The organism is Microbispora hainanensis (assembly GCF_036186745.1).
Taxonomy (GTDB): Bacteria; Actinomycetota; Actinomycetes; order Streptosporangiales; family Streptosporangiaceae; genus Microbispora.
In genome coordinates this window covers 2,839,998-2,894,900 of record NZ_CP108086.1, presented here as the reverse complement: position 1 = coordinate 2,894,900, position 54,903 = coordinate 2,839,998, and the positions used below count along the sequence as shown (strand labels likewise).

Sequence of the window (54,903 nt, the reverse complement as noted above, 5' to 3'; positions counted from 1 at the left end):
GCGTGGGCACGTTCGTGCTGGCCGCGCCCTACCGCAATCCCCCGCAGCTCGCGCACGAGCTCGCCGGGCTCGACTTCCTGTCCGGCGGACGGCTCGAGGTCGGCGTGGGGGCCGGGCGGCCCGCCGCCGAGGAGGACGCCCGGGCGCTCGGCATGCCGTACGGCACGGCGGCCGAACGCATCGCGCAGGTCCGCACGGTGATCAGCGAGGTGCGGACGGCCTTCGCCGGGACCAACGCCTTCTCCAAGAGCACCGTGCAGCGCCAGGGGCCACCGATCATGATCGCGGGAGCCGGTCCCCGCATGCTGGCGCTCGCGGCGGAGGAGGCCGACATCGTCGCGCTCGCCGTACAGGCCGACACGACGGAGGAGGGCCTGCGCGGGCCCATCGGCACGCTACGGGCGGCGGCCGGCGCGAGGTTCGACGACGTCGAGCTGAGCATGAACCTGCTCCAGATCGGCGACGAGCCGCCCCCATGGGTGCCTGAGGGGCTCAGAACCCCGTCGGCGGAGGCCGCCGCCATCCTGCGCGGCTCGCCTCGCGAGATGGCCGACACGCTGCTGCGCCGTCGCGACGAGCTGGGCCTGTCCTACATCACCGTCGGCGGCTTCTTCGCCGACGCCCTCGCCCCCGTGGTCGAACTCCTCGCCGGCAGCTGACGGCTCACCCCGTGGCGAAGCCGATCGGTACGGTCGTCGGGAAGGTCCGGATCAGCTTCTTGTTGACGAACTCCTCGATGCCGAGATCCGCCAGTTCTCTCCCATATCCAGAGCATTTGATACCGCCGAACGGCAGGGCGGGGTGGGAGGAGGTCGGGTGGTTGATCCAGACCATTCCCGCGTCGAGCCGCTCCGCCACCCGCCGCGCCCGGTCGAGGTCCCTGCAGAAGACCGCGCCGCCGAGGCCGTACGGTGTGTCGTTCGCCAGCGCCACGGCCTCGTTCTCGTCGGCCACCTGGTAGATCACCGCCACCGGCCCGAACAGTTCCTCGCGGTACGCCCGCATGCCCGGCCTGACGTCCGTCAGGATGGTCGGCTGGACGAAGGCGCCGGGCCGGCCGATCCGGTCGCCGCCGGTCACCAGGGTCGCCCCCTGCGCCACTGTGTCGCGTACCTGGCTCACGAGGTTCGCGGCGGCCTGCTCCGAGGACAGCGGCCCCAGCGTGGTGTCCGGGTCCAGCGGGTCGCCCGGGACGAGCGCCTCGAACCTGCGGCGCAGTTCCTCGACGAAGCGGCGGTAGACGTGCGGCAGGAGGATCATCCGCTTGGCGCTCACGCAACTCTGCCCCATGTTGGACAGCCGGCCGACCGCCGCGGCCTCCACGGTCCGGTCGAAGTCCTCCGTGTCGAGCACGATGAACGGATCGCTCCCCCCGAGTTCGAGCACGGTCTTCTCGATGTTGCGTCCCGCCCTTTCGGCGGCGCCGGCGCCCGCACGATCACTGCCGGTGAGGGAGACACCCTGGATCAGGGGATCGTCGATCACAGTGCCCACTCGCGCCGACGGCAGGAACAGGTTGACGTAGACCCCGGGCGGCGCGCCGGCGTCGTGGAACAGCCGCTCCAACGCGAGCGCCGACTGCGGGCAGTTGCTCGCGTGCTTGAGCAGGATCGTGTTGCCGGCGACCAGGTTCGGCGCCGCGAAGCGGGCGACCTGGTAAAGCGGGTAGTTCCACGGCATGATCCCGAGGAGCGCGCCGAGCGGCCGGTTGGCCACCACGGCATTCCCCTCCTCGACGGGAAGCGGGCGGTCGGCGAGGAAGGCGGGCCCATGCTCGGCGTAGTAGCTCAGGATGTCCGCCGACAGGTCCGCCTCTCCGCGGCTCTCGCCGATGAGCTTGCCCATTTCCAGCGTCACCGTCCGGGCGAGTTCCTCCTGGCGTTCGCGCATGAGAGAGGCCGCCCGGCCGACCACGGCGGCCCGTTCTGCCGGGGCGAGCGATCTCCACTCCTGGAAGGCCTGGTGAGCCGCCGCGACGGCCCGGCCCGCCTCCTCGTCGGTCATGGCGGGAAACTCGGCGAGGACCTCGTCGTTGTACGGATTCACGCTGGCGATGGACCTGCGTGTCACGGATGGCGTGGCGGTGGTCATGGCGCCCCCCTGCGCCCGCACGCCGTTCGGCACCCGACTGCACCGTGGCGGCGCCGGACCTCTTGCCACGATACTCCGCCCGGTCGCGGCACCTCCGCCCAGAACGGCCCGCACGCGCGTCCAGGTGGGACAGCACGAGGCGATTTCCCGCCGGGTCAGCGTGTGGCCGATATGCGTGACCGGGTGCGGGCGGGCGCCCATTCGGGCAGCCCGTCGAGGATGTCGGCGAGCGTGACCCCCGCGAGGCTGCTGCGCCACGCCCGGTGCGCGTCGGCCATCTTCTCGGCGATGATGCAGACGCCCTGGCAGTCCTCGGGAGGCAGGGCACCCCGTCCCTGCTGGCGGATCTCGCGGCACTCGTACGGCGAGGAGCCGCCGTCGATCGCCTCGACGATCTGCAGCAACGTGATGTCGGAAGCCGCCCGCGCGAGCCGGAAGCCGCCCCGCGGGCCGGTCATCGCGGCCAGCACACCGGCTTTGACGAGCGCCTGCAACTGCTTGGCCAGATAGGGCGCCGGAACGTCGAAGTAGTCCGCGAGCTGCGCCGCCGAGGCGGTGGCTCCCGGATCGAGCTGCGCCAGCGTGGTGGCGCAGTGCAACACCCACTCGGTGCTCGCAGGCAGCTTCATGCCCACCAGTGTATTGGAGAGATTGCAGATCTATTTTGTCCGAGATAGAGTCCGGGGCGTCTAGCGAAGGAGAACACCATGCGTATCGCAGTCGCCGGCGCCACCGGGAACATCGGCAGGCTCACCGTCGCCGCCCTCGAACGGGACGGGCACGACGTCGTACGGATCAGCCGCTCACTCGGCGTGGACCTGATGACGGGCGAGGGGCTCGACAAGGCCCTGGACGGCGTCGAGTCCGTCGTGGACGCGATCAGCTCGAACGCGACCGACCGGGACGAGTCGGTGGCGTACTTCGGCACGACCACCAGGAACCTGCTGGCCGCCGAGGAACGGGCGGGCGTCCGCCACCACGTGCTGCTCTCGATCATCGGCATCCACAAGGTGGAGGGCAACGCCCACTACTCCGGCAAGCGGGAGCAGGAACGCCTGGTGTCCGCCGGTTCCGTGCCGTGGACGATCGTGCCGGCCGCGCAGTTCCACGACTTCGCCGAGATGGTGGCGGGATGGATGGAGCAGGACGGCGTCGCCACGATCGCGCCGCTGCTGGTGCAGCCGATCGCGCCCGCCGACGTGGCCGAGGTGCTCGCCGAGATCGCGGTGGGCGACCCGCAGGGCCGTTACACCGACGTGGCCGGTCCCGAGCCGCAGGACCTCGTCGACATGGCCCGGCGCACCCTCGCGGCACGCGGCCGTACGGTCAAGCTGGTGCCGACCTGGTCGGGACTCTTCGGCCCGGCGATGGCCGGCAACGTGCTGCTGCCCGGAGAAGGCGCCCGCATCGCGCCGACCTCCTTCGACGAGTGGCTCGCGGCCCAGCACTAGACGCAGGCCCAGCACTGAGCACGTCTCGCCCGCCCGCGGTCAGCGAGCGGGCAGCGTCGGGTGCGGACTATCCGGGACGATGCCCATCATGGTGGACGTGATGGCCCATCGTTCGTGGTCCCGCCAGGCGCCGTCGATGAACAGCATCTCCGGCGAATACCCCTCACGGCGGAAACCGTGCCGTTCGAGCAGCCTTCGGGAGGCGTGGTTGCCCGGCTGGACATTGGCCTCCAGCCGGTGGAGCCGCAACTCCTGGAAGGCGTGACGCAGCACCAGGCCGAGACCTTCGGACATGTATCCCTGGCCTGCGGTGGGCGCGAAGGCCGCGTATCCGAGGGAGCCGCACTGGAAGCGTCCCCGGATGATGCTGTTGATGTTGATGTTCCCCGCGATCTCACCGGTCTGCCGTACGCAGACCAGCAGGCCCTCGGCGGACCGGGGATCGTCGAATCGGGCCAGATAGGCCCGGAACTCCTCGCTCGTGGTGGGCAGGGACATCCACGGATGGTGGAGGTCGATGCTCGCTCGCACCAGTTCGAGGAACTCGGCCTCGTCCTGCGCCGTGATCCGGCGCAGGGTCACGCGCGGGTGGCCGCCCGCCCTGTCGCCCGCCGACTCGTGCGCGGTCTCTTCACCACTGTCGTTGTGCAACACCCGCCACAGCGTAGGCGAACGCCGTACGGGCGGGAGCCTCGGAAAGGCACTGAAGGCGTCAGCCCAGCGCGGCCTCGGCCCTGGCGTACGCGGCCTCGGTGATGCGCGGCAGCAGTACGGCCGGGTCGGTGCGCGGCGCGGGGAGCTGTTTCGGAATCCGCACCTCCAACACGTAACGCGGCGTCCGCACCACCTCGACCCACTGCGTGACCGACTTCCCCTCCATTACCCGGAAGGCCCAGGACCGGGTGCCGAGACGCGGCACGGAGATCGACCGCACGCGGAAGGGATTGCCCTCCTCCCCGAGGAAAGTCCGGCAGGAGTCCATTGCAGCGGGGTCGCCGAGGCCGGTCAGCATCGGAGCAGGGCCCGTGACGATGGTCTCCGAGAACTCCGCCGACCGTCTCCACGCCCCATCGCTCATGGCGCTCAGCAGCGCCGCGGCGATCTGCACGCCCGGCCTGTTGAAATCACGCAGCACGACGCGCCACGACCCCTCGGCCACCCTCTGGCAGGTGGAAGCCCCGGCAGAAGCCCCGGCCGCCTGACGGAGTGCGAGGAACGCCGAGGCGTCGTCCGCGGCGGCGGGCAGGGCCACGACCGCGCCCGGTCTGGTGATCGACTCGTGGACCCCCTGATAGTCGACGAGCAGGGCCCGCAGAAGCCGGGGATCGCCAGGGCCACTCCCGGGGTTCGCGACCGAGAGCGGCCGCCCCTTCTTAACCACCTCCGCCTCGAAGACCTGTTCCACGGACGGTGTCGAGGAGGGGCGTGCCGACGCGCGCGAAGCCGCGGCGGCGATGGCGTCGCACAGGGCTTGCGCTGAGCCCTCTCCCTCGCCCTCTCCGCACGTGAGTGCCTGGTCCTCGTCCACGACGACGGCGTCGATGGGCACAGGACTCCCCGGTGTCGGGGTGGGGGGCGTGCCCGCACGGGGCGTGCTGCCACAGGCCGTCACGACGGCGAGGCACAAGACGGCGCACCGGGTGATCTTCACCCGAGCAATGATCCCTTATGGGACGGTCAGCCGGTGCGCTCGACGACGTAGTCGCACAGGGCGATCAGGGCCGTACGCGCGGGGATTTCGGGCAGACCGGCGAGGGCGGCCTTGGCCCGGTCGATCCAGCGGGAGAGCTCCTCGCGGGCCTGGTCCATGGCCCGGTGGGCGCGCAGCAGCGTCAGCGCCTCCTCGACGTCCTCCTCGGCCACGGGCCCCGACAGCAGGGTGCGCAGCCGGGCGTCGGCGGGGTCGTCGGAGGCCAGGGCGTACAGCACGGGGAGCGTGCGGATGCCCTCGCGCAGGTCGGTGCCGGGGGTCTTGCCCGAGTCGTCGCTGAGCGCGGCCACGTCGATGAGGTCGTCGCCGAGCTGCCAGGCCACGCCGATCGCCTCACAGGCGTCGGCCAGCCGGTCGACCACGTCGGCGGGAGCGCCGGCCAGCATGGCCCCGAAGCGGCCCGAGGTGGCGATGAGGGAGCCGGTCTTGTCGGCCAGCACGCTGATGTAGTGGGCGATCGCGTCGCTGCCCTCGGCGGGCCCGACCGTCTCGCGGATCTGCCCGCGCACCAGGCGGGAGAACGTACGCGCCTGGATCCGGATGAGCTCGGGGCCGAGGTCGGCGAGGATCTCCGACGCCTGGGCGAACAGGTAGTCGCCGGTGAGGATGGCCACGGTGTTGTCCCACCGGGCGTTGGCGGACTGGGAGCCCCGGCGCACCGGGGCCTCGTCCATCACGTCGTCGTGGTAGAGCGTGGCCAGGTGGGTCAGCTCGATGACGACGGCCCCGGGCACGACGCCCGGGGCGTCCGGGTTTCCGAACTGGGCGGCCAGCAGCACGAGCATCGCCCGGAACCGCTTGCCGCCCGCCTCGATGAGGTGCCTGGACGTCTGGGTGACGAAGGCGTCCTCACTCTCGACCGACGAGCGCAGCAGCTTCTCCACCGCCGCGAGCCCGTCGGCGAGATCGCTGGCCAGCCGCTCGTCTACAAGAGGAAGGTCCACAACGGGCGGCGCGGCCATACGGAGATCTCCTAACGGACGAACAGGGATTGTGCTGCCGTGTGCGCGAGGTCCAGCACAGGCTGGGGATAGACCCCGAGAACTACGGTAGCCAATGCCGCGATGCCGACGACGGCCGCGGTGCCCCTGGAGGGCAGCACGACGGACGGGCCGTCGGCGGCCGGGTCGCTGAAGAACATCAGCACGATCACGCGCACGTAGAAGAAGGCGGCGATGGCCGAGGCCACCACACCGATGATGACCAGCGGCGTGGCGCCGTTGGCGACGGCGGCCTGGAAGACCGCGTACTTCCCGAAGAATCCGCTGGTCAGCGGGATACCGGCGAAGGCCAGCAGGAAGAACGCGAACGTCCCGGCCAGCAGCGGCGAGCGCTTGCCGAGCCCGGCCCAGCGGGACAGGTGCCATGCCTCGCCGCCCGCGTCGCGCACCATCGTGACGACGGCGAACGCGCCCACGGTGGTGAAGCCGTACGCCACCAGGTAGAACAGCAGGCCGGACAGGGCCGAGGTGTTCTCCGCCTGGGTGTGGCCGGTAGCGATCACGCCGATGAGCAGGAAACCGCCGTGCGCGATGGACGAGTAGGCGAGCATCCGCTTGATGTCGGTCTGCGTGATCGCGAGGATCGCGCCGACCACCATCGTGAGGATCGCCACACCGTAGAAAACCGGCCGCCAGTCCCAGTCGAGACCGCCCAGACCGACCCAGAACACCCGCAGCAGCGCACCGAAGGCGGCCACCAGGGTGCCGGAGGCCATCAGCGCGGTGATGGGCGTGGGCGAGCCCTGGTAGACGTCCGGCTTCCACGCCTGGAACGGCGCGGCGCCGATCTTGAAGAGCAGACCGACGCCGAGCATGGCCGCGCCGATGTAGAGCAGGGTGTCCTGGCCGCCGACCGACCCCAGCGCCTGGTTGATCTTCGCGAGGTCGACCGAGCCGGCGTAGCCGTACAGCAGGGCCGTGCCGTACAGGAAGAAGGCCGAGGAGAACGCGCCGAGCAGGAAGTACTTGACCGCGGCCTCCTGCGACAGCAGGCGGCGGCGCCGGGCCAGGCCGCACAGCAGGTAGAGCGGCAGCGACATGACCTCAAGGGCGACGAACGCGACGAGCAGGTCGTTGGCCGCCGGGAACAGCAGCATGCCGCCGACCGCGAACAGCAGCAGCGGGTAGACCTCGGTGTGCGCGGCCCGCTCGACGAGCGACTGCTCCTCCTCGGCGGAGCCGGGCACGGCCGCCGCGGAGCCGACGAAGTGCTCCTCGTCCTTGATGAGCAGCACGCTCACGAAGGCGAGGATGAGGATCGTGCCCCAGATGAACAGGGCAGGGCCGTCCACCGCCACCGCGCCCATCGCGGCGGGCTTGGTGGGCACGCCCTTGATCGCCTGCCAGACGGCCAGCGCGAACGCGCCGGCCAGCGACAGCAACGTGAGCGGCAGGTGGATCGCCGAGCGCAGGTAGCGCGGGGCGAATGCCTCCACCAGCACGCCGACGATCGCCGCGCCGAAGACGACGAGCAGAGGCGCCAGAAGGGCGTACTCGATACTCGGCGCCTGAATGGTGCCGTTCACTACTGGCCCTCCTGAGCAACGGGTACGGCCGGCTTCGGGTCCGTGACGGAGACGCTCGACAGCGTGTCCTTCACGGCGGGATTGATCACGTCGAGCAGCGGCTTGGGATAGAAGCCGAACACCAGCAGCAGCGCGACGAGCGGCGCCACCACCCACTTCTCCCTGGCGTTGAGGTCGGGCAGCGACTTGACCGACTCGGCCGTCGGGCCGTTCATCGTCCGCTGGTACATCCACAGGATGTAGATCGCGGCGAGGATGACGCCGACCGTGGCGATCACGGCCGGGACGACGTACCGCTGGTAGGTGCCGGTCAGCACCATGAACTCGCTGACGAACGTGCTGAGACCGGGCAGTGAGAGGCTGGACAGACCCGCCACCAGGAACGTCCCGGCGAGGATCGGGGCCACCTTCTGCACGCCGCCGTAGTCGGCGATGAACTGCGAGCCCCTGCGGTAGATGAGGAAGCCCGCGATCAGGAACAGCGCGCCGGTCGAGAAGCCGTGGTTGACCATGTAGAGCGTCGCGCCCGAGCCCGCGCTGGTGGTCATCGCGAACACGCCCATCGCGATGAAGCCGAAGTGCGACACCGAGGTGTACGCGATGAGCCGCTTCATGTCGGTCTGCCCGATGGCCACGATCGCGCCGTACACGATGCCGATGACCGACAGCGTGATGACCAGCGGCGTGAAGAACTTCGCGGCGTCCGGGAAGAGCTCAAGGCAGAAGCGGAGCATGCCGTACGTGCCGACCTTGTCCAGCACGCCGACGAGCAGGACGGCCGCGCCGGCCGGGGCCTGGGCGGCGGCGTCCGGCAGCCAGGTGTGGAACGGCCACAGCGGCGCCTTGATCGCGAAGGCGATGAAGAAGCCGAGGAACAGCCACTTCTGCGTCGTCACGTCCTGGATGGTCCCGACGAGGTCGGAGAACATGAACGTGCCCTTGCCGGCGATCGTGTAGAGCGCGATCACCGCCACGAGCATCAGGAGCCCGCCGAACAGCGAGTACAGCAGGAACTTCACTGCCGCGTACGACCGCTGCGCCCCGCCGTACGACCCGATCATGAAGTACATCGGGATCAGCATGGCTTCGAAGAAGACGTAGAAGAGGAAGACGTCGGTCGCCGCGAAGACGCCGATCATCATGGCCTCGAGCACGAGCAGCAGCGAGAAGTACGTGCGGACCGAGCGCTTGCCGGCCTCGGCGTCGTGCCAGGAGGCGAGCACCACGATCGGCACGAGGATCGCCGACAGCAGGATCAGCACCAGGGCGATGCCGTCCACGGCGACGCCGTAGTGGACCCCGAACTGGGGGATCCAGTCGTATGTCTCGGCGAACTGGAACTTGTCGCCGTTCGGGCTGAACTGGACCGCCATGGCGACGGTCAGCGCCAGCACGATCAGCGACACCACGAGGGTGAACTGCTTGGCGAGCTTGTCGTTGCGGACAAGGGTCACGCCCAGCGCGCCGAGTACGGACACGCCCATCAGGGTTGAAAGCCAGGGCATCACAGGTTCCCTACGACGAGCCAGGCACCGGCCAGGACGGCGGCGCCCAGGAATATCGACAGCGCGTACGAGCGGACGAACCCGGTCTGGACCCTGCGCAGCCGCCCGGACGTGCCGCCGATGCCGGCGGCCAGGCCGTTCACGAGGCCGTCGACGCCGCGGTTGTCGAAGAACACGGCAAGGCGGGTCAGCCACTGGCCGGGGCGCATGAACAGCGCCTCGTTCAGGGCGTCGCCGTACAGGTCACGACGGGCGAAGGTGGTGAGGAACGAGGCGCGCGGGGCCACCGCGGGCACCTCGGCCCTGCCGTACTTGACCCAGGCGAAGGCCGCGCCGATCGCGACGAGCGCGAGCGTGACCAGACCGGTGAGGCTGAACGGGTGGAACGACGGCATCTCCTCCGGCGCGCCGACGGCCGGCGCGAGGAAGGTCATGAACCGGTTGCCCAGCACCAGGAAGGCGCCCAGCCCGATAGCGCCGATCGACAGGATGATCAGCGGCCAGGTCATGACGGCGGGCGACTCGTGCGGGTGGGCCGTGGGCTCCCAGCGCTTGGTGCCGAAGAACGTCATGAACACCAGGCGCGACATGTAGAAGCCGGTGATGCCCGCGCCGAGCACGGCCAGCCAGCCGAGGATCGCGTTGTGCTCCATCGCGGTCTCGATGATGCCGTCCTTGGTGAAGTAACCGGACAGCAGCGGGAACCCGATGATCGCCAGGTATCCGATGAGGAACGTCACGAACGTGACCGGCATGACCTTGCGCAGCGCGCCGTACTTGCGCATGTCGACCTCGTCGTTCATGGCGTGCATGACGGAGCCGGCGCCGAGGAACATGTCGGCCTTGAAGAAGCCGTGCGTGATCAGGTGGGCGATCGCGAAGGCGTAGCCCACCGGGCCGATGCCCGCGGCGAGCACCATGTAGCCGATCTGCGACATCGTCGAACCGGCCAGCGCCTTCTTGATGTCGTCCTTGGCGGTACCGATGATCGCACCGGCGAGCAGCGTCGCGACGCCGACGATCGTCACCACGAGCTGCGCGGTCCCGGCGCCCTCGAAGATCGGGCCGGACCGGACGATCAGGTAGACGCCGGCGGTGACCATGGTCGCCGCGTGGATGAGAGCCGAGACCGGGGTCGGGCCCTCCATCGCGTCGAGGAGCCAGGACTGCAGCGGGAGCTGCGCCGACTTACCGCAGGCGCCGACCAGCAGCAGCAGGCCGATCGCGGTCAGCGTGCCGGAGGACGCCTTCGAGGCGTTCCCGAGGACGTCGCTGAAGGCCAGCGTGTGGAACGTCGCGAAGATCGTGAAGATGCCGATCAGCAGGCCGAAGTCGCCGACGCGGTTGACGATGAACGCCTTCTTGGCCGCGGTCGCCGCCGAGGGCTTGTGCTGCCAGAACCCGATCAGCAGGTACGACGCGAGACCCACGCCCTCCCAGCCGACGAACAGGGCGACGTAGTTGTCGGCGAGCACCAGCAGGAGCATCGCCGCGACGAACAGGTTCAGGTAGGCGAAGAACCGCCGCCTGTTCGGGTCGTGCGCCATGTAGCCGATCGAGTAGATGTGGATCAGCGAGCCCACGAAGGTGATCAGCAGGCAGAACGAGATCGACAGCGGGTCGACCAGCAGGCCCACCTTGGCGAGGCCCGGGATGAAGTCGTACAGCTCGATCCCGCGGCGGCGCTCGCCGGGGGCGAAGCCGAGCAGCTGCACGAACGACAGCGCCGCCACCACGAAGGACGCGACGGCCATGAGCACGCCCAGCAGGTGGCCGAACTTGTCGGTCCTCCGGCCGCCAAGCAGGAGGACCGCCGCTCCCACCAGGGGCAGAGCGATCATGAGCCAGGCTGCTCCGATCGCTCCGCCGGAGTGCTGGATGATCTCAGCGGGTTCCACGGCCACCTCTTAGTACTTCAGCAGGCTGACGTCGTCGACCGACGCGGACCTGCGGGTTCGGAAGATCGTCACGATGATGGCCAGGCCGATGACCACCTCGGCGGCGGCCACGATCATCACGAAGAACGCGATGAGCTGGCCGTCGAGGTTGCCGTTCTGCCGGGCGAAGGTGACGAACGCCAGGTTGCAGGCGTTGAGCATGAGCTCGACGCACATGAACACCACGATGGCGTTGCGCCGTACGAGCACGCCGACGCCGCCGATGGCGAACAGCAGCGCGGAGAGCACCAGGTAGTGCGTGGTCACTTGCCGTCCTCCTCGCTCAGGGACTCCGTCACGGACTCACCACGCGGGCGGACGACCCGGCCCGCCACGACACCCTCTTCTTCCATCGGCTCGGTGTCGGGGCCGCCGTCCCTGGCCTCGTCGGCCACGGTGGGCGTGCTGTGGCCGTTCGCGTGCAGCGCGGCCTCCTCCTGCTCCAGCACCCGGGCGACCTCGGGGGACAGGATCCCCTGGGACTCCTCATAGCGGGCGATGTAGCGGTTGACCGACAGCGGCGCGACCGTCCCGTCGGGCAGCAGCGCCGGCATGTCGATGGCGTTGTGCCGGGCGTAGGTGCCGGGGCCGGGCAGCGGCGCCGGGTTCTTGCCCGTCTTGCCGAAGGCGACGAAGCGCTGCCGCGACAGGTCCTTCTGGGTCGGCCTGGCCTCGGCGCGCTCGCGGTGCGCGAGCACCATCGCGCCGAGCGCCGCGGTGATCAGCAGCGCCGAGGTGACCTCGAAGGCGAACACGTGGCGCGTGAAGATCAGCTCGGCCAGGGAGGGCACGTTGCCCGCCTGCGTGGCGGCGGCCAGGCCCTTGGCGGAGCCGACGACCGCGTTGCCGATCCCGGCGGCGAGCAGGACGGCGAAGCCGAGCCCGCCCACGATGGCCCAGAACCGCTGGCCCCTGATCGTCTCCACGAGGGAGTCGGACGAGTCCACGCCCACGAGCATGAGCACGAACAGGAACAGCATCATGACCGCGCCGGTGTAGACGATGATCTGCACCGCCGCCAGGAACGGAGCGTCCTGGACCGCGTACAGCACCGCCAGCGAGAGCATGACGACGCCGAGCATGAGGGCCGAGTAGACGGCCCTGCGGCTGAAGACGAGTCCGAGCGCGGCGATCACGGAGATGACCGCGAGCACCCAGAACGTGATGGACTCACCCATTGCTTCGACCCAACCGGTAGTAGTCCTCTTCGGTCTCGCCGAGGCGCATCGGGTGGGGCGGCTGCTCCATGCCCGGTCCGAGCGGCGCGAGGAGCATCTCCTTGGTGTAGATCAACGACTCGCGGCTGGAGTCGGCGAGCTCGTACTCGTTGGTCATCGTGAGCGCCCGGGTGGGGCACGCCTCGATGCACAGCCCGCAGAGAATGCAGCGCAGGTAGTTGATCTGGTAGACGCGGCCGTACCTCTCACCCGGCGAGAAACGCTCCTCGTCGGTGTTGTCGCCGCCCTCGACGTAGATGGCGTCCGCCGGGCAGGCCCAGGCGCACAGCTCGCACCCGACGCACTTCTCCAGTCCGTCGGGCCACCGGTTCAGCTGGTGCCGTCCGTGGAAGCGCGGCGCGGTGGGCCGCTTCTCCTCCGGATATTGAACGGTTACCGGCTTCTTGAACATGTGGTGGAAGGTGACGCCGAATCCCTTGATCGGGTTCAGCCAATCAGTTGCTCCCACTGGTCACCTCCTTGGCGGCGTCGGAGTTGAGACGCGCGGCGGGCACGACTCCGTGGTAGTGCGGGGCGTCGAGCGGCGGCACCGGGAACCCGCCCGCGACGGGCTCCTCGCGAAGCTGCTCGAACTCCTCCTCGATCGCGGCGGCCTTGGCCTCCCTGCGGCGCTGGTTGACGGTGTCGAACCGCAGCCAGATCGCGAAGGCCCCGATGATGACGACCGCGCCGATGGTCAGGATGATCGCCCGGTCGGCCTCGGGCATCCGCAGCGCCTTGAAGGTGGCGGCCAGCAGGATCCAGGCCAGGTTGACCGGGATCAGCACCTTCCACCCGAAGGCCATGAGCTGGTCGTACCGGACCCGCGGCAGCGAGGCGCGGACCCAGACGAAGAAGCCGAACGCGATGACCAGCTTGATGAAGAACCACAGCATCGGCCACCAGCCGGTGTTCGCGCCGTCCCACAGGGAGATCGGCCACGGTGCCCGCCAGCCACCGAAGAACAGCGTGATCGCCATCGCCGAGACCGTGAAGACGTTCACATACTCGGCGAGCATGAACATCGCGAACTTCAGCGAGGAGGCGTACTCGGTGTGGAAGCCGCCGACCAGCTCGCCCTCGCCTTCGGGGAGGTCGAAGGGCACGCGGTTCGTCTCGCCCAGCATCGTGATCGCGTAGATCAGGAAGGACGGGATCAGCGAGACCACATACCAGGACGGCGCCGGGATCGACAGCCCGAAGATGTCCCAGGTGCCGCCGCTCGCCTGCTTCGCCACGATCTCCGAGGTGGACAGCGTGCCCGCCTGAAGGAACACCGCGACGAACGACAGGCCCATCGCGATCTCGTACGACACGACCTGGGCGCTGGAGCGCAGGCCGCCGAGGATCGCGTACGGCGACCGGGAGCCCCACCCGGCGAGCACGATGCCGTAGACGCCGATGGAGGCGGTGGCGAGGACCAGCAGCACCGCGACCGGCAGGTCGGTGAGCTGCAGCGGCGTCTTGTGGCCGAACATCCACACCATCGGCCCGAACGGCACGACGGAGAAGGCCAGGAAGGCCGGGACGGCGATGATGACCGGGGCAAGGAAGTAGATCACCTTGTCCACGGTGCGGGGCATGATGTCTTCCTTCAGGCCCATCTTCAGGCCGTCGGCCACCGTCTGGAGCAGGCCGAACTTACCTGCGCGGTTGGGGCCGTAGCGGTGCTGCATGCGCGAGATGAGCTTGCGCTCGGTCCACACGCCCATCAGCACGCCCAGCATCAGGAACACGAAGATCGCGACGGCCTTGATGATGCTGATCCACAGGGGATCGTGGCCGAAGTCGCTCAGCGTGGGTCCGGGGTTGTTCACGAGACGCTCCCGATCGTTACGACGTCTCCGGCGACCGCGCGCAGGTCGCGCGTGACCGACAGGCCGGCGGAGTTGGACGGCAGCCACACGACCCGGTCGGGCAGGTCCGCGATCCGCACCGGGACGACCACGTCGTCACCGATGGTGATCTTCCCGCCGTCCACCGCGCCGATCTCCGCCGCGGTGGCCTCCGACAGCAGCGCCGCCACCGTGCGGGCGGTCCCCGCGAGGTAGGGCTCGCCGTCCTGCATGCGGCCGTCGTCGAGCAGCAGGTGCCAGGTCGCCAGCACGGCCTCGCCCGCCTGCGGCTCCCTGACCGGGCGGCCGGTGACCATCGGCGCGACCGGGCGGGTGCCCTTCCAGGCGCCGAGCGCGGCCATCTCGCGGCGGGCGGCCGCGGGGTCGGGCAGGCCCAGGTGGACGTCCATCTGGTCGGCGATCGAGGCGATGGCGCGCAGGTCGCTCATCAGCCCGGGGACGGCGGTGGCCACGCCGAACGAGCGGCCCCTGCCCTCCCAGTCGACGAACGTGCCGGACTTCTCGGCGACCGCGGCGACCGGCAGGACCACGTCGGCCCGGTCGGTGACCGCGCTGGCGCGGATCTCCAGGCTGACGATGAACGGCGTGTTCTCCAGCGCCGCCAGCGCCTTGGCCGGGTCGGGCAGGTCGTAGGGGTCCACACCCGCGACGACCAGCGCGTCCAGCTCCTCGTTCAGCGCGGCATCGATGATGCCGGCCGTGTCGCGGCCGGGCGCGTCGGGCAGCGAGGCGACGCCCCACACCCGGGCGACCTCCGCGCGGGCGCTCTCGTCGTCGGCCGGACGGCCGATCGGCAGCAGCCCCGGCAGGGCGCCCGCCTCAAGGGCGCCGCGCTCACCGGCCCGGCGCGGCACCCAGGCGAGCCTGGCGCCGGTGGCCTGCGTGAGCCGTACGAGCGCCGACAGGGCGCCGGGGGCGGTGGCGAGCCGCTCACCGGCGAGGACGATCGCGCCCTCGGGCAGCAGGTCGCCGCCGATGAGGTCGCCGAGCGCCTCGGCCTCGCCGCCGGGCAGCGTGCGGATCAGCGTGCCCTTCATCTTGGCCAGGCCCGGCGTGGCGAACGGCGCGAGCGCGTAGACCTTCAGGCCCCGCTTGCGCGCCGCCTTGCGCAGGCGCAGGAAGACGATCGGCGACTCCTCCTCGGGCTCGAACCCGGCGAGGAGCACGGCCGGGGCCGTCTCCAGGTCGGCGTACGAGACCTCGATGCCCTTGCCTGCCACGGCGTGGGCGAGGAACCGCGTCTCCTCCTCGGAGTGCGGGCGGGCCCGGAAGTCGATGTCGTTGGTGCCGAGGGCGATCCTGGCGAACTTGCTGTAGGCGTAGGCGTCCTCGACCGTGAGCCGCCCGCCGACCAGCACGCCGGCCTTGCCGCGGGCTCGCAGCAGGCCCTCGGCGGCGACGGCCAGCGCGTCCGGCCAGGAGGTCGGGACGAGCTTGCCGCTCTCGTCGCGCACCAGCGGGGAGCGCAGACGGTCGGGCTGAGTGGCGTAGGTGAAGGCCCAGCGGCCCTTGTCGCAGTTCCACTCCTCGTTGACCTGCGGGTCGTCCCCGGCCAGGCGGCGGGTGACCTTGCCGCGGCGGTGGTCGGTGCGCAGCGAGCAGCCCGACGCGCAGTGCTCGCACGCGCTCGGCGTGGAGACCAGGTCGAACGGGCGGGAGCGGAACCGGTAGGCCGCGCCGGTCAGCGCGCCCACCGGGCAGATCTGGATGGTGTTGCCCGAGAAGTAGGACTGGAACGGCTCGCCGTCGGCGACGCCCACCTGCTCCTTGGCCCCGCGCTCGAAGAAGTCGATGAGCGGGTCACCGGCGATCTGCTCGGAGAAGCGGATGCAGCGCGCGCACTGGATGCAGCGCTCGCGGTCGAGCAGCACCTCGGTCGACAGCGGCACCGGCTTCTCGAACGTGCGCTTCTGCTCGACGAACCGGCTCTCGCCCTGGCCGTTCGACATGGCCTGGTTCTGCAGGGGGCACTCGCCGCCCTTGTCGCAGACCGGGCAGTCGAGCGGGTGGTTCAGCAGCAGCATCTCCATCACGCCGCGCTGGGCCTTCTCGGCCACCGGCGAGGTGAGCTGCGTCTTGACCACCATGCCCTCGGCGACCTCGATCGCGCAGGACGGCTGCGGCTTGGGGAAGCCGCGGCCGTTGCCCGCGTCGGGGATGTCGACCAGGCACTGGCGGCAGTTGGCCGCCGGCGAGAGCAGCGGGTGGTCGCAGAACCGGGGGATCTGGATCCCCAGCAGCTCCGCGGCCCGGATGATCAGGGTGCCCTTGGGCACGCTGATCTGGAAGCCGTCGATGGTCAGGGTGACCATGTCCACGACCGGCTGCTCCGGCTGCGTCGTCTGAACTGTCACTTGGACCCCCACACCGTGGAAGCGGCGGGATCGAACGGGCAGCCGCCGATCTCGAAGTGCTTGAGGTATTCGTCGCGGAACTGCTTCACCGACGAGTGGATCGGGCTCGTCGCGCCGTCACCGAGGGCGCAGAACGAACGGCCGAGGATGTTGTCGGCGATGTCGGTGATCGTGGCCAGGTCCTCCTCGGAGCCCTGGCCCTTCTCCAGCCGCTTGAGCACCTGCTTGAGCCAGTAGGTGCCCTCACGGCACGGCGTGCACTTGCCGCAGGACTCGTGCGCGTAGAACTCGGTCCAGCGCAGGACGGCCCGCACCACGCAGGTCGTCTCGTCGAAGATCTGCAGCGCGCGGGTGCCCAGCATCGAGCCCTTGGCCCCGACCGACTCGAAGTCGAGCGGCACGTCGAGGTGCTCGGCCGTGAAGATCGGCGTCGAGGAGCCTCCCGGCGTCCAGAACTTCAGCTCGTGGCCCTCGCGGATGCCGCCCGCCATCTCCAGCAGCTCGCGCAGCGTGATGCCCAGCGGGGCCTCGTACTGGCCCGGCCGGGTCACGTGGCCCGACAGCGAGAAGATGCCGAAGCCCTTGGACTTCTCGGTGCCCATCCCGGCGAACCAGTCGGCGCCGTTGGCGATGATGCTCGGCACGCTCGCGATCGACTCGACGTTGTTGACCACGGTCGGCGAGGCGTACAGACCGGCGACCGCCGGGAACGGCGGCTTGAGCCGGGGCTGGCCGCGGTAGCCCTCCAGCGAGTCGAGCAGCGCGGTCTCCTCGCCGCAGATGTACGCCCCGGCGCCGCTGTGGACGACGAGTTCGAGGTCGTAGCCCGAGCCGAAGATGTCGGTCCCGAGGTAGCCCTTCTCGTACGCCTCCCGGACCGCGGCCTGCACCCGGCGGATGACGTGGACCACCTCGCCGCGGATGTAGATGAACGCGTGGTTGGCCCGGATGGCGTAGGACGCGATGATCACGCCCTCGACCAGCGCGTGCGGGTTGGCCATCATGAGCGGGATGTCCTTGCAGGTCCCCGGCTCGGACTCGTCGGCGTTGACCACGAGGTAGTGGGGCTTGCCGTCGCCCTGCGGGATGAAGCCCCACTTCATGCCGGTCGGGAATCCCGCGCCGCCACGGCCACGCAGGCCGGAGTCCTTCACCGCCTGGATGACGGCGTCGGGGTCCATGCCCAGGGCCTTCCTGGCGGCCGTGTACTCGCCGTACCCGTCGAGGGTGAACGAGTTCGCCTGGTCCCAGTTCCGGGTGAGAACCGGAGTCAGCGTTGTCATCGGTCGCTCACCGCTCCTCGTTCGCTGCGCGGGCCGCTCGTGCCTCGCGGACCGCTCCGCTCACTGCGCCGGGTTCTCTCCGCGTGGTCATTCCGTGCTCCCCTCGGCCTTGGGGGCCTCCCAGCCGTTGGCCTTGGCGATCTTCAGGCCCTCCAGCGACGGGCCCGCGGCCGACGGGCCGTCACCGGCCTGGCCGTCGGGCAGCCCGGCGAGGACCCGGGAGGCCTCCTTGAACGTGCACAGCCGGCGCGGGCCGCGCGTGGGCGCGACCTCCTTGCCCGCGCGCAGGTCGTCGACGAGCTGCTTGGCCGACTCCGGGGTCTGGTTGTCGAAGAACTCCCAGTTGACCATCATGACCGGCGCGAAGTCGCAGGCGGCGTTGCACTCCAGCCGCTCCAGCGTGATCTTGCCGTCGGCGGTGGTCTCGTCGTGTCCGACGCCCACGTGCTCGCTGAGCTCTTCCCAGATCTGGTCGCCGCCCATGACCGCGCACAGCGTGTTGATGCAGACGCCGACGTTGTACTCGCCGGCCGGCTCGCGCTTGTACATGGTGTAGAAGGTCGCCACGCCGACGACCTCGGCCTTGGACAGGCCCAGCATCTCGGCGCAGAACTCCTGGCCGTCATCGGAGACGTAGCCGTCCACCGACTGCACCAGGTGCAGCAGCGGCAGCAGAGCCGAACGCGGCCGGGGGTAGCGGCCGATGATCTCCTTGGCGTCCGTCTCCAGACGCTCACGGACCTCGGGCGAGTACGTCATCGGTCCACACCTCCCATGACCGGGTCGATCGAGGCGACCGCGGAGATGACGTCGGCGACCATGCCGCCCTCGCACGTCGCGGGCACCGCCTGCAGGTTCGTGAACGACGGGTCGCGGAAGTGGACCCGGTAGGGCCGGGTGCCGCCGTCGCTGACCACGTGCGCGCCGAGCTCGCCGCGCGGCGACTCGACCGAGGCGTACGCCTGCCCCGCCGGCACCCGGAAGCCCTCGGTCACCAGCTTGAAGTGGTGGATCAGGGCCTCCATCGAGCTGCCCATGATGTGGGCGATGTGGTCGGGGGAGTTTCCGAGGCCGTCGGGGCCGAGCGCGAGCTGCGACGGCCAGCCGATCTTCTTGTCCTCGATCATCACCGGGCCGCCCTTGAGCGGGCCGGACAGCCGGTCGAGCGCCTGCTCGATGATCTTGAGGGACTCCTCCATCTCGGCCATGCGGACGAGGTAGCGGCCGTACACGTCGCAGGTGTTCTGCGTCGGCACGTCGAACTCGTACGTCTCGTAGCCGCAGTAGGGCTGCGACTTGCGCAGGTCCCACGGCAGGCCGGCGGCGCGGAGCATGGGCCCGGTGACGCCGAGCGCCATGCAGCCGGTCAGGTCGAGGTAGGCCACGTCCTTGGTGCGCCGGGTGTAGACCGGGTTGGCGTCGAGGAGCTTGCGCATCTCCTTGATCCGCCCCGGCATGATCTTGAGGAACTCACCGATCTTGTCGACCGCGCCGGCCGGCAGGTCGACGCTGACGCCGCCCGGCCGGACGTACGCCATGTTCATCCGCAGACCGGTGATGTACTCCATCAGGTCGAGCACCATCTCGCGCTCGCGGAAGCCGAACAGCATCGGCGTGGTCGCGCCCAGCTCCATGCCGAACGTCGCGATCGCGACCAGGTGCGAGGAGATCCGGGTGAGCTCCATCGTCAGGACCCGGATGGCCTGCGCCCGGTCCGGGATCCTGTCGGTGATCCCCAGAAGCTTCTCGACGCCCATGCAGTAGGCGGTCTCGTTGAAGATCGGCGCGAGATAGTCCATGCGGGTGACGAACGTGACCCCCTGGGTCCACGTCCGGAACTCCATGTTCTTCTCGATGCCGGTGTGCAGGTAGCCGATCACCGTGCGGGCCTCGGTCACGGTCTCGCCGTCGAGGGTCAGCACGAGCCGGAGCACGCCGTGGGTCGACGGGTGCTGCGGGCCCATGTTGACGACCAGGCGCTCGTCGGCCGACTCGCTGACGGTCTTGACCAGCTCGTCCCAGTCCTGACCGGCGACGTCGTAGATCCGGCCCTGAGTCTCGGTGGCGGTCTCGGTGGTGCTCACGACGCTCTCCTCGCTGCCCTCGTCCACTCGTGCAGGTCGCCGCGGATGCTCACGAGTACGACCTCCTCCGGTCCGGCGCGGGGACCTCGGCGCCGCGGTATTCCACCGGGATTCCGCCGAGCGGGTAGTCCTTGCGCTGGGGGTGCCCCTCCCAGTCGTCCGGCATCTCGATCCGGGTCAGCGCCGGGTGGCCGTCGAAGACGATTCCGAAGAAGTCGTACGTCTCGCGCTCGTGCCAGTCGTGCGTGGGGTAGACCTGAACCGTGGAGGGGATGTGCGGGTCGGCGTCGGGGCAGGAGACCTCCACCCGGATGCGCCGGTTGTGCGTGATGGAGCACAGGTGGTAGACGGCGTGCAGCTCCGCACCGGTCTCCTCGGGGTAGTGCACGCCCGAGACGCCCAGCGACAGCTCGAACCGCAGCGCGGCGTCGTCGCGCAGGTGCCGCATCACCTCGGTCAGGCGCTCGCGCCGAACGTGGAAGGTGATCTCACCGCGGTCGACGACCACGCGCTCGATGGCGTCGGCGAAGGCCGGCTCCAGCGCGTCGGCCACGTCGTCGAAGTACGACCCGTACGGCCGGCTGCTGGACAGCTTCGGCGGACGGCGGACGACGAGGCGGTTGTAACCGGAGGTGTCGCCGCTGTCCTTGACGCCGAACATGCCCTTGCGGGCGACGGGCTCCTCGGGCAGCCCGGGCAGGTTCTCGGTGGTCACTTCCCGGCCCCCTGGTCGATCAGCGGCAGCGTGCGCAGCGCCTGGAGCTCCAGCTCCTCGATCTGCTTCTCGCGGTGCGCGCCGAACTTCATGTTCTGGATCTTGTCGTGCAGCTTCACGATGGCGTCGATCAGCATCTCCGGGCGCGGCGGGCAGCCGGGCAGGTAGATGTCGACCGGCACCACGTGGTCCACGCCCTGCACGATGGCGTAGTTGTTGAACATGCCGCCGCTGGACGCGCACACGCCCATCGCGATGACCCACTTGGGCTCGGCCATCTGGTCGTAGATCTGGCGGAGGACCGGCGCCATCTTCTGCGACAGCCGGCCGGCCACGATCATCAGGTCCGCCTGCCGCGGCGACGCGGAGGCACGCTCCATGCCGAAACGAGCCAGGTCGTGCTTCGGGCCACCGGTGGCCATCAGCTCGATGGCGCAGCAGGCGAGGCCGAAGGTCGCAGGCCAGACGGAGTTCTTCCGGGCCCACCCGGCCACCTGCTCGACGGTGGTGAGGACGAACCCGCTCGGGAGTTTCTCTTCAAGACCCATGGCTAATCCCAATCGAGGCCGCGACGCCGCCACACATAGGCGTACGCCACGAGAACGGTGACGATGAACAGCACCATCTCGACGAGCCCGAACACGCCGAGTTTGTCGAAGGCCACCGCCCACGGATAGAGGAAGATGATCTCGATGTCGAACACGATGAACAGCATCGCGGTGATCATGTACTTCAGCGGGAAGCGGCCGCCGCCGACCGGCTGCGGAGTGGGCTCGATGCCGCACTCGTAGGCATCCAGTTTCGCGCGGTTCCAGCGCTTCGGCCCGGTGAAGGGCGCGATGCTCACGGAGAACACGGCGAATCCCGCCGCGAGGACCGCGAGCACCACGATCGGCACATACAGCTCCATGGCTACATGTCCTCGCTTACTCGGTGAATATTGGCGATCACGACAATGCCGGAGAGCGCGGCGGGCCGCATGGCCGTCTTCGGGGCCGGCGGCGATGTGCGCGTCGTCTCGTGGGTCTCGGTCATGCGGGTTCGCGTCATACGGGTTCGCGTCATGCTGGCTTCGGTCATGATGGCGGAGCCACCTTCGACAGGGCGTTGATTATCCGGTCGGAGACGTCGCCCCGCCGGTCTGTGAGATTAGCGAGCAACTTGAAGGCGAATCTCATCAGGGTGGGGTGCGGCATCCCGTGCCGGGTGGCGAAGCTCATCACTCCCGGCCTCCCGATCGCCTCGACGAACAGGCGACCGAGGGTGAAGTATCCCCCATGGGCGTCTTTGAGGATACGCGGATAGGCGAGTAATACGCGCTCACGCTGGGCGGGCGTCGGCCGGGACAGCGCCTGGACGATCACCTCGGCGGCGGTCCTGCCGGTCTCCATGGCGTACGCGATGCCCTCGCCGTTGAACGGGTTGATCGACCCGCCGGCGTCGCCCACCAGCACCAGCCCGCGGGTGTAGTGCGGCTGCCGGTTGAAGCCCATCGGCAGCGCCGCGCCCCTGATCGGGCCCGTCATGTTCTCCTCGGTGAAGCCCCACTCCTCGGGAGTGTTCTTCATCCAGCGCCGCAGCAGGTCGCGGTAGTCGATGTTCTTGAACGCCTCGCTGGTGTTCAGCAGGCCGAGACCGACGTTCGAGGTGCCGTCGCCGACGGGGAAGATCCAGCCGTAACCGGGGAGCAGCCGGTCGCCGTCCCACAGTTCGAGCCACGTCTCCAGGTAGTCGTCGTCGTGGCGGGGGCTCTTGTAGTAGGTGCGCACTGCCACGCCCATCGGGCGGTCCTCGCGCTTGTGCAGGCCCATCGCGAGCGACAGCCGGGTCGAGTTGCCGTCGGCCGCCACCACGAGCCGCGAGCGGTAGGACACCTCCTCGCCGTCCGCCTTGGCCGTCACGCCCACGACGTGGCCGCTGCGCTCGTCGAGCAGCGGGCCTGAAACGTTCACGCCCTCGCGCAGCCGTACGCCGGCGGCCTCGGCGTGCCTGGCGAGGATCTGGTCGAAGTCGGCGCGGGTGCGGACGAGGCCGAAGTCGGGGTAACTCGACAGCTCGGGCCAGTCGAGTTCGAGCCGCACGCCGCCGCCGTAGACGCGCAGCCCCTTGTTCCTGGCCCAGCCGGGCGCGTCGATGTCGACGCCCATGGCGACGAGTTCCTTGACCGCCCGCGGGGTCAGCCCGTCACCGCAGACCTTCTCGCGCGGGAAGCGCGTCTTCTCGAGAAGCAGCACGTCAAGACCGGCGCGGGCGAGATGGAAAGCCGTCGTCGCACCCGCGGGACCCGCACCGACGACGATGACGTCGGCGTCGACATCTCTCCGCGTCACGCGGGCTTGCTCGCTCACGGGGGACCTATCCGTTCCAGGGAAGGAAGGCCTCGAATTGGTTTAGACCTTCGTGCCTTTGTGAACAACTTCACAAACTGTCGCGCCGCAGTCTAACCCCTTCCCGGCGCCCAGCGTCAGAGGGGTATGGCCAAGCCCCCCTCATTACGCTTTGACCGCCCGATGCAGGGCCACGATGCCGAGCGTGAGGTTGCGCCAGGCCACCTTCCGCCAGCCGGCCTCCTGGATGATCGCCGCCAGCGCCTCCTGGCCGGGCCAGGCCTGGATCGACTCGGCGAGGTACTCGTAGGACTCGGGGTTCGAGCTGACCATGCGGGCCACCGGCGGCAGCAGCTTCATCAGATACTGCGAGTAGACCAGGTCGAACGACTTCGGCGTCGGCCGGGAGAACTCGCAGATCACCAGCCTGCCGCCCGGGCGGGTCACCCGCAGCATCTCGCCCAGCGCCTGCGCGGTGTCGGCCACGTTGCGCAGGCCGAAGGAGATCGTCACCGCGTCGAACGTCTCGTCGCGGAACGGCAGGCGCAGCGCGTCGCCCGCGACGAACGTCACCCCGCGCACGCCCCCGCCGTACAGGCCGGAGCCGCCGCGCCGCTCGACGCCGGTGCGGAGCATGCCCAGCGAGAAGTCGCACGCGATCGCCCGCGCCCCGAGCGCGGTGAACGCGTCGGTCGAGGTGCCGGTGCCCGCGGCGAGGTCGAGGACCAGCTCGCCGGGCCCGGCGTCGATCGCCGCCGCGGTGGCTTTCCGCCACAGGCGGTCCTGGCCGAGCGAGAGGACGTCGTTGACCAGGTCGTAGCGCCGGGCCGTGCGATCGAACATCGCGGCGACCTCGTGCGGCTGCTTGTCCAGCGATGCGCGCGTCATGCTCCAAAGCCTAGGCCGCGAAGGGCGTGACCCCTCACCGCCGCCACCGGATGAGCGGAACGTAGTTCATCGATTACGCTACGTCTGCTAGAAATTGAGGAATGCGCGTCACCACCGCACTGCTCCCAGTCGCATCGCTCGTCACCTGCGCCGCGGTCTTCCCCACCGTCCCGGCGTCCGCGGGGACGCCGCAGCCCCGCGTGGTCTCGGAGAACCCGGTCAACACCACCCCGCACGTGCTGGACGGCATCGTCAACGCGTTCGCACTGGTCGGCCGCACCGTCATCGTCGGCGGCGAGTTCACCAAGGTCCGCGAGGCCAAGGGCGGGGAGGACCTGCCGCGGGCCAACATCTTCGCGTTCGACCTCTACACCGGGCGCGTCCTGCGCGGCTTCGCGCCGGACCTCGACGGGCCGGTGGCCGCGCTGGCCGCCGGCCCGGACAACACGGTCTACGTGGGCGGCGGGTTCGGCGCTCCCGAACGGGCCCTGGTCCGCCTCCACGTGGCGGACGGCGATCCCGTCGAGGAGTTCTCCGCCCCCGCCTACGGCGGGAAGGTCACCAGCCTCGTACGGCTGGGCGACGCGCTCTACGTCGGCGGCGACTTCAGCAGGATCGGCCGCAGCCCGCGCACCGCGCTGGCCCGTGTGAACGCCGAGACCGGCGAGGTGGACCCCACGTTCACCGTCACGCCCGGCGACGGGCGCCGCGGCGATCCCCGGATCTACGCGATGGCGGCCGTCCGCGACCGCTTAGTGGTGGACGGCAGGTTCTCCACGCTCGACGGCCTGCGCCGCCCGCAGCTCGGCGTGATCGATCTCACGACCGGACGGGTGGCCGACTGGCGCACCGAGGCGTACGCCCCGGCGTGCAAGGCGGACTTCCCGTCGTACGTGCGGGGGCTCGACCTGTCTCCGGACGGGCGCTACTTCGTGGTCGTCACCACGGGCGGGCCGGCGCGCGGCACCACGAAGCTGTGCGACTCCGCCGCGAGGTTCGAGACGTACGCGAAGGGCGAGGCGATCCGTCCGACCTGGGTGAACCTGACCGGAGGGGACTCCCTCTACGCGGTCGCGGTCACGGGATCCGCCGTCTACGTGGGCGGACACCAACGCTGGCTGGACAACCCGAAGGGCGCCGACACGGCGGGCCCGGGGGCGGTCAGCAGGCCCGGCATCGGGGCCATCCACCCCGTCACGGGCAAGGCGCTGCGCTGGAACCCCACGCGGGAAAGGGGAATCGGGGTAAAGGCCTTCCTGACCGTAAAGACAGGTCTTTTGGTGGGAAGCGACACGACGGAGCTCGGGCATGAGTACCATGCCCGCGTCGGCATGTTCCCGGCGACCTAGTTCTTCCCCGTCTCCCGCCGTTTCGCGGCGATGCGCTCGCTCACCGCGTCGCGCTGTTTGGTCAGCAGCACGTAGCTGGCCAGGCCGCTGACCAGGACCGCGAGCAGGAGCAGAGGGAGCGACCGCAGGCCGACGAGATACAGGACGCCGAGGGCCACGGCGAACAGGCCGAGGCGCGAAAGGGTGTAAACGACAACCGGATGCACAGCGTCGAGGTTACGTCACTCTCACGACGCGCCGGTCTCTCTTCGCATCTGCTGCGGGCACTGCTAGTGTTCACAACAAGGCGCTTTTGTAAAGAAACACCCATGAGCGCCCCAAAGAGGCTCTATCATATAACAATCGGGCACTGAGCCGGTAACAACCCGTGATCTTCTCCGAAAACCACGGATAAATCAGGCTTCGCTCGGCACACTGGTTACCTGTCCGCCCGCTGCAGGACGCGGGACGCGAGGGGGAGAGATTGTGGAGAGTAGCAGCGAGCGACTGCTGACTCCTGGAGAGGTTGCCGCTCTCTTCAGGGTCGACCCGAAGACCGTGACCCGTTGGGCCGCGGCCGGGCGCATCAGCAGCATCCGTACCCCCGGGGGGCACAGGCGGTTCCGTGAATCGGAAGTGCACGCCCTCCTTCGTGGTGAGGACGTCCTCACGGCCGAACGGCCGAACGGCGACTCCCCGCGAGTCTGACGCAGTACCAGCACCAGGTGATCCTGCGCGCTACCCGGACGCCGCAGGGTCACCGGAGTCAGCCCCATGTCGAGTCTGCGTCCCGGCTTGTCCTGCTCCCTTGCCGGGATCGTCAGTCCTGCTCCGCCTTGAAGGCCAGGAACGCCTGCTCAAGCGCCTCGTCACCCTCACGCCAGCGGCGTCGCCGCTCGGCGTCCTCTTCTTCGGTGATCGACTCCGCCAGCCAGCGTTCGTAGTCCGGCTCTCCCGGCGCGACCTCGACGTACGCGTTGCCGATGAGGCGCCCGTCATCGGTGGTGAGCGACCTGGGCACGCGCAGCGTGCCGTCCCCGAGCCGGATCACGTACATCCGAATCACCTAGATTCCGTAACGCCGGTTGAAGAAGAGCATGACGTTGAGGGCGGTCCTCGTGTCGCCCCCCAGCATGTCGACAAGGGCCGGACGCTGCCGGGACGCGATCGCCGCGAACGCGTCGGCGAAGAACTCCTTGCGCCCCAGGCCGCCGGGCTGCCGGTGGAACGACGACGCGAACAGCGGCAGGCACTCCTCGTAGAGCGCCACGAACTCGGGAGAGTCCGAGACCCACTCTCCCGGACCGGAGTCCACGTCGTCCAGCGCATGTCCGACTTCGTGCATCATCACGTCGGGCGTGGGCGACGGCCGGTCCCCCACCACGATCTTGCGGTCGCCGTACGCGCCGGCGCAGATGTCCCAGGTGGCCCGTCCCGACGGCAGCGGCGCGCCGCGCAGGTAGCCCATGTCGTCCAGGTCGGGCACCCCGCCGCGTCCGACGTAGATGCCTTCGAGCCCGATGGCGAGCTTGGTCTTGAGCTGCTCGGGCAGGCGCGCCAGGCTGTCCACGGCCCGTACGGCGTCGGCCGAGGGCGGCCCTTCGGCCGCGTCCCACTCGCGGTGCAGGATGCGCTCAAGCGGCCCGCAGTGCCGCCTGCCGTCCCGCAGGTCCGGCGCGTCGGGAGGGTGGGGCGCGGCCCGCGTCGGGAGGTCGTCGAGCTCGAAGTCCTGCCAGACGTACTGCGGCCGGTCGTCCGCCACCGGCGCCGTCACGGTGCCGACCCGCTCGACCGGACGCTCCGGCGGCCAGCCGGGCCAGTCGGGCCAGTCGGCGCCCCACGCGGTGTCTCGCTGGGCCTCCCACGGCGTCTCCCGCTGTGTCTCCCGCTGTGTCTCCCACGGGGCCTCCCACGGGGCGCGGCGGGCCTGGGGCCACTCCGCCGTACGGTCGGCGGCTCGGTCGGCGGCTCGGTCGGCGGGGCGTTCCGGAAGGTCACCACGGCGGTGGGAGGACCAGTAGGGCCCCCGCTGCCACCACCGCGACCCCCGCCGGTGGCGGCCCCTGTCGCCCGGCTCCGCCATCGCACCCCTCTGTCAGGCTCCGCGTTCCCGGCATGCCGTGTACCGGTCCACCGTACGATGCCGGGCTGTCCTCGTCACCCCAAAGGCCGACACGATCAGTCGCCGGTATGGCTTACCGTGTGGGCATGCCTAGCGTGATTATCGGCCTGGCGCTGCTTGCCCTCTGGCTTTACTGCCTGTTCGACGTGATCACGACCCCCGAGGAGGACGTCCGCAACCTCCCCAAGTTCATGTGGGTCCTCATCGTGGTCTTCCTGGCGGATGTCGGCGCGCTGACCTGGCTCCTCGTGGGCCGCCCCCGTGCCCGCTACGCCATGTACGCGGCCGGCGGAGGCCAGTGGGAGCGGCCCCACAGCGGCGAGGCGCCCCGCGGCCCCGACGACGACCCCGAGTTCCTGCGCAGCCTTGAGCGGCGCCTGCGCGACGAGGACTGAGTCCCCCTCCCCCAGACGCCGCTCCTCCCCCGGGCGCCGCCCGTCTCAGTTGGGCACGTCGGCGTAGGAGTGCAGTCCCGAGAAGAAGATGTTCACGCCGATGAGGTTGAACAGCAGGCAGCCGAAGGCGACCAGCGAGACGATCATCGCGGCCTTGCCGCGCCACCCGGCCGTCGCCCGGGCGTGGAGGTAGGCGGCGTAGACGACCCACGTGACGAACGCCCACACCTCCTTGGGGTCCCAGCCCCAGTAGCGGCCCCAGGCCCGGTCGGCCCACAGCGCGCCGGCGATGACGGCGAAGGTCCAGATCGGGAACGAGATGACGATCGCGCGGTGCGCGACGCGCTCCAGGCTCTCCCTGCTCGGCAGCACCGACGGCCGCCCGTCCCTGCGGATCAGGTAGAGGATCGCGCAGACGCCCGCCAGGATGAACAGCCCGCTGGCCACGATCGCCGCCGTGACGTGGATCGCGATCCAGTACGAGTGCAGCGCGGGCATCACCGGACCCGCCTGGACGTGCAGGAACAGCACCGCGAAGCCCAGCCCGAGCGCCGAGGTCACGGTCACGAACGCGCCGAGGAAGCGGATCGGCTGGCGGATCAGCAGCACGAGGAACGCGGTGACGGCGGCGAAGCAGATGGCCACCACGAACTCGTACATGTTGGCCCACGGCCAGCGGTCGACGGCGATGCCGCGGGTGAGGATGCCGGCGAGGTGGCCGGCCCACGCGATCCAGGTGAGGACCACGGCGAACGATCCCGCGCGGACCGCCCACGCGGCCGGCTGCGGGCCCGCCGCCTCCGTCGTCTCCTCGGGCAGGGCGGGGCCGCCCGCGCCGACGAGCTGACGCCGGCGTTCGGCCACGACCGTACGGGTCCGGCCGAAGGCGAGATCCAGCGCGAAGCAGATCATCGCGCCGAGATACAGCAGGACGGTGACCAGGATGAGCTGGTCGCTCAGCGTGGCCAGACTCTCATTGACATCGGCGGGCATCACTCACTCCTCGTCCGGGCGGGCGCCCGGCGCAGCGTTTCCGGTGGGCGCGTCCGGCGCGACGTGCCCGGTGCCTGCGGGCTCGTCCGGCTCGCCGCCCCGGTCACCGGTGGACGGATCACCACCCTGGTCATGGGCGGGCTGGTCGCCGCGCAGGGCGGTGACGATCTGGGCGAACTCCTCGGCGAAGGCCGCGCCGCCGCCTTCGGTGCGGGTCAGTCCTCCGACCGTGACCTTGCCGTCCTTCACCCGCACCCAGACGCGGCGGCGGCGGATCGTGAGGGACAGCACGAGCCCGATCACCGCGGCGGCGGCCGCGAGCAGGGCGGGCTCCCGGCCCGGGTCGTAGGTGATCTGGAGGCTGATCCACTCCTTGACGCCGGTGAACTGGATCTTCCCGGCACCGTCGGCGAGCTCCTTGGTCTCGCCCACGTTGAGCGGGGTCGGCTGGGCCGACATCGTGCCGAGCGGCTTCAGGTTCGTGGTGTCGAGCTGATACACCGACTGTGGCTGCCCCGACTTCAGGCCGAGGTCGCCGCCGAACGGGAAGATCTGCACCGTGGGGTTGGCGGCGCCGGGGAAGACCGACACCCAGGCGTTGCCGTTCGGCACGGTCGTGGGCAGGAAGCGCACCAGGAACCCGAGCTGGGTCGGCTGGGCGTCCGGCACCTTGATCACGCACTCGGACGTGTACGTGGCCTGGTCGTCGGCCAGGCACGGCACCGGGCCGTCGTAGGCCACCTGGCCCTTGCCGTCGGTCACCCGGAACGTGGGGGCGTAGCCGTGCCCGATCAGGTAGGTCAGCGTGCCGTACACGTCCAGGGGGTCGTTGACCTTGAGGTCCACGTCACGCGGGCGGGACGTCGGCGAGTCCTGCACGCTCAGCTTGGCGAGGTAGTCGAGCGGCTGGCCCTGCTTCTCCCCGGCGGCCACGTAGCTCGCCTGGAAGTCCTTGAGGGTGAAGGAGAACGGCTCCAGCGACTCGGCGGTGACCCGGCTGCCGGGCATGAAACGGTCGTAGGCCGCGACGGCGTTGGAGAAGCCGTCGCCCTCCACGACCAGCACGTTGCCGCGGTAGCCGAACAGGCCTCCGGCGCCGATGGCGAACAGCAGCGCGAGCAGCGCGACGTGGAACAGGAGGTTGCCGGTCTCGCGGAGGTAGCCCTTCTCCGCCGACACCCAGCCGTCGCCGGTGACCACCCGGAAGCGCCTGCGCCGGAGCGCGGCGGCGGCCTGCTCCAGGGTGAGCCCGCCCTCGAACGCCTCGCTGTGCGGCAGGCGCAGGAGGTTGCGCGGCGCGGCGGGCGGACGGCGCCGGATCTCCTTGAGATGCGTCAGCGCGCGCGGGAACACGCAGCCGGCCAGCGAGATGAACAGCAGCAGGTAGATCGCGGCGAACCAGGGCGAGCTGAAGACGTCGAACAGCCAGAACCGGTCGAGCCACTTGGCCTGGGTCGGGTTGTCCTTGAAATACTCCGCGACCCTGCTCGGGTCGACGCCGCGCTGCGGATAGATGGACCCGGGCACCGAGCCGAGCGCGAACAGGAACAGCAGGATCAGGGCCGTGCGCATCGAGGTGAGCGTGCGCCAGGCCCAGCGCATCCAGCCGACGGGGCCCAGGCCGGCGGGCCTGGCCCGCTCCCGCGTCTCCTTCTGCCGGGCCTCCACCGCGGTCTCGTCGTGCACGGTCTCGTCGTGCACGGTCTCGTCGTGCACGGTCTCGTCGTGCACGGTCTCGTCGTGCACGGTCTCGTCGCGTACGGTCTCGTCGTGCACGGCGGAGGCGAGGTCGTCGGGGGCGCTCATCAGATCACCGGCCTGAAGCCGCCGACCCACACCTGCAGGTGGGCGATGATCTCCGACCACTGCCCGGTCACGAGCAGCACACCGACGGCCACGAGCATCGCACCGCCCACCTTGGTGATCAGCGGGGTGTGGCGGCGGACCGCCTTGAACGTGTGGAGCGCCTTGCGGTAGGCCAGCCCCGCCACCACGAACGGCAGGCCGAGGCCCAGGGCGTACGCGAAGGCGAGGGCGGCGCCGCGCAGCGCGCTGCCCTGGTTCACCGAGAGCGTCATCACCACCGCCAGCGTCGGGCCGATGCACGGCGTCCAGCCGAGGCCGAAGACGACCCCGAGCAGCGGGGCCGTCGCGATCCCGGCCGCGGGCAGCCGATGGATGCGCACGTCACGCTGGAGGCCGGGAACGATCCCCACGAAGGCCAGCCCGAGGACGATCGTCACCACGCCGAGGACCCTGGTGATCACGTCGGCGTTGCCGTGCAGCGCCGCGCCGAGGCTGCCGAACAGCGCGCCTCCGAGCACGAACACGGCCGCGAACCCGAGCACGAAGAGCGCGCTGCCGAGCACCATCCGGCTCCGCTTCGGGTCGCCGCTCATGCCCGTGACGTACGACAGGTAGCCGGGCACCAGCGGCAGCACGCACGGCGAGACGAACGACACGAGCCCGGCCGCCGCCGCGATCGGCGCGGCCAGCAGCAGCGACCCGGTCGCGACCGTGCTGCCGATGTCACTCATCGGTCACCTTGGTGACGGCCTTGAGCAGGTCGTCGTACTTGACCGCACCGAGCGCGCGGGCGGCGATGCGGCCCTGCGCGTCGATGATCAACGTGGAGGGGATGGCGGCGGGCGGCACCGTGCCCTGGAACTGCAGCAGCACCTTGCCGCTCTGGTCGTAGATGCTCGGATAGCCGGGCTCGACCGAGCGGTCGTACGCCTGGGCGGACGCCTTGAGGTCCTTGAAGTTGACGCCGAGGAAATCCACGCCCTTGGACTTGGTGCTCGCCGCGATGTCCTTGAGCACGGGGGCCTCGGCGCGGCAGGGTGCGCACCAGGAGGCCCAGAAGTTCAGCACGTGGACCTTGCCCGCGGTCAGCGTGGCGGTGCCGCCGTCGAGGGTCTGCCCCTCGATCACGGGCGCCTTGTGACGCTGCGCGGCGTCGAAGAACTCGACGCGGCCGTCCCCCGGGATGAAGCGCGTGTCGCCGGAGCGGGGCTGGGCGGCCTGGCCGCCCGCGCACCCGGCGAGGGCCGTCGCCGCCACGGCCGCGGCGACGAGCGCCGTCAGGCGCTTGGCGGTGGCGCGGCCGGCGGTCACGCTGTTGGCTGGCAGGCGCTTGGCGGACACGGGAGGAGGATCTCCTTGTACTACAACCGGTAGAGCTGTAAGCCTACCGAGCGCCACGGGTGCCTCGTTCTCCGGGTCACACACCGGGGACGGATCGCGATCCGGGGGTCTCCTCGTCCTCCGAGCCCGCCTGAAGGGCCTCGGGAAGCACCTCGTCGGCCTTGTCGAACAGCGCCGCCTCGCCCTGCGGCGGCGCACCGGCCCGCAGCAGCGCCCCGGCGGGCTCGCTGTAGCCGACGCTCATGAGCCGGTCGCCCTCGAAGGTCAGGCTGGTGAGGCTGGCGAGCGCGCACTGACGGCGGCGGGGGTCGTGCCACAGCCGCCTGCCCTCGGCCGCCAGCCGGATGATCCAGATGGGCAGCTGGTGGCTGACGAGCAGTGCCTCGTGGCCGCGCGCCGCCGCCCGCGCGTCGTCGATGACCGCCTTCATGCGCGCCACGACCTCGGTGTACGGCTCGCCCCACGACGGACGGAACGGGTTCCTGAAGTGGCGGTAGGAGCGAAGGTCGCGGAAGACGTTGTCGCTCCCGGCCATCCGCAGGCCCTCGAAGACGTTGCCCGCCTCGATCAGCCGCTCGTCGATCGCCACCTCCAGGCCCAGGGCCCGGGCGGACGGCGCCGCGGTCTCCTGGGCGCGCTCCATGGGCGAGCTCCACAGCGCGACGATGTCCCTGCCCTCGACGGCCTTGGCGACCACCTCGGCCATCCTGCGGCCGGTCTCGGACAGGTGGTAGCCGGGCAGCCTGCCGTACAGGACCCCACGGGGATTGTGAACCTCACCGTGCCGGAGCAGGTGAACGATGGTCATCTCTGTCATGACCTGGACAGCCTACCCGCCGGGCAGCTCCGCGGACGCCGGGCGCGGCGCGTCGGTGGCAGGGCGCGGCGCGTCGGCGGCAGAGATGTTCAGCGCGTCGACGGAGCAGCGCAGCGCGTCGACGGCGGCGCGGATCGCGGGGCGGCGGGCGGCGTCGGACCTCCAGACCGCGTAGATGCGCCGCACCGGCGGCGGCTGGACGGCCAGGACGGCGACGCCCTCGGGCAGCGGTCCACGGCCCAGCCGGGGGATGAGCGCGCAACCGTGCCCCTCGGCGACCAGCGCGAGGTGGGTGGGGTATTCGTCGGCCATGGCGACGATCCGCGGCTCCCGCTCCTCGGAGCGCAGCAGGAACATCAGGAAGTCGTGGCAGACGGTGCCGGGGGCCGAGCTGATCCAGTTTTCGCCGGCGAGGTCGCTCAGCCGCACATGGTCGGCTTTCACCAGGGGATGGTCGGCCGGCACGACGACGTCGGCCACGTCGTCGAACAGCGCCGTGCGCGACAGGCCCTCGGGCAGCGCCATCGGCCTGTTGAGCCAGTCCTGCAGGACGGCGAGGTCGAGGTCGCCGCGCGCCAGCTCGCGGATCTGCCGCTCCGGCTCCCTCTCGTAGAGCAGCAGGTCGAGATCGGGGTGCTGCCTCTTGAGCATGGTCAGGGCGCGCGGCACGATGCCCCGGGCCGCGGTGGGGAAGGCGGCGATGGTCAGCTTGCCGACCACCGCCCCGCGCAGCGCCTCGAAATCGGCCTCCGCCGTCTCCACGAGCGCGAGGATGCGCTCGGCGTGCTCGGCGAGCAGCCCGGCGGCGTCGGTGAGCTTCACCCCGCGCCCGTTGCGTTCGATCAGGACGGCCCCGGTCTCCCGTTCGAGCTTCGCGAGCTGCTGGGAGATCGCCGAAGGGGTGACCATCAGCGCCTCGGCCGCGGCGCCTACGGAGCCGTAGACCGCGACGGCGTGGAGAGCCTTCAACCGGTTCAGGTCCAACATGTAGCCAGTCTAAACCGTCCTCCTTAGAAAAACTTGTTTGCGCTCAACTGTTTAGCAATGCGATGCTATAGCCATGCGAATCTTCAACAGACTCTTCACTAAGCCCCTCCGATCCGAGCAGACCTCCTATCTGGAGACCCTGGCGCGGCAGGCACGACAGACCCGCGACCGTCGCCCCTCCTCGCGCTGATCCCCTGATCCATGCGCCCCCGCCACCTGGCTCTCGCCGTCGCACTCGCCGCCATCTGGGGCTTCAACTTCGTCGTCATGCAGACGGGACTGAAGCACTATCCGCCGCTGACGTACGCCGCCCTCCGGTTCCTGTTGGCCGCCTTCCCCGCCGTACTCATAGCCGGAGGGCCACGGGCGCCCTGGCGGTGGGTGCTGGCGACCGGCGCGACGCTCGGCGTCGCCCAATACGGCCTGCTGCTGCTCGGCATGCGCGCCGGCATGCCCGCCGGGCTGACCTCCCTGGTCATCCAGGTGCAGGCCGTCTTCACCGCGCTGTTCGCGACCGCGCTGCTCGGCGAACGCCTCGGGCGGCGCAGGATCGCCGGGACGGCGGTGGCCTTCTGCGGCCTGGGCCTGATCGCGGCCGACGTGGCCGCCAGGTCGGGGGCGATCCCCTTCGGCGCGTTCCTGCTGTGCGTCGGCGCGGCGGCCGGGTGGGGGCTCGGCAACGTCGCCACCCGCAAGGCCGCGCCGCCGGACTCCCTGCGGTTCATGGTCTGGGTGAGCGCGGTCTCGGCGCCGCCCCTGCTGGCGCTGGCCCTGGCCACCGAGGGGCCGTCGTCGCTGACGTCGTTCACGGCCGAGGGTGTGGGCGCCGTGCTCTACACGGCGTTCCTGTCCACCCTCGGCGGGTTCGCCATCTGGGGATGGCTGCTGGCCCGCTACGACGCCTCGGTGGTCGCGCCGTACAGCCTGCTCGTGCCGGTCTTCGGCATCGCCTCCGCCGCGCTGTTCACCGGCGAGCCGATCTCCCTCCTCACCGTCGCCGCGGGCGCCCTCATCCTCGCCGGCCTCCTGTTCGCCAACTCACGCCCCCGTACGGCCCTCACCAGCCGCCCGGTGCCCGTCCCCCGCTGACCCTCGCGCTCGCACGGATACGGCTACGGTGAGCGACGTGGACGACACTGAGACGTACGACGTGAGCCGTGCACTGGAGTGCTGGCCGGCGCCGCCGCCCTGGGGGTGGCGCGCGGACGACCTCGATCGTCTGCCTTCGGAGGGCCCGAATGGCGAGCCCGGCTTCTTCGAGCGCGTCGAGCTGATCGACGGAGCACTCGTCTTCAACTCACCCCAGCGGCGGTTCCACCAGCGCCTCATCCGCGGCCTCACAGAGCGGCTCGACGCGGAGGCTGAGGTACGCCGAGGCGGGCATCCCGCACTTCTGGCGGGTGGAGGAGAGCGACGGGCGTCCCGTCGTCTACGTGTACGAACGGGACCCCGCCACGGGCGCGTACACGCCGACCGGGATCCACCACGGGCACCTGGCGGTGCAGGTGCCCTTCCCGTTCGAGGTGGATCTCGACCAGCTGGTGAAGTGAGTCAGACGCCGGCGGCTTGGGCGGCGGCCTTGGCGGCCAGGGGGAGAGCCTCGGCGACCTGGGTGAGCGCCGCGTCGTCGTGGGCGGCCGACAGGAACCACGCCTCGTACGCCGACGGCGGCAGGTAGACGCCCTGGTCGAGCATGCTGTGGAAGAACGCGCGGTACGCGTCGGTGTTCTGGGTCCGGGCCGAGTCGAAGTCGGTGACCGGGGTGTCGGTGAAGAAGATCGAGAAGAGGTTTCCGGCCCGCTGGAGGCGGTGCGGCACCCCGGCGGCGGCCAGCGCGTCGGAGGCGGCCCTGCCGATGACCAGCGCGGACGCGTCGACCCTGTCGTACACGTCGTCGTCGCAGGCGCGCAGCGTGGCCAGCCCGGCGGCGCAGGCGAGCGGGTTGCCCGACAGCGTGCCGGCCTGGTAGACGGGCCCCTCCGGGGCGAGGGCGGCCATGACCTCCGCCCGCCCGCCGAACGCCGCGGCGGGCAGCCCGCCGCCCATGACCTTGCCGAACGTCATCAGGTCGGCCTCGACGGGGTCGATGCCGTACCAGCCGGAGGCGGACACCCGGAACCCGGTCAGCACCTCGTCGATGATCAGCAGCGCGCCGTGCTCGGTGCACAGCTCGCGCAGGCGCCGGTTGAAGCCGTCGGCAGGCGGCACGACGCCCATGTTCGCCGGGCACGCCTCGGTGATCACGCAGGCGATGTCGAACGTGCGGAACGCCTCCTCGACCGCCTCGATCGAGTTGTACGGCAGCACGATCGTGTCGGCCGCGGAGGCCCCGGTGACGCCGGGGGTGTCGGGCAGGCCGAAGGTGGCGACCCCGGACCCGGCCGAGGCCAGCAGCGCGTCCACGTGCCCGTGGTAGCAGCCGGCGAACTTCACGACCTTCGCCCGGCCGGTGAAGCCGCGGGCCAGCCGTACGGCGGACATGGTGGCCTCGGTGCCGGAGCTGACCAGCCGGACCTTCTCGACGGGGGCGACGCGGGAGACGATCTCCTCGGCGAGCAGGACCTCGCCCTCGGTCGCGGTGCCGAACGAGAAGCCGCGCGCGACGGCCTCTTCCAGTGCCTCCACGACGGCGGGGTGGCGGTGGCCGAGGATCATCGGGCCCCAGGAGCACACCAGGTCGACGTAACGGTTGCCGTCCACGTCGGTGATGTACGGCCCCTCGCCGGAGGCCATGAAGCGGGGGGTGCCGCCCACGGCGCCGAAGGCGCGCACCGGCGAGTTGACGCCGCCGGGAACGATCCGGCGGGCGCGGTCGAACAGGTCCTCGGAGGTCTGCGTGCGAGTCACGCCCTCCAGATTACGGGCCCACCCGTCCGGGGCCCGTACCGGGAATCACTCGCAGAAGTCGGCGAGCAGGTCGAGCACGCGCAGCGGATCGGGCAGCGGACGCCCGTCGGGGGGCCTGATCCAGCTCACGACCCCGCCCGTGGGCGTGGTGGACGGCGGCGCGAGCACGTAGCTGTCGCGGCAGTGCCAGCGCAGGCCCGGCGTCTCGTCGATCGTCTCGGGTCCCGCGTCGAGGCTGCAGGACCACCACTCGTCCTCGTCCTCGGGCGCCCCACGCGTCGCGACGAAAAAAAGAACCCGGTCGCCGTTCTCGGCGACCGGGCCCGTGTCGAAGCCTGCTGCGTCCATGGCGGCCAGGGCGGGACGGCCCGCCGCGGCCGGTACGTCGAACACGTCGAACACCCTGCCGGTGGGCAGGATCACGTTCATGTCCGGATCCTGCTTCCACCACCGCGTGAGCAGCGCCGTGTCCGTCGTGGCCTGCATCTGCCACGCGGGCGACAGCGGGTGCATGCCGGGATCGGGACAGCCGACCCGGTCGCAGGAGCACGCCCTGCCTCCCTCGCTCAGCGGGTGGGCGCCCATACAGCTCGCCCAGCCCAGCTGTGCGTACTCCAACACCGACGTCATCTTCCGCGGCGCGTGATGCGCACGCCGTTTCGCACGTCGGGCCAGCGGTACCCCCACCATGGCGCTCCTCCCCACAAGCGTCACACCCGCTGCCCTCCTGCGTTACGCAAGATGCTCGCGGTACATGTACCTGATAATGCCTTCTGGCCGATCGCGGCTCGGCAGGACCCCCCTGATGAGGGGTCAGGATAGTCCGCGGGCGACCTCGGTGGCCCAGTAAGTGAGGATCATGTCGGCACCGGCGCGGCGGATCGCGATCAGCGACTCCATGATCACCCGCTCCCGGTCGATCCAGCCGTTGGCCGCCGCCGCCTCGACCATCGCGTACTCGCCGCTGACCTGGTAGGCCGCGACCGGCACGTCGACGGTGTCGCGGACCTGCCGCAGGATGTCGAGGTAGGCCAGGGCGGGCTTGACCATGACGGCGTCCGCGCCCTCGGCCAGGTCGAGACGCACCTCGCGCAGCGCCTCGCCGATCGGTCCGGCCGGGTCCTGCTGGTAGGCGCTGCGGTCGCCGAACTGCGGCGCGCACTCGGCGGCGTCGCGGAACGGCCCGTAGAACCCGGAGGCGTACTTCGCGGCGTACGCCAGGATCGGGATCTCGGCGAAGCCGTTGGCGTCGAGGGCCGCGCGGATGGCGCCGACCTGGCCGTCCATCATCCCGCTCGGCGCGATCATCCGGGAGCCGGCCGCCGCCTGCGCGACCGCCGCCGACGCGTAGCGCTCCAGCGTCGCGTCGTTGTCCACCTCGCCGTCGGCCGTCAGCAGGCCGCAGTGGCCGTGGTCGGTGTATTCGTCCAGGCAGGTGTCGGTCATCAGCACCAGCGCGTCGCCCAGGTCGGAGGCGAGGTCGCGCAGCGCCACCTGGACGATGCCGTCCGGGTCGTCGGCGCCCGAGCCCCTGGCGTCCTTGTGCGCGGGGATCCCGAACAGGATGATCCCGCCCACGCCGGCCTCGGCCGCCTCGTGGGCGGCCTTACGCAGCGACTCGCGGGTGTGCTGGACGACCCCGGGCATGGAGCCCACCGGCTGCGGCTCGGCGATGCCCTCCTTGACGAACATCGGCAGGATGAGCTCGGCCGGGTGCAGCCGCGTCCCCGCGACCATCCGGCGCATCGCGGCGGTACGGCGCAGCCGCCGGGGCCGCGCCACCGGGTATTGGGCGTTCACAATGGTCTCCCCGCTCTTGATCGCGCCGGCCCGCCGGGAGGCCGTCCCGGCGGGCCGCACACGAGTCGGTTCACTTGACGCGTCGCCGCGCGCCCCTGCGCATCTGGGACGGACGGCGGGGCACCTCGCCCGCCGACACGGCGGCGTGCCGCATCTTGGCACCATAGTCCGCCAGCGCCGCGGCGAGAGCCGTGGCGGACGGTTTGTCGGCCATCACGTCGACCCGCAGGCCGAACTCCTCGGCCGTCTTGGCGGTCTGCGGCCCGATGACCGCGATCACGGTCACGTTGTGCGGCTTTCCGGCGATGCCGACGAGGTTGCGCACGGTCGAGGACGAGGTGAACAGCACGGCGTCGAACCCGCCGCCCTTGATCGCCTCGCGGATCGGGGCGGGCGGCGGCGCGGCGCGCACGGTGCGGTAGGCCGTCACGTCGTCGCACTCCCAGCCGAGCTGGGTCAGCCCCGCCACCAGCGTCTCGGTCGCGATGTCGGCCCGCGGCAGCAGCACCCGGTTGATCGGGTCGAGCATCGAGTCGTACGGCGGCCACTCGGCCAGCAGGCCCTCGGACGACTGCTCGCCCGTCGGCATGAGGTCGGGCTTCACGCCGAACTCGACCAGCGCCCGCGAGGTGGCCTCGCCCACGGCGGCGACCTTGAGCCCGGCGAACGCCCGGGCGTCCAGGCCGTACTCCTCGAACTTCTCGCGCACCGCCTTGACCGCGTTGGCGCTGGTGAAGGCGACCCACTCGTAGCGGCCGGTCACCAGGCCCTTGATCGCGCGGTCCATCTGCTGCGGCGTGCGCGGCGGCTCGACAGAGATCGTCGGCACCTCCTCGGGCACCGCGCCGTACGAGCGGAGCTGCTCCGACAGCCCCTTGGACTGCTCCTTGGTGCGCGGCACGAGCACCCGCCAGCCGAACAGCGACTTGGTCTCGAACCACGACAGGCGGTCACGCATGCCGACGGCGTCGCCCACCACGATCAGCGCGGGCTCGGTCATCCCGGCGTGCTTGAGGTCGGGGCCGAGCCGTCCGAGCGTGGAGACCACCGTGTATTGCTCGGTGGTCGTGCCGTCGCTGGTCACCGCCACCGGCGTCGAGTCGGGCTTGCCGCCCGCGATCAGCGCCTTGCTGATCGGGACCGCGTCCGCGACGCCGTTGTAGATCACCAGCGTGCCCTCGCACGCGGCGTGCTTGGCCCAGTCGTCGGTCTGCGCGGCGTCCACGATGCGGAACTCCGGCGCCGACGCCGCCGGCGGGATGCCGGCGTAGGTCAGCACGGCCGTGGCCGGCGGCACGCCGGGCACGATCTCGAAGTCCACGTCCGCCTTGGCGCAGGCGGCCACCTCGTCGGTGACGGAGGAGAAGAAGGACGGATCGCCCGAGCAGAGCCGCACGACCGTGCGGCCCGCCTTGGCGGCCTGGATGGTCTTCAGCGACACCGAGTTCTCCGCCGCGTCGGCGGAGATGTCGACGACCTCGACGTCCTCACGGCTGTGGCGCAGCAGCGAGCCGTACGCCTGCCGGTCGAGCACGACGACGTCGGCCCTGCCCAGCAGGTCGGCGCCGCGCAACGTGAGCAGGTTCTCGTCACCGGGGCCGGCGCCGACGAAGGCGACGAACCCGGACCGGGTCTGCGTGCTGTTATTCGCGGGGCTCAACGGGCCTGCTCCCCCATCAACGTGTCGGCCCCCTCGACGATCATGGCTGCCGCGAGTTCGCGGCCCATCTCCACGGCCGTCGTAGAGGGTCCGGAGGTGGACTTGCGCACCGACCGTGCGCCGTCGACGGCGACGACGGTGGCGGTCAGATTGAGAATGTGCCCGTCACCGGAGGCGAAAGCACCTACCGGGGCCGCGCAACCGGCCTCGAGGGCGGCGAGCACCGAGCGCTCGGCGTCCACCGCGGCCCGCGTCCGCGGGTCGTCGACGGCGCGCAGCAGCTCGATGAGATCGTCACGGTCGGCCAGGCACTCGACGGCGAGAGCGCCCTGCCCGGGGGCGGGCAGCATCTCGTCGACCTCGAACACCTGGGCGATCTCCCCGTCCCGGCGGATCCTGGCCAGCCCTGCGGCGGCCAGCACCACGGCGTCGAGCTCGCCCGAGGTTACCTTGCCGATGCGGGTGTCCGCGTTTCCCCTGATGGGGACGTAGTCGAGATCCGGCCGGAGCAGGCGCAGCTGGGCCACCCGGCGCGGTGAGCCGGTGCCGATGCGGGCTCCGGCGGGCAGGTCGTGCAGCTTGACCGGGCCGACGAGCGCGTCACGCGGGTCGTCCCGCCGGGGAATCGCGGCCATCGCGAGCCGCTCGTCCGGCTTGGTCGGCAGGTCCTTCAGCGAGTGGACCGCGAAGTCGACCTCACCGGCGAGGAGCCGGCCGCGCAGGTCGTTGACGAACACACCCGTGCCGCCGAGCTGGGTCAGGTGGGCCCGGGACACGTCGCCGAAGGTGGTGACGCCGACGAGCTCCACCGCCCGGCCGGTCAGGGCGGTCAGCCGGTCGGCGACGATCTGCGACTGCGTGGTCGCCATCAGGCTCTTGCGGGTGCCGAGCCGCAGCGGGGCGGTCATTGGTCCACCTCCAGGCTCGCAACGGCGTCGGGGGCCTTCGGGTCGAGGCCGAACAGCTCCCGCAGCGCCTCGGCGTACTGGTCGCCGCCCGGGGACGCGGCCAGCCGCTTGACCCGTACGGTCGGCTCGTGGAGCAGTTTGTCGACGACGCGCCGCACGGTCTGGGTGATCTCGTCGCGCATCCGCCCGTCGATGTCCGGCAGGCGGGACAGCAGGCGGCCCATCTCCGACTCGACCACCCCGGCGGCCTTGCTGCGCAGGGCCACGACGGTGGGGGTGACGAGCGCGGCGCGCGCGGCGTCGAGATAGGCGGCGACCTCCTCGGCCACGATGCGCCTGACCTCGCAGATCGCCTCGGCCCTGCCGCCGTCGGAGACGTCGTCGCCCACGCCGTCCTGCTGCATCGACTTCAGGTCGACCAGCGTCACGCCGGGCAGGTCCCGTACGCCGGGATCCACGTCGTGGGGCAGCGCGAGGTCGAGGACGAACAGCGGCCTGTCACGGTCGCCGATCGTCTCCGCGGTGATCGTGCGGGTCCCGGCGCCGATGCAGGAGATGACCAGGTCGGCCTCCGCCAGCTCGGCGGGGACGTCGGCCAGGTCGGCGGCCCGGCCGCCGACGGTCTCGGCGAGCCGTTCGGCCCGCTCGCGGGTGCGGTTGGCGATGACGATGTCGGTCACGCCCGCGCGGGACAGCGTCGCGGCGGACAGCGAGCTCATCGAGCCGGCGCCCACGACCAGGGCGCGCAGGCCGCTGATGTCGCCGAGCACCCGCTCGGCGAGGGTCAGCCCCACCCCGACCAGCGACGCGCCGGCCCGGTCGATGCCCGTGTCGGCGTGCGCGCGCTTGCCCACGCGCAGCGCGTGCTGGGCCAGCTCGTTGAGCGTGGTCCCGGCCGTGCCCTCCTCCTGCGCCAGGCGCAGCGCGGTGCGGATCTGGCCGAGGATCTGCCCCTCGCCGATCACCATGGAGTCGAGCCCGCAGGCGACGGTGAACAGGTGCTGGACCGCCCGGTCCTCGTAGTGCACGTACAGGTGCCGCGCGAGCGTCTCCTGCGGCAGGCCCGAATGCGCGGCGAGGATGTTCGTCACCGCGGTGACGCCGCCGTGGAACCGGTCGACCACGGCGTAGACCTCGACGCGGTTGCACGTCGAGACGACCAGCGCCTCGGAGACGTACTCGTCGGACTGCACGTCGTGCAGCAGCTTGACGAGCGCGTCCCCGCTGACCGTGACCCGTTCGAGCAGCGCGACCGGCGTTGTCCGGTGGCTCAGGCCGACGACGAGGACACTCATGAGCTCGCTCCGATCGATGGCTCACTCACATGACCACCCCGTCCGGCCACTCCTCGGCCATGATGGGCCCTCCATTAGCCTTGCGCTGCTCGTGGAACGCAAGTATCTGCAGTTCGATGGATAAATCGACTTTACGGACATCCACGCCGTCAGGCACAGCCAAGACGACGGGGGCGAAGTTCAAAATACTGGTGACTCCGGCCGCGATGACACGGTCGCAGACCTGCTGCGCCGCCGTGGCGGGCGTGGCGATCACCACGATCGAGACTCCGCGCTTCTTGATCACGGACTCCAGCTCGTCGGCGTGCTCGACGACGAGACCTGCGATGCGATCGCCCACGACGTGCGGATCGGCGTCAAGCAGGCCCGCGATCCGGAACCCGCGCGAGGCGAACCCGCCGTAGTTGGCCAGCGCGCGGCCGAGATTTCCGACGCCGACGATGGCCACGGCCCAGTCCTGAGTGAGACCAAGCTCACGCGAGATCTGGTAGATGAGGTACTGCACGTCGTATCCCACGCCTCTGGTGCCGTACGACCCGAGGTGGGACAGGTCCTTGCGGAGCTTGGCGGAGTTCACCCCGGCGGCTACCGCGAGATCCTCCGAGCTCACCGTCGCCGTGCCCCGTTCGGCCATCCCGTTGAGTGCGCGCAGATAGAGCGGCAACCTCGCCACCGTGGCGTCGGGGATGCCGCGGTCACGGGGCTGCGGGATTCGGCGGATCACTTGCCGGGGCTCCAGGGGGACGGACGGCCGGTTGCGCCCCCGGCCGCATAGCGGATGCGACGGATGAATACCAGGTTAGTGTCTTTGTGAAGCTATGCACAAAGTCGATCGTGTGAGGCTTCCCTCGTCTCAAGGGTCCCAGGAGGGGGCGGCGGTCTCCATTCCGGGCCGGGAGGATCGCGATAATCGAGGGCATGGCTCCTCAAGACCACCGGATCACGCTGCTCGGCAAGCCGGGCTGCCACCTGTGCGACGACGCCCGCGCGGTGGTCGAGCGCGTGGCCGCCGATCTGGGCGTTCCCTGGGAGGAACGCGACATCACCGCCTCGCCGGAGGACCAGGCCGAATATTGGGAGATGATCCCGGTCGTCCTGATCGACGGCGTGCAGCACGACTACTGGCGGGTCAACGAGAACCGCCTCCGCGAGGCCCTGCAGCGCTGACGCCGCGCCCGGGGTCCATGCGCGGCCCGGGCCGCTTCCAGCCGGACGTCCACGAACCTCGGCCGGGCCGGTCACCGCACCGGGAGGAAGCTGCGGTCCTCGCGAAGCCCGCTCCGCTTTCTCCACCCGCTCCGCTCCCTCCGCCCGTGAACGTTCTCTTCTCTCCGCCCGCGAACGTAGGGGGACAGCGGTCTAGAGAACCCGGCGGGTGGGCAGGGGGACCACCTTGGCGGCGTTGACGCTCAGCTCGATGACGTTGGCCGCCAGCACATACTTCACCCGCTCGGTCGCGAAGCGCTCCATGTGCGGCTGCCGCTGGTGCTCGCTGTAGCCGACCTCGTCGCGGTAGAGCTCGTAGACGATGCGCTGGAGCGGGGCCGACTTGACCGCGTGGCAGACGAACAGCAGCGTGTCGGGCTCGTTGCGCTGCACCGCCTCGACGGTCTCCTCGGCGAGCTTGTCGAACGCCTCGCCCGAGCCGTCGAGCAGCGTGAAGACGGTCAGCAGGCCGTAGATGCCGGGGGCCGGCTTCACCGAGCCGCCCTGACCGGCGGGCCGGCCCGCCTGCTGCGGCCCCTGCCCGCCCGGCTGGGTCATGGCGGGGCGGGACCTGCCGCCGAATCCGACGCCGAAGCTCGCGGCGAGGTCGGCCGGGTCGGGGACCTCCGCCCCGGGATAGAGGGCCCCCGTGGCGGGCATCGCCCGGTCGGGCTCGGCCGGGGCCGCCGCGGGCATGCCGTATTCAGGTCGGCGGGGCTGGCCGTACTGGTCCGCGGCGAGAAGCTGGCCGGTCATGGGCCCGCCGAAGTCGTCGGGCGACAGCGGACCGTCGGAGGGCCGCATGCGGGCGGCGTAGTCGACCTCGCTCTGCTCCCCCGCCCGATATTCGGCCACCAGGTCCCCGAGCCCCGAACGGCGCGGCGCTCCCGGCCCCCCGGCTCCCGGTCCTCCGGCTACCGGCACCCCGGGCGGAACCGCACCGGGCCCGCCTGGACGGCCTCCGGGTGCCCCGCGCGGCGGCGTGGGCGGCCCCGAGGGCGCGGAGGGCACGCGGGTCTCGGCCCGCAGGGCGCTGTCGGCCCGTCCGCCGCGCCGCCCCTGCCACTCCTCCTCCGGGGCCTCGTCGTCGTCCTCGCCCTCGTCGTCGTACGGCGCGAGCGGCCGGGCCACGACGTACCAGACGCCTCCGGCGGAGGCGGCCAGCACCGCGACGACGACCAGCCCGGGAAGCCCGAATTCGAGCACGCCCGAGATCGCCATCCCCGCCGGGGCGAGCACGACGGTCGCGTTCATGTTGTCGACGTCGTACTCGTCTCCGTCCCGCCAGGCCATCACCGCCATGGCGAGGCCGAGCAGGAGGATGAAGACCACCAGGCCGTGGACGCCCCGCAGCAGCCATTCGGGCCAGATGTCCCAGTGGGTCGGCCCGTCGGGCAGCGACTTGTCGAAGCCCGAGGTGACGACGGGGTCGAGCACCATGATCACCGTGCCCACGACCGTCAGCGCGGCGCCGAGGAGCCAGCCGGCGAAGCGGGCTCCGCCCTTCTCCGCGAGGAGCTGGATGACGCCGACCGCCAGCCAGAGCGGGGCCAGCAGTGAGCCGGTGATCTGGTAGGCCCGGAACGTCACGGGCCCGAACCCGGTGAGGTGTCCGACGGCGACCGCGCCGAGCGACAGCGCCAGCGCGCCCGTGGCGACGCTCCACGCGATCAGCCAACCGGCCGGCTCGTCACGGAGACGCCCGACGAGGACGCCGGTGGTGATGCCGGCGAGCAGGGCGCCGGCGAACGCGAGGAGAGCGACGAGGACTTCCATGGTGGGACCCATGCTGCCGGACATCTGCTTCTGACCGGTAGCCGGTGGCCATGTCCAGGAATGTCACGCCCGCGTACGCACACCTGAAGCGGATTCCCCCACCCGAACGGATTGTGTAATCTCCCGTTGATTTCTAGAGTGTTCGAGCACGCCGACTCCCCTTCCCCCATGGGATAACGGATGCCGAACACGTGGCCGTTGGCCGGGCTTTCCCCTCCGGTAGCAGCAGGAGCAGCGCAACCCGCGCGTTCCGCCGATCTCTCCGATCGCGAGCACGAGCACGACGAGATGCGGAGCCTCGTGCTGCGCGCCAAGACCGGCGACAGCGAGGCGTTCGGCGCGCTCTACGACCACTATCTGGAGCTGGTCTACCGATACGTCTACTTCCGGGTCGGCAGCCACGCGCTGGCCGAAGACCTGACGAGCGAGACGTTCCTGCGGGCGCTGCGGGGCATCACGGAGTTCACCTGGCAGGGCCGCGACTTCGGCGCCTGGCTCGTGACGATCGCCCGCAACCTCGTCACCGACCACTACAAGTCGGGCCGCAACCGCCTTGAGGTGATCACGGCGGAGATACTCGACACGCCTCTGGACGGCCCGCACATCCCCGAGAACGCGGTCGTCACCAACATGGTCAACGAGCGCGTGATGCAGGCGATCAAGCAACTGGGCGCGGAGCAGCAGGAATGCGTGATCCTGCGCTTCCTGCACGGGATGTCGCTGGCGGAGACCGCGATGATCATGGGCAAGAAGTCCGGGGCGATCAAGGCGCTCCAGTTCCGGGCGATCAGGGCGCTCGCCCGGGCACTCCCCGACGATCTCGGCTGACGCCCCCGTAACCATTACCCATACCCCATCGTTGGGCATGTGGCAGGTCGGATCTGCAGGCGGATTCGCGGGCAGGCCGGGAGGTGACGGACGTCTCCCGGCCCCGCGAGCGGATCTCCGCTGCGCGTCAAGCGGGGGATGGCGGGAACGGTGATGGGCTGGTGGCGACCCTCACGCCGCGCGGGCGGCCGGTCGTCGGCCCGTTCCCGCAGGCGCGCCGGTCACCGCTTCCTGTCGCGCCTGCGCCCGTCGCGCCGCACGCGCGGGGTCGTCGCGCGCGTGGCCGGCCTTCGCTCCCTGCTGAGCGGCGGCCCGAGACCTGAGTTCCGCGAGAAGCTGCGGGCCGACCTGATGCGGGCCCACGCCGCCGAGCGCGCCGCGGGCAGGCACGCGGCGGGAAAGCACGCGGCGCCCCCCGCCGCGTCGCCTGGGCCCCGGCCCCGCCGGTCCCTGCTCGTACGGCTGCGCCCCGTGCTGGTGTTCTGCGTGCTGCTGGCGGCGATGTTCGGCACCGGTGTGCGCACCTACCACGCGGTGCCCGGCGAGGCGCTGTATCCGCTGAAGAGGATGGCGGAGTCGACGGTGCTCCGCCTCGCGTACGACGAGGAGGAGCTCACGCAGCGGCAGATGGTCGCGGCGCGGCACCGGGCGGCCGAGACCGCGTCGCTGGTGGACGCGGCGAGCCCGGAGCGCCGCCGGCTCATCGGGCAGACGCTCGACGACATGGAGACGACCACCAGGGCCGCGCTGAGCCGGGTGGTCCGGGAGGGACACGCCGACGGCGCGGCCCGCAAGTTCGCCCGTGAGCAGCGCAATCTCGTTGAGCCGCTGCTGCCGAAGCTCGACGGGGAAAATCGCGACAAGGCGAATCAATACCTGATTTACATCGAATCGTTTACCGGTTCCGGACGTTGACACGTCATGTCCCGCTCCCGTTGCGTACACCCTCCGGCGGTTAAGCTGATGAGCCATGAGGCGGCTATTGCGACGGCGGGAAGAGGCGGAGATCGCCGGCGAGGTGGCGGCCGCCGCGGCGGTGTCCGCCCCCGAGGTCGTCCCCGACCTCTCGGCGGCGGCGTTCTTCGACGTCGACAACACCATGATGCGCGGTGCCTCGATCTACCACTTCGCCCGGGGACTCGCGGCGCGCGGCCTGTTCACCAGCCGTGACCTCATGAAGTTCGCGCTCGGGCAGGCGTGGTTCCGCGTGCGGGGCAACGAGAACCCCGAGCACATCGCCAAGGCCAAGGAGATGGCCCTCGCCTTCGTCGCCGGGCTGAAGGTCGACGAGGTCGTCCGGCTGGGTGAGGAGATCTACGACGACGTGATGGCCGACCGCGTGTGGCAGGGCACCCGCGCGCTGGCCCAGGCCCACCTGGACGCCGGGCAGCGGGTGTGGCTGGTCACCGCCACCCCGGTCGAGCTGGCCCGGGTCATCGCGCAGCGGCTCGGGCTCACCGGCGCGCTCGGCACGGTCGCCGAGACCGCCGACGGCGCCTATACCGGACGGCTCGTCGGCGACCTGCTGCACGGCCCGGCGAAGGCCGAGGCCATCCGGGCGCTGGCCCGCCGCGAGGGCCTCGACCTGTCCCGTTGCTCGGCCTACAGCGACTCGGCCAACGACCTGCCGATGCTCTCCCTCGTCGGGCATCCACACGCCATCAATCCCGACAGCGAGCTGCGCGAGCACGCCAAGGAGCACGGCTGGGAGGTCCGCGACTTCCGCACCGGCAGGAAGGCGACGATGATCGGCCTGCCGATCGCCGCGACCGCGGGAGCCATCGCGGGCGGCGTCGCCGCGGGCATCGCCCTGCGCCGCCACTACCGCTCCGTCCTCTGACCTCGACGCGCCGTCAGTGGCCCGCGGGCTCCGCGAGGGGCTTCCGTACGCCCATCAGGGCGGCCGTGACGGCGACGAGCGCCGCGGCGATCCAGAACGTGAGCCGGATCGCCCCCAGGGCCGCGCCGCCCGCGCCGAGGTGCGACCGCACGTCCGCGGCGAACCTGTGCAGGAACGCCGTGCCGAGAACGGCGACGCCGAGGGTGCCGCCGAACTGCTGGACGGCGTTGAGGAGACCGGCGGCGGATCCGGTCTCGTGCGCCCGCACCCGTGACAGGGCCGTGGTGAAGAACGGGACGGTGAACAGCCCGTTTCCCGCTCCGCCGAGCGCCGGCGCCGCGAGCAGGGGCCAGGAGTAGCCACCGGCGGACGCGCCCGGATAGACGGCGACGGCGCAGATCAGCCCGGCCAGCAGGGCGGCGAGCCCGGCGAACATGATCTTCGCTCCGTGGCGGGGCACCAGCCGGGGCGCCGGCCCACCAGGAGGCGGCGGCCATGCCGGCCGACCACGGGAGCAGGGTGAGCCCGGCGGTCAGGACGTCGTCGCCCAGCCCGAGCTGCACGTGCAGGACGATCGCCACCCTCAGGCCGTTCATCACCGCGAAGAACAGCGTGGAGGTCGCCAGCGCGGCGGGAAAGCCCGGGTCGCGGAACAGGCTCGGCTCGATCAGCGGGCTGCGGCCCCGCCCGGCGCGATGGCGCTGGTGCCATCCGAGGGCCGCGAGGACGGCGACGCCCGCGGCGAGGGCGGTCCAGACCCAGGCGGGCCACCCGGCGGCGTCGCCCTGGATGAGCTGATAGACGATCAGGCCGGTGCCGAGCACGGCCAGCGCCGTGCCGGGCAGGTCGAGCCGGGGCGGGTGCGGCGACCTGCTCTCCCGCAGGGCGGGCGCGATGGCCAGGACCACGGCGGCGAGGGGCACGTTGACGAGGAACGCCGCCCGCCACGACAGGCCGAGCAGGTCGACGCGGGTGAGAACGGCCCCGAGCACGGGCCCGCACACGGCCGCCAGGCCCATCACCGGCCCGATGGAACCGCCTGGCGCGGACGGCTGCGCGCGTCGCGCCCGCGCGTCTGGACCGGGTCGCGACCACCCTGGCCACCCACGACGAGCCGGCCGTCGTCGCGGCCACCACGGGCCCCACCAACCTGCTCGCCCACGCGCTCTGCACCGGCCCCGCCGACCTGCACCGCTATCTCACCCGGCGGCTCGGCGCGCTCGACGCGATCCGCACCCTGGAGACCGCACCCGTGCTGCACACGCTCAAGGCGGCCGGACACCTCACCCCCGTGGCCGCGCGGCCGGCAGGCCGCCCGGCACGCGCCTGAGCCGGACGCCCCCGAGCCGTGGTCAGGCGGCGGAGCGGCCGGTGGCGTGGTCCGCCACGGCCCGCATGATCAGGCCGGTCAGCTCCCGGTTCACCAGCTCGGCTCGCTCGTAGCCGATCATGTGCCCGGCGCCGGGGATCCGTACGAACCGGGCGTCGGGCAGCGCCTCGGCGATCCGGCGGCCGTGGGCGAGCGGGGTGAGCCGGTCGCGCTCCCCCACCATGACGAGCGTCTGAACGCGCCTGAGCGTCCGTAGGGCCGCGTGCTTGTCGTGCACCCCCAAAGCGCGGAAGAACCCGACCATGGCCTCCGTCGGCGTCGCCGCGGCCATCGCGTTCACCAGCCGGACGTGCCGCCGTCTCGCGCCCTTGCCGAAGGCGGCGTAGCGGGTCACCGGCAGGTTGGTCCAGCTCTTAACGCGGGGCCGCGCGTCGATGGCCTCGGCGCGGGCCAGCATGCTCTCGAACACCGAGGTCGTGACGCGGGGCGCCAGCCGCCCGAGCGGCCCGGGAAGGCCGAAGGTGGTGTCGGCGAGCCCGCCGGACGACGTGCTGAGCAGCGCCACGCCGGCCACCCGTGACTCGACCAGGGCGGGATGCCGGTCGGCGAGCGCCATGATCGTCATGCCGCCCATCGAGTGGCCTGCGAGGACGACGGGCAGCCCCTCCGGCACGGCGGCCTCGATGACGGCCGCGAGGTCGTCGCCCAGCCGGTCGATCGTGTACGTCTCCAGCGGCCCGGCCGAGGAGTCGCCGTGCCCGCGCTGGTCGTAGAAGACGAGCGTGCCGAGGCCGGCCAGGGCCTCGCGCTGGGGCTGCCAGCAGTTCCGGTTCATCAGCCAGCCGTGGGCGAAGACGACGGCGCAGCGGGGATCGGGATGGTCGTCGATCTCCACGGCCAGGCGGACCCCGTCGTCGGTCGTGACCGTCGTCCGGCGGCCGGGCGCGCCGCCGGACGCCGACGCGGTCTTCACCCGCCTGGTCTGGACGCGCTGCGCGGCGCTGACCACCCTGCCGATCGCCAGGCCGAGGGCGAGCCCGGCGAGGGCGGCGTTCCGCCCCTTGCTCATGGTGCTCCTCCGGGGGATGAGGGTGAGCACACCATACCGACCGGTAGGTCCCTTTTGTCAGACCCGTGTTTTGTCAGACTCCGCGCCCAAGACGCTTCCGGCAGCCGGATGTCACATCACGATCGGGGGGAACGCCGGGCCCCGGCGCAGCCGCAGCGCGTCGAGCTGCCGTTGCATGGTCTCCCTGACGTGGTCGGTCAGGTCGAAGACCAGCAGGGGGTCGTCGGCCTCCTCCGGGGCGTACTCGTCGGTCCGGACCGGCTCGCCGAACTCGATCAGCCACTTGGACGGCAGCGGGAGCAGGCCGAGCGGCCCGAGCCAGGGGAACAGCGGCGTGATCGGCAGGTAGGGCAGGCCGAGCAGCCGGGCGAGCGCCGGAATGTCGCCGATCTTGGGGTAGATCTCCTCCGCCCCCACGATGGCGCACGGGACGATCGGCACGCCTGCTCTGATCGCCGACGCGACGAATCCGCCCCGGCCGAACCGCTGGAGCCGATAACGCTCGGAGAACGGCTTGCCGATGCCCTTGAAGCCCTCCGGGAAGACGCCGACGACCTCGCCCTTGCGCAGCAGCCGGTCGGCGTCCTCGGGGCAGGCGAGCGTGTGCCCGGACTTGCGGGCCAGGTGCCCGAGCACCGGAAGCTGGTAGACCAGGTGCGCCCCGAGCAGGCGCAGCGGCCTGTCCAGCTCGTCGTGCACCGCGACCTGCAGCATCAGCGCGTCCATGGGCAGCGTGCCGGAGTGGTTGGCGACGATCAGCGCGCCCGCGTCGGCCGGCACGTTGCCGAGCCCGAGGGCCTCGACCCTGAACCAGTGCCGATAGAGCGGGCGCAGCGCCTCGATCAGCACGTTCTCGTTGAGATCGGGATCGAAGCCGAACTCGTCGACCTCGTATGCGCCGGTGACCCTGCGCCGCAGGAACGCGAACAGCTCGGCGAGCCGCTCGTCGGCCGTGCGTTCACCCGGGTTCTCATCCGTACGCCGGCCCTGGAAGTCGTCCATCAACGCCTCGTCACGAATTCGGCCGGACGACGGCGGCCAGCCAGTCGACCAGGGCACGCGGCAGGTCGCCGGGACCGCCGCGCGACCTGAGGAAGTCGTCGAACGCCGCGGCCGTGCTGTACTTGGGCCGCCAGCCGAGCTCGGCGGCGAGCCTGGTGGTGTCCACGGCCCTGCCGTGGCTCATGAGCGCGAGCTGCTCGGGCGAGAAGTCCACCAGCCGCGCGCCGCGGGCGAGCCCGCTGACGAAGCGGAAGGCGGGGGACGGCATGGGGATCACCGGGCGGCCCGTGCGCCGCGCGCACTGCGACAGCAGCAGCACGCCGTCGCCCGCGACGTTGAACACGCCCGGATGGTCGGCCCGCGCCGTACGGCACAGCACCTCGACGGCGTCGTCCTCGTGCACGAACTGCAGCCGGGGATCGAAGCCGAGCACGGTGGGCAGCACCGGCTGCGAGAAGTAGCTCGTCAGCGGTGATTCGACGTTCGGCCCCATGAGCGTGGCGAAGCGCAGCGTCGTCGTCGTCACGTCGGGCCGGCGCCGGGCGAAGCCCCGCACGTACGTCTCGACCTCGGTGGCGTCCCTGGCGAACCCGGAGTGCGATCCCTCGACGGGCTCGGTGTCCTCCGTGAACACGGCGGGAGCGTGCGGCGAGGAGCCGTACACGGCCGTGGTGGACCGCACGACCACCCGGCGCACCGTGGCGGAGCGCTGACACGCCGCGAGCAGCTGCATCGTCCCGATGACGTTGTGCTCCTTCATGGCCGGGCGGCCGCCGCCCGAGCCGCCCGCCCGGCCGCCGCCTCCGGGGCCGCTGACCAGGCTGAGGTGCACGACGGTGTCGACGTCGGCGTCCCTGATGACCTTGACCAGGTCGGGACTGCGCAACGCGACCCGGACGAACTCGGTGCGGCCGAGCACCGCGCCGTCCTCCCCGGCGGGGGATGGCGGCGGCGCAGTGTCCACGCCGATGACCCGGTCGATCTCCGGGTCGGCCGCGAGCGCGAGCGCAACACGAGCGCCGATGTGACCGGAGACACCGGTGACCAGCACAGTACGAGTCATCGACGCCTCGCCGGGGGTGTGCGTGTTCACGGTCGCCCGGTCCGTGAGGACCGGTGCGCGCTCCGTCTCGGCTACTTCTTGTTACGCCGCTGGATGCGGGTCTTCTTGAGCAGCTTGCGGTGCTTCTTCTTGGCCATACGCTTGCGGCGCTTCTTGATCACAGAGCCCACGGGACCCCCAGGTGAAGGTGTGACTGTCCAACCGGCGCGCGAGCGCACACCGGCTCAACAGACTACCGGCGATCCGTGGTAGATCGCTCCCCCGGGGGACCCCGCGTCGACCGGGAGTCGGCCACGCCGCCGTCAAGCGTGGTCGCCTGTGCCGTTCACCCTGCTTCGATGAACGCGTCCCGCAAGTAGTCGTGGACCGCCTGCTCGGGAACTCTGAAGGACCGGCCGACACGGATGGCCGGTAACTCTCCCGAGTGCACGAGCCGATACACGGTCATCTTGGACACCCGCATGACGGTCGCGACCTCGGCCACCGTCAAGAACTTCACCTCGCTGAGAGGTCTTTCGCCTGCACCCATCGGACGCCTCTTCCGCACGTGTTTCCGGGTTATCCCCACTGGTGCCATTGCTCACGCACGTGTACTGCCGTCAGCGTAAGTCCGGACTCCGAGTAGGCAAACCCCTCATTCCATCAGTCAACGGAGCCGTGTGCCGTCAAAATCGGGAAAGTCGCTGGCAGCAGCCGGGCCGTGCCCCTCGCCTCAATCTTGGAACGGACCAACTTCTCTCACATTAGAGTCGCCCAGACACACGAAAAAGTTGGCAAACCGGCGACCCAGAGGCGCAAAAACGGGCGCGAAATGCCCGGTTTTGGAGGTCCGGAAGGGATGTCAGAGGCTCCGGGCGACCCGATCGAGCAGGTACGCCGTCAGCGGAGCGTAGTAGCGCGGCAGCACATTGTCATCGAGGGGAACCGCCACGGCGATCTTGCCCTCGGCCTCGCCCACGAACAGCGCGGGGTCGTTGCTGTCGGCGAAGCCCACGGTCTCGACCCCGGCCTCGCCCGCGGCCCCGGCCCAGCCGTGATCGGCGATCACGAAGTCGGGCCGCTCCTCGGCGAGCATCGCCTCCATCGGCGCGGCCTCGTGGGTGTGCACGAACGTGCCCCGGTCCTCCAGCATCGCCACGCTGTCGAGGTAGCGGATCTGCCTGCGCCGGCCGAGACCGCCGACGTACGCCCAGCCCTCGGCCGGGGTGAGCAGGGTCGCGCCGCGCTCCGCGAGGAACCGCGCCACCGCGAGGTGGACGGTGAGCAGGCCGGTCGGGTGCCCGGTGGCGACCACGACCCGGGGCGCGCCGCGCCGCAGCACCTTGGCGATCCGATCGCCCATCTCCTCCACGGCGTCGATGGTCCGCTCGGGGTCGATGGTGTCGGGGCCCTCGCGGTGGCCGGGATCGGCGGTCACTCCCACCTTTTCGGACATGAGCGCCAGCACGTCGTGGTAGGACCACTCGCCCTCGAAGGTGAGCCCGAACAGGTAGTGCGGGTCGCGCAGCGCGAGCGACCGATAGTGGTCGAGGTTGTTCTCGCGGCTGGTCGCCACGTCGCCCGCGATGGCGGTCCGGACGAGGTGCTCGCGCAGCTCGGCCAGGGAGGGGGTTCGGGAGGCTCGGGAGGGTGGTGCGGTCACGACAGGTACAGCGCTCCTCGGCTCGGCATGATTCCATACTGCTCAGGGCATGGGGTCCAGGCCGTGGAAGGGGAACACCGCCTTCCTGGTGGCGATGACGGCCCGGTCGATGGCGTCGGCTGGATCGTACCCTTCCGAAATGTCGCGCCATTGCGGGTGACGCCCGTCGGTCATGGTCAGGGGCGCCAGCTCCCCGGTGCGCTCCCGCACGTACGTCCGCCAGGTCTCCGGTGTGGCGGTCGACGGCTCCACGGGCCGCCCCAGCGCCTCGGCCATCAGGTGCGTCCACGCCCGCGGCACGACCTGGACCAGCTCGTATCCCCCGCCGCCCACCGCGATCCAGCGGCCACCGGCGGTCTCGTGGGCCAGCCGGTGCAGCGCGGCGTACGCCGTGCGCTGCCCGTCCACGCTCAGCATGAGATGGGCCAGCGGGTCGAGGGCGTGGCTGTCGCAGCCCTGCTGGGTGACCAGGATCTGCGGCGCGAAGGCGTGCAGCAGCGGCGGGACCACCGCGTGGAAGGCGCGCAGCCACCCGGCGTCGCCGCACCCGGCCGGCAGCGCCACGTTGACCGCGGTGCCTGCCGCGCCGGTCTCCTGCGGGAAGCCGGTGCCGGGAAACAGCGTGCGCGGGCTCTCGTGCAGGCTGATCGTGAGCACCCGCGGATCGTCGTAGAACGCCGCCTGCACGCCGTCGCCGTGGTGCACGTCCACGTCCACGTACGCGATCCTCGTCGCGCCCTGCGACAGCAGCCACGCGATGGCGACGGCCGGGTCGTTGTAGACGCAGAAGCCGCTGGCGGCGCCGGGCATGGCGTGGTGCAGGCCGCCCGCGATGTTGACCGCGTGCTCGGCCTCGCCGGTCCACACCAACCTGGCGGCGGCCAGCGTCGCGCCGGTGACCA

At 70.9% G+C, this 54,903-nt stretch carries 59 protein-coding genes and 1 pseudogene (2 of these 60 running past the window's edge); 13 read left to right on the top strand and 47 right to left on the bottom strand.

Annotated features, from left to right (window positions below; all coding sequences use genetic code 11):
- Positions 1 to 659, top strand: partial view of a TIGR03621 family F420-dependent LLM class oxidoreductase gene (locus tag OHB01_RS13560; RefSeq protein WP_142647975.1) — the 3' portion only. 181 nt of this gene lie to the left of the window's left edge; the window shows 659 of its 840 coding nt (coding positions 182-840); the start codon falls outside the window, past its left edge; the stop codon is at positions 657 to 659.
- Positions 660 to 663: 4 nt separating this feature from the next.
- Here OHB01_RS13560 and OHB01_RS13555 read toward each other — a convergent pair whose 3' ends face one another.
- Both OHB01_RS13555 and OHB01_RS13550 read right to left on the bottom strand, forming a co-directional pair.
- On the bottom strand, positions 664 to 2,091 hold the full coding sequence (locus OHB01_RS13555) for an NAD-dependent succinate-semialdehyde dehydrogenase (protein ID WP_142647974.1): 1,428 nt from the start codon (positions 2,089 to 2,091) through the stop codon (positions 664 to 666).
- A gap of 155 nt (positions 2,092 to 2,246) precedes the next feature.
- Positions 2,247 to 2,720, bottom strand: a complete 474-nt coding sequence (locus OHB01_RS13550) for an RrF2 family transcriptional regulator (protein ID WP_142647973.1) — start codon at positions 2,718 to 2,720, stop codon at positions 2,247 to 2,249.
- Positions 2,721 to 2,798: 78 nt separating this feature from the next.
- On the opposite strand from OHB01_RS13550, the gene OHB01_RS13545 reads away from it, so the two are divergent.
- Positions 2,799 to 3,542, top strand: a complete 744-nt coding sequence (locus OHB01_RS13545) for an SDR family oxidoreductase (RefSeq protein ID WP_142647972.1) — start codon at positions 2,799 to 2,801, stop codon at positions 3,540 to 3,542.
- A 39-nt stretch (positions 3,543 to 3,581) separates the two neighbouring features.
- Here the strand turns inward: OHB01_RS13545 and OHB01_RS13540 are convergent, their stop codons facing one another.
- The 20 genes from OHB01_RS13540 to OHB01_RS13445 all read right to left on the bottom strand — a co-directional run bounded on the left by OHB01_RS13540 (position 3,582) and on the right by OHB01_RS13445 (position 23,946).
- Positions 3,582 to 4,196 carry a GNAT family N-acetyltransferase gene (locus tag OHB01_RS13540; RefSeq protein ID WP_260617270.1) on the bottom strand — a complete coding sequence of 205 codons (615 nt, stop codon included), beginning with the start codon at positions 4,194 to 4,196 and terminating at the stop codon, positions 3,582 to 3,584.
- Positions 4,197 to 4,254: 58 nt separating this feature from the next.
- On the bottom strand, positions 4,255 to 5,091 hold the full coding sequence (locus OHB01_RS13535; RefSeq protein WP_142647971.1) for a hypothetical protein: 837 nt from the start codon (positions 5,089 to 5,091) through the stop codon (positions 4,255 to 4,257).
- Positions 5,092 to 5,219: 128 nt separating this feature from the next.
- Positions 5,220 to 6,215, bottom strand: coding sequence for a polyprenyl synthetase family protein (locus tag OHB01_RS13530; protein WP_142647970.1), 996 nt, complete (start codon positions 6,213 to 6,215; stop codon positions 5,220 to 5,222).
- 11 nt (positions 6,216 to 6,226) lie between these two features.
- Complete coding sequence (nuoN, locus tag OHB01_RS13525) at positions 6,227 to 7,780, bottom strand: NADH-quinone oxidoreductase subunit NuoN (protein ID WP_142647969.1); 1,554 nt, start codon at positions 7,778 to 7,780, stop codon at positions 6,227 to 6,229.
- On the bottom strand, positions 7,780 to 9,285 hold the full coding sequence (locus OHB01_RS13520) for an NADH-quinone oxidoreductase subunit M (RefSeq protein WP_142647968.1): 1,506 nt from the start codon (positions 9,283 to 9,285) through the stop codon (positions 7,780 to 7,782). The genes nuoN and OHB01_RS13520 overlap by 1 nt, the downstream gene beginning before the upstream one ends.
- Positions 9,285 to 11,126: an NADH-quinone oxidoreductase subunit L gene (gene nuoL / locus OHB01_RS13515; protein ID WP_142648072.1), complete on the bottom strand. Its 1,842-nt coding sequence runs from the start codon at positions 11,124 to 11,126 to the stop codon at positions 9,285 to 9,287. Before nuoL ends, OHB01_RS13520 begins: the two co-directional genes overlap by 1 nt.
- A gap of 66 nt (positions 11,127 to 11,192) precedes the next feature.
- Positions 11,193 to 11,489, bottom strand: coding sequence for an NADH-quinone oxidoreductase subunit NuoK (nuoK, locus tag OHB01_RS13510; protein ID WP_030506864.1), 297 nt, complete (start codon positions 11,487 to 11,489; stop codon positions 11,193 to 11,195).
- Complete coding sequence (locus OHB01_RS13505) at positions 11,486 to 12,400, bottom strand: NADH-quinone oxidoreductase subunit J (RefSeq protein WP_142647967.1); 915 nt, start codon at positions 12,398 to 12,400, stop codon at positions 11,486 to 11,488. The genes nuoK and OHB01_RS13505 overlap by 4 nt, the downstream gene beginning before the upstream one ends.
- A complete protein-coding gene (gene nuoI, locus OHB01_RS13500) occupies positions 12,393 to 12,908 on the bottom strand; it encodes an NADH-quinone oxidoreductase subunit NuoI (RefSeq protein ID WP_142563318.1) in 516 nt (171 codons plus the stop codon). The genes OHB01_RS13505 and nuoI overlap by 8 nt, the downstream gene beginning before the upstream one ends.
- On the bottom strand, positions 12,895 to 14,256 hold the full coding sequence (gene nuoH / locus OHB01_RS13495) for an NADH-quinone oxidoreductase subunit NuoH (protein ID WP_142647966.1): 1,362 nt from the start codon (positions 14,254 to 14,256) through the stop codon (positions 12,895 to 12,897). Before nuoH ends, nuoI begins: the two co-directional genes overlap by 14 nt.
- Entirely contained in the window at positions 14,253 to 16,649 is a 2,397-nt protein-coding gene (locus OHB01_RS13490) for an NADH-quinone oxidoreductase subunit G (protein ID WP_142647965.1), read from the bottom strand. The genes nuoH and OHB01_RS13490 overlap by 4 nt, the downstream gene beginning before the upstream one ends.
- On the bottom strand, positions 16,646 to 17,932 hold the full coding sequence (nuoF, locus tag OHB01_RS13485) for an NADH-quinone oxidoreductase subunit NuoF (protein ID WP_142647964.1): 1,287 nt from the start codon (positions 17,930 to 17,932) through the stop codon (positions 16,646 to 16,648). The genes OHB01_RS13490 and nuoF overlap by 4 nt, the downstream gene beginning before the upstream one ends.
- A gap of 87 nt (positions 17,933 to 18,019) precedes the next feature.
- Positions 18,020 to 18,691, bottom strand: a complete 672-nt coding sequence (nuoE, locus tag OHB01_RS13480; RefSeq protein WP_142647963.1) for an NADH-quinone oxidoreductase subunit NuoE — start codon at positions 18,689 to 18,691, stop codon at positions 18,020 to 18,022.
- Positions 18,688 to 20,016 (bottom strand): NADH-quinone oxidoreductase subunit D, encoded by a 1,329-nt coding sequence (locus tag OHB01_RS13475; protein ID WP_142647962.1) that lies wholly within the window; start codon positions 20,014 to 20,016, stop codon positions 18,688 to 18,690. Before OHB01_RS13475 ends, nuoE begins: the two co-directional genes overlap by 4 nt.
- 49 nt (positions 20,017 to 20,065) lie before the next feature.
- Positions 20,066 to 20,731, bottom strand: a complete 666-nt coding sequence (locus OHB01_RS13470; RefSeq protein WP_142647961.1) for an NADH-quinone oxidoreductase subunit C — start codon at positions 20,729 to 20,731, stop codon at positions 20,066 to 20,068.
- A complete protein-coding gene (locus OHB01_RS13465) occupies positions 20,728 to 21,279 on the bottom strand; it encodes a NuoB/complex I 20 kDa subunit family protein (protein ID WP_079315518.1) in 552 nt (183 codons plus the stop codon). The genes OHB01_RS13470 and OHB01_RS13465 overlap by 4 nt, the downstream gene beginning before the upstream one ends.
- 2 nt (positions 21,280 to 21,281) lie before the next feature.
- Positions 21,282 to 21,641, bottom strand: coding sequence for an NADH-quinone oxidoreductase subunit A (locus OHB01_RS13460; protein ID WP_079315519.1), 360 nt, complete (start codon positions 21,639 to 21,641; stop codon positions 21,282 to 21,284).
- A gap of 2 nt (positions 21,642 to 21,643) precedes the next feature.
- The gene (locus tag OHB01_RS13455; RefSeq protein WP_187280604.1) at positions 21,644 to 21,811 is read right to left on the bottom strand and encodes a hypothetical protein; all 168 of its coding nucleotides are present in this window, start codon (positions 21,809 to 21,811) and stop codon (positions 21,644 to 21,646) included.
- The gene (locus OHB01_RS13450; RefSeq protein ID WP_328855448.1) at positions 21,808 to 23,061 is read right to left on the bottom strand and encodes a geranylgeranyl reductase family protein; all 1,254 of its coding nucleotides are present in this window, start codon (positions 23,059 to 23,061) and stop codon (positions 21,808 to 21,810) included. The genes OHB01_RS13455 and OHB01_RS13450 overlap by 4 nt, the downstream gene beginning before the upstream one ends.
- A gap of 162 nt (positions 23,062 to 23,223) precedes the next feature.
- Complete coding sequence (locus OHB01_RS13445; protein ID WP_142647959.1) at positions 23,224 to 23,946, bottom strand: demethylmenaquinone methyltransferase; 723 nt, start codon at positions 23,944 to 23,946, stop codon at positions 23,224 to 23,226.
- 101 nt (positions 23,947 to 24,047) lie between these two features.
- Between OHB01_RS13445 and OHB01_RS13440 the strand changes: the two genes are divergently transcribed.
- Positions 24,048 to 25,295, top strand: coding sequence for a delta-60 repeat domain-containing protein (locus tag OHB01_RS13440; protein ID WP_142647958.1), 1,248 nt, complete (start codon positions 24,048 to 24,050; stop codon positions 25,293 to 25,295).
- Here the strand turns inward: OHB01_RS13440 and OHB01_RS13435 are convergent.
- Positions 25,292 to 25,501, bottom strand: coding sequence for a DUF4229 domain-containing protein (locus OHB01_RS13435; RefSeq protein ID WP_142647957.1), 210 nt, complete (start codon positions 25,499 to 25,501; stop codon positions 25,292 to 25,294). The genes OHB01_RS13440 and OHB01_RS13435 overlap by 4 nt on opposite strands.
- A 259-nt stretch (positions 25,502 to 25,760) precedes the next feature.
- Between OHB01_RS13435 and OHB01_RS13430 the strand changes: the two genes are divergently transcribed.
- On the top strand, positions 25,761 to 25,982 hold the full coding sequence (locus OHB01_RS13430) for a BldC family transcriptional regulator (RefSeq protein ID WP_079315524.1): 222 nt from the start codon (positions 25,761 to 25,763) through the stop codon (positions 25,980 to 25,982).
- A gap of 112 nt (positions 25,983 to 26,094) precedes the next feature.
- Here the strand turns inward: OHB01_RS13430 and OHB01_RS13425 are convergent, their stop codons facing one another.
- On the bottom strand, positions 26,095 to 26,331 hold the full coding sequence (locus OHB01_RS13425) for a hypothetical protein (RefSeq protein ID WP_142647956.1): 237 nt from the start codon (positions 26,329 to 26,331) through the stop codon (positions 26,095 to 26,097).
- Between the two features lie 9 nt (positions 26,332 to 26,340).
- Positions 26,341 to 27,357, bottom strand: coding sequence for a hypothetical protein (locus OHB01_RS13420; RefSeq protein ID WP_168065950.1), 1,017 nt, complete (start codon positions 27,355 to 27,357; stop codon positions 26,341 to 26,343).
- A gap of 125 nt (positions 27,358 to 27,482) precedes the next feature.
- Here OHB01_RS13420 and OHB01_RS13415 point away from each other — a divergent pair, with 125 nt between their 5' ends.
- Complete coding sequence (locus tag OHB01_RS13415; protein ID WP_168065948.1) at positions 27,483 to 27,791, top strand: PLD nuclease N-terminal domain-containing protein; 309 nt, start codon at positions 27,483 to 27,485, stop codon at positions 27,789 to 27,791.
- Between the two features lie 45 nt (positions 27,792 to 27,836).
- Here the strand turns inward: OHB01_RS13415 and ccsA are convergent, their stop codons facing one another.
- The 6 genes and pseudogenes from ccsA to OHB01_RS13385 all read right to left on the bottom strand — a co-directional run bounded on the left by ccsA (position 27,837) and on the right by OHB01_RS13385 (position 33,735).
- Entirely contained in the window at positions 27,837 to 28,784 is a 948-nt protein-coding gene (gene ccsA, locus OHB01_RS13410) for a cytochrome c biogenesis protein CcsA (RefSeq protein WP_142647954.1), read from the bottom strand.
- Between the two features lie 3 nt (positions 28,785 to 28,787).
- Complete coding sequence (resB, locus tag OHB01_RS13405) at positions 28,788 to 30,590, bottom strand: cytochrome c biogenesis protein ResB (protein WP_328855447.1); 1,803 nt, start codon at positions 30,588 to 30,590, stop codon at positions 28,788 to 28,790.
- Positions 30,590 to 31,321 carry a cytochrome c biogenesis CcdA family protein gene (locus tag OHB01_RS13400; RefSeq protein ID WP_142616239.1) on the bottom strand — a complete coding sequence of 244 codons (732 nt, stop codon included), beginning with the start codon at positions 31,319 to 31,321 and terminating at the stop codon, positions 30,590 to 30,592. Before OHB01_RS13400 ends, resB begins: the two co-directional genes overlap by 1 nt.
- Entirely contained in the window at positions 31,314 to 31,931 is a 618-nt protein-coding gene (locus tag OHB01_RS13395; protein WP_328708554.1) for a TlpA disulfide reductase family protein, read from the bottom strand. Before OHB01_RS13395 ends, OHB01_RS13400 begins: the two co-directional genes overlap by 8 nt.
- Positions 31,932 to 32,145: 214 nt before the next feature.
- Positions 32,146 to 32,748, bottom strand: a pseudogene (locus OHB01_RS13390) (histidine phosphatase family protein); the annotation flags it as partial.
- A gap of 12 nt (positions 32,749 to 32,760) precedes the next feature.
- Positions 32,761 to 33,735, bottom strand: a complete 975-nt coding sequence (locus tag OHB01_RS13385) for a LysR family transcriptional regulator (protein ID WP_142647951.1) — start codon at positions 33,733 to 33,735, stop codon at positions 32,761 to 32,763.
- Between the two features lie 201 nt (positions 33,736 to 33,936).
- Between OHB01_RS13385 and OHB01_RS13380 the strand changes: the two genes are divergently transcribed.
- Complete coding sequence (locus OHB01_RS13380; protein WP_147943022.1) at positions 33,937 to 34,824, top strand: EamA family transporter; 888 nt, start codon at positions 33,937 to 33,939, stop codon at positions 34,822 to 34,824.
- Positions 34,825 to 35,135: 311 nt separating this feature from the next.
- A complete protein-coding gene (locus tag OHB01_RS13375) occupies positions 35,136 to 35,285 on the top strand; it encodes a hypothetical protein (RefSeq protein WP_312845740.1) in 150 nt (49 codons plus the stop codon).
- A gap of 1 nt (position 35,286) precedes the next feature.
- Here OHB01_RS13375 and hemL read toward each other — a convergent pair whose 3' ends face one another.
- The 7 genes from hemL to OHB01_RS13340 form a co-directional block, all read right to left on the bottom strand.
- Positions 35,287 to 36,582 (bottom strand): glutamate-1-semialdehyde 2,1-aminomutase, encoded by a 1,296-nt coding sequence (hemL, locus tag OHB01_RS13370; RefSeq protein WP_142647949.1) that lies wholly within the window; start codon positions 36,580 to 36,582, stop codon positions 35,287 to 35,289.
- Between the two features lie 45 nt (positions 36,583 to 36,627).
- On the bottom strand, positions 36,628 to 37,272 hold the full coding sequence (locus OHB01_RS13365) for a bifunctional DNA primase/polymerase (protein WP_142647948.1): 645 nt from the start codon (positions 37,270 to 37,272) through the stop codon (positions 36,628 to 36,630).
- A 123-nt stretch (positions 37,273 to 37,395) separates the two neighbouring features.
- Positions 37,396 to 38,382 carry a porphobilinogen synthase gene (gene hemB, locus OHB01_RS13360; protein WP_221889917.1) on the bottom strand — a complete coding sequence of 329 codons (987 nt, stop codon included), beginning with the start codon at positions 38,380 to 38,382 and terminating at the stop codon, positions 37,396 to 37,398.
- A gap of 70 nt (positions 38,383 to 38,452) precedes the next feature.
- Complete coding sequence (locus tag OHB01_RS13355) at positions 38,453 to 40,042, bottom strand: uroporphyrinogen-III synthase (protein ID WP_142647946.1); 1,590 nt, start codon at positions 40,040 to 40,042, stop codon at positions 38,453 to 38,455.
- Entirely contained in the window at positions 40,039 to 40,950 is a 912-nt protein-coding gene (gene hemC / locus OHB01_RS13350; RefSeq protein ID WP_147943021.1) for a hydroxymethylbilane synthase, read from the bottom strand. The genes OHB01_RS13355 and hemC overlap by 4 nt, the downstream gene beginning before the upstream one ends.
- A complete protein-coding gene (locus tag OHB01_RS13345) occupies positions 40,947 to 42,245 on the bottom strand; it encodes a glutamyl-tRNA reductase (RefSeq protein WP_142647944.1) in 1,299 nt (432 codons plus the stop codon). The genes hemC and OHB01_RS13345 overlap by 4 nt, the downstream gene beginning before the upstream one ends.
- Before the next feature lie 25 nt (positions 42,246 to 42,270).
- The gene (locus OHB01_RS13340) at positions 42,271 to 42,969 is read right to left on the bottom strand and encodes a redox-sensing transcriptional repressor Rex (protein ID WP_142647943.1); all 699 of its coding nucleotides are present in this window, start codon (positions 42,967 to 42,969) and stop codon (positions 42,271 to 42,273) included.
- Between the two features lie 194 nt (positions 42,970 to 43,163).
- Between OHB01_RS13340 and OHB01_RS13335 the strand changes: the two genes are divergently transcribed.
- Entirely contained in the window at positions 43,164 to 43,412 is a 249-nt protein-coding gene (locus OHB01_RS13335; RefSeq protein WP_142647942.1) for a glutaredoxin family protein, read from the top strand.
- 192 nt (positions 43,413 to 43,604) lie between these two features.
- Here OHB01_RS13335 and OHB01_RS13330 read toward each other — a convergent pair whose 3' ends face one another.
- Complete coding sequence (locus OHB01_RS13330) at positions 43,605 to 45,227, bottom strand: putative quinol monooxygenase (RefSeq protein WP_142647941.1); 1,623 nt, start codon at positions 45,225 to 45,227, stop codon at positions 43,605 to 43,607.
- Positions 45,228 to 45,515: 288 nt separating this feature from the next.
- Between OHB01_RS13330 and OHB01_RS13325 the strand changes: the two genes are divergently transcribed.
- From OHB01_RS13325 to OHB01_RS13315, 3 genes are all read left to right on the top strand, one after another.
- Positions 45,516 to 46,055, top strand: coding sequence for a sigma-70 family RNA polymerase sigma factor (locus tag OHB01_RS13325; RefSeq protein ID WP_240971435.1), 540 nt, complete (start codon positions 45,516 to 45,518; stop codon positions 46,053 to 46,055).
- Between the two features lie 153 nt (positions 46,056 to 46,208).
- A complete protein-coding gene (locus OHB01_RS13320; RefSeq protein ID WP_147943019.1) occupies positions 46,209 to 46,970 on the top strand; it encodes a DUF5667 domain-containing protein in 762 nt (253 codons plus the stop codon).
- 55 nt (positions 46,971 to 47,025) lie between these two features.
- Entirely contained in the window at positions 47,026 to 47,895 is an 870-nt protein-coding gene (locus tag OHB01_RS13315; protein ID WP_142647938.1) for an HAD family hydrolase, read from the top strand.
- Between the two features lie 13 nt (positions 47,896 to 47,908).
- Here the strand turns inward: OHB01_RS13315 and OHB01_RS13310 are convergent, their stop codons facing one another.
- Positions 47,909 to 48,331, bottom strand: coding sequence for an MFS transporter (locus OHB01_RS13310; protein WP_142647937.1), 423 nt, complete (start codon positions 48,329 to 48,331; stop codon positions 47,909 to 47,911).
- 59 nt (positions 48,332 to 48,390) lie between these two features.
- On the opposite strand from OHB01_RS13310, the gene OHB01_RS13305 reads away from it, so the two are divergent.
- Together OHB01_RS13305 and OHB01_RS13300 are read left to right on the top strand one after the other, a co-directional pair.
- Entirely contained in the window at positions 48,391 to 48,693 is a 303-nt protein-coding gene (locus tag OHB01_RS13305; protein ID WP_147943018.1) for a hypothetical protein, read from the top strand.
- A 241-nt stretch (positions 48,694 to 48,934) separates the two neighbouring features.
- The gene (locus tag OHB01_RS13300) at positions 48,935 to 49,225 is read left to right on the top strand and encodes an Lrp/AsnC ligand binding domain-containing protein (RefSeq protein ID WP_142648069.1); all 291 of its coding nucleotides are present in this window, start codon (positions 48,935 to 48,937) and stop codon (positions 49,223 to 49,225) included.
- Positions 49,226 to 49,247: 22 nt separating this feature from the next.
- On the opposite strand, the gene OHB01_RS13295 is transcribed toward OHB01_RS13300, so the two are convergent.
- The 7 genes from OHB01_RS13295 to OHB01_RS13265 all read right to left on the bottom strand — a co-directional run.
- Positions 49,248 to 50,294: an alpha/beta fold hydrolase gene (locus OHB01_RS13295; protein ID WP_147943017.1), complete on the bottom strand. Its 1,047-nt coding sequence runs from the start codon at positions 50,292 to 50,294 to the stop codon at positions 49,248 to 49,250.
- A gap of 111 nt (positions 50,295 to 50,405) precedes the next feature.
- Entirely contained in the window at positions 50,406 to 51,296 is an 891-nt protein-coding gene (locus OHB01_RS13290) for a lysophospholipid acyltransferase family protein (RefSeq protein WP_142647934.1), read from the bottom strand.
- Positions 51,297 to 51,306: 10 nt separating this feature from the next.
- Positions 51,307 to 52,359, bottom strand: coding sequence for an NAD-dependent epimerase/dehydratase family protein (locus tag OHB01_RS13285; protein ID WP_147943015.1), 1,053 nt, complete (start codon positions 52,357 to 52,359; stop codon positions 51,307 to 51,309).
- Between the two features lie 71 nt (positions 52,360 to 52,430).
- Positions 52,431 to 52,529 (bottom strand): 30S ribosomal protein bS22, encoded by a 99-nt coding sequence (locus OHB01_RS13280; protein WP_018654693.1) that lies wholly within the window; start codon positions 52,527 to 52,529, stop codon positions 52,431 to 52,433.
- Positions 52,530 to 52,684: 155 nt separating this feature from the next.
- Positions 52,685 to 52,888, bottom strand: coding sequence for a helix-turn-helix domain-containing protein (locus tag OHB01_RS13275; protein WP_030456159.1), 204 nt, complete (start codon positions 52,886 to 52,888; stop codon positions 52,685 to 52,687).
- A 312-nt stretch (positions 52,889 to 53,200) separates the two neighbouring features.
- A complete protein-coding gene (locus tag OHB01_RS13270) occupies positions 53,201 to 54,001 on the bottom strand; it encodes a phosphatase (protein ID WP_328855446.1) in 801 nt (266 codons plus the stop codon).
- Between the two features lie 42 nt (positions 54,002 to 54,043).
- A protein-coding gene (locus OHB01_RS13265; protein ID WP_142647932.1) for an acetoin utilization protein AcuC crosses the window boundary here: on the bottom strand, positions 54,044 to 54,903 show its 3' portion. Its footprint extends 304 nt past the window's final position; only the last 860 of its 1,164 coding nucleotides appear in the window; its start codon lies off the right edge, out of view — the gene reads right to left on this strand; the stop codon is at positions 54,044 to 54,046.

What these genes read in the sequence shown, in the direction of transcription:
- OHB01_RS13555 (WP_142647974.1), bottom strand. Translation starts at nt 2,091, where the DNA reads ATGACCACCGCCACGCCATCCGTGACACGCAGGTCCATCGCCAGCGTG.
- OHB01_RS13550 (WP_142647973.1), bottom strand. Translation starts at nt 2,720, where the DNA reads ATGAAGCTGCCTGCGAGCACCGAGTGGGTGTTGCACTGCGCCACCACG.
- OHB01_RS13545 (WP_142647972.1), top strand. Translation starts at nt 2,799, where the DNA reads ATGCGTATCGCAGTCGCCGGCGCCACCGGGAACATCGGCAGGCTCACC.
- OHB01_RS13530 (WP_142647970.1), bottom strand. Translation starts at nt 6,215, where the DNA reads ATGGCCGCGCCGCCCGTTGTGGACCTTCCTCTTGTAGACGAGCGGCTG.
- OHB01_RS13520 (WP_142647968.1), bottom strand. Translation starts at nt 9,285, where the DNA reads ATGCCCTGGCTTTCAACCCTGATGGGCGTGTCCGTACTCGGCGCGCTG.
- nuoL (WP_142648072.1), bottom strand. Translation starts at nt 11,126, where the DNA reads ATGATCGCTCTGCCCCTGGTGGGAGCGGCGGTCCTCCTGCTTGGCGGC.
- OHB01_RS13505 (WP_142647967.1), bottom strand. Translation starts at nt 12,400, where the DNA reads ATGGGTGAGTCCATCACGTTCTGGGTGCTCGCGGTCATCTCCGTGATC.
- nuoF (WP_142647964.1), bottom strand. Translation starts at nt 17,932, where the DNA reads ATGACAACGCTGACTCCGGTTCTCACCCGGAACTGGGACCAGGCGAAC.
- nuoE (WP_142647963.1), bottom strand. Translation starts at nt 18,691, where the DNA reads ATGACGTACTCGCCCGAGGTCCGTGAGCGTCTGGAGACGGACGCCAAG.
- OHB01_RS13465 (WP_079315518.1), bottom strand. Translation starts at nt 21,279, where the DNA reads ATGGGTCTTGAAGAGAAACTCCCGAGCGGGTTCGTCCTCACCACCGTC.
- OHB01_RS13460 (WP_079315519.1), bottom strand. Translation starts at nt 21,641, where the DNA reads ATGGAGCTGTATGTGCCGATCGTGGTGCTCGCGGTCCTCGCGGCGGGA.
- OHB01_RS13455 (WP_187280604.1), bottom strand. Translation starts at nt 21,811, where the DNA reads ATGACCGAAGCCAGCATGACGCGAACCCGTATGACGCGAACCCGCATG.
- OHB01_RS13445 (WP_142647959.1), bottom strand. Translation starts at nt 23,946, where the DNA reads ATGACGCGCGCATCGCTGGACAAGCAGCCGCACGAGGTCGCCGCGATG.
- OHB01_RS13440 (WP_142647958.1), top strand. Translation starts at nt 24,048, where the DNA reads ATGCGCGTCACCACCGCACTGCTCCCAGTCGCATCGCTCGTCACCTGC.
- OHB01_RS13425 (WP_142647956.1), bottom strand. Translation starts at nt 26,331, where the DNA reads ATGTACGTGATCCGGCTCGGGGACGGCACGCTGCGCGTGCCCAGGTCG.
- OHB01_RS13420 (WP_168065950.1), bottom strand. Translation starts at nt 27,357, where the DNA reads ATGGCGGAGCCGGGCGACAGGGGCCGCCACCGGCGGGGGTCGCGGTGG.
- OHB01_RS13415 (WP_168065948.1), top strand. Translation starts at nt 27,483, where the DNA reads ATGCCTAGCGTGATTATCGGCCTGGCGCTGCTTGCCCTCTGGCTTTAC.
- ccsA (WP_142647954.1), bottom strand. Translation starts at nt 28,784, where the DNA reads ATGCCCGCCGATGTCAATGAGAGTCTGGCCACGCTGAGCGACCAGCTC.
- resB (WP_328855447.1), bottom strand. Translation starts at nt 30,590, where the DNA reads ATGAGCGCCCCCGACGACCTCGCCTCCGCCGTGCACGACGAGACCGTA.
- OHB01_RS13400 (WP_142616239.1), bottom strand. Translation starts at nt 31,321, where the DNA reads ATGAGTGACATCGGCAGCACGGTCGCGACCGGGTCGCTGCTGCTGGCC.
- OHB01_RS13385 (WP_142647951.1), bottom strand. Translation starts at nt 33,735, where the DNA reads ATGTTGGACCTGAACCGGTTGAAGGCTCTCCACGCCGTCGCGGTCTAC.
- OHB01_RS13380 (WP_147943022.1), top strand. Translation starts at nt 33,937, where the DNA reads ATGCGCCCCCGCCACCTGGCTCTCGCCGTCGCACTCGCCGCCATCTGG.
- OHB01_RS13365 (WP_142647948.1), bottom strand. Translation starts at nt 37,272, where the DNA reads ATGGTGGGGGTACCGCTGGCCCGACGTGCGAAACGGCGTGCGCATCAC.
- hemC (WP_147943021.1), bottom strand. Translation starts at nt 40,950, where the DNA reads ATGACCGCCCCGCTGCGGCTCGGCACCCGCAAGAGCCTGATGGCGACC.
- OHB01_RS13345 (WP_142647944.1), bottom strand. Translation starts at nt 42,245, where the DNA reads ATGAGTGTCCTCGTCGTCGGCCTGAGCCACCGGACAACGCCGGTCGCG.
- OHB01_RS13335 (WP_142647942.1), top strand. Translation starts at nt 43,164, where the DNA reads ATGGCTCCTCAAGACCACCGGATCACGCTGCTCGGCAAGCCGGGCTGC.
- OHB01_RS13330 (WP_142647941.1), bottom strand. Translation starts at nt 45,227, where the DNA reads ATGGAAGTCCTCGTCGCTCTCCTCGCGTTCGCCGGCGCCCTGCTCGCC.
- OHB01_RS13325 (WP_240971435.1), top strand. Translation starts at nt 45,516, where the DNA reads ATGCGGAGCCTCGTGCTGCGCGCCAAGACCGGCGACAGCGAGGCGTTC.
- OHB01_RS13320 (WP_147943019.1), top strand. Translation starts at nt 46,209, where the DNA reads ATGGGCTGGTGGCGACCCTCACGCCGCGCGGGCGGCCGGTCGTCGGCC.
- OHB01_RS13315 (WP_142647938.1), top strand. Translation starts at nt 47,026, where the DNA reads ATGAGGCGGCTATTGCGACGGCGGGAAGAGGCGGAGATCGCCGGCGAG.
- OHB01_RS13310 (WP_142647937.1), bottom strand. Translation starts at nt 48,331, where the DNA reads ATGTTCGCCGGGCTCGCCGCCCTGCTGGCCGGGCTGATCTGCGCCGTC.
- OHB01_RS13305 (WP_147943018.1), top strand. Translation starts at nt 48,391, where the DNA reads ATGCCGGCCGACCACGGGAGCAGGGTGAGCCCGGCGGTCAGGACGTCG.
- OHB01_RS13295 (WP_147943017.1), bottom strand. Translation starts at nt 50,294, where the DNA reads ATGAGCAAGGGGCGGAACGCCGCCCTCGCCGGGCTCGCCCTCGGCCTG.
- OHB01_RS13290 (WP_142647934.1), bottom strand. Translation starts at nt 51,296, where the DNA reads ATGGACGACTTCCAGGGCCGGCGTACGGATGAGAACCCGGGTGAACGC.
- OHB01_RS13285 (WP_147943015.1), bottom strand. Translation starts at nt 52,359, where the DNA reads ATGACTCGTACTGTGCTGGTCACCGGTGTCTCCGGTCACATCGGCGCT.
- OHB01_RS13275 (WP_030456159.1), bottom strand. Translation starts at nt 52,888, where the DNA reads ATGGGTGCAGGCGAAAGACCTCTCAGCGAGGTGAAGTTCTTGACGGTG.